We start from the raw sequence: 53,778 nt of genomic DNA, 5'->3' as shown, positions 1-53,778 counted from the left end.
CGGACCGTCGTGCGGAACGTCTCGCCCTCGGCGAGGTTGGTGTGCGGGCGCACGGTCAGTTCCTGGCCCGCGCGGTCGAAGCGGGCGCCCTTGCCCTCGACGGTGACGCCGGCGACGTCCAGGCCCTTCAGATCGAGGTTGAAGGCGCTGAGGTTCTGGGTGGCCCGCGCCGTGATCTCCGCCGTGCCGACGAGGTGGCGCGTCTCGGGGTCGTAGGAGAGGGTCAGGGCGTAGTGCTTGACGTCGTACCCTCCGTTGCCCAGCCTCGGGAAGTACGGGTCCCGGGCCCCGGCCGCCCCGGGCTTGCCGTGCACACCGCTTCCACTCCACACGCCGAGCGCGAGAGCGAGGGTGAGGGTCAGGGCGAGGGCGCCAGGAAGGGCGAGGCGGAGGAGCCAGACCCGGGTGCGGGTCGGGGCAAAGGGGACGGTGGCGGAAGATCGGGGCACACTCGCGATCCTACGAGCCCGCCCACCTCCCCGCCCGAAACCGCGACACCTCCGCCACGGCCCGCTCCCCCGCATCCGACGCCACGGCCCGTTCCCCCGCATCCGACGCCGCGATCCCTCGTCCAGGGGGCATGACACCATCACCTACGTGCTCGACATCGGCTACGCCCTCTCCAACCGCTTCCCCGACCCCCCGCAGACCGACTACCGCCGCGCGGACGTCCACGCGCTGCGGCACGACCTGTTCTGCGGTGACGTCTACCTCGCCGACACCAAGGCGGACCGGGAGCTGTCCACGGCCTGGGGATGGGTGCCGGTACTCGACTTCGCGTGGGCGCTGTGCGACATCGTGGAGCAGCTCGACCGGGACCCGCGCGGCAGTCGGGCCTCCCGCCCCCAGCACGCGGAGCTCGACTTCACCGAGTCGACCGACCGCATGCTCTTCGAGCGCCGCTTCGGCTGGGTGGACATCGAGTCCGACTGGATGCCGGGCGACGAGAAACCGCTGACCTTCTCCCACTCCGAACTCCGCCGCGAGGCCCGCGACTTCCTGCACGACCTGATCGCCGACCTCACCGATCTGCACGACGACCTCGCCGAGAACCCGGCCATCTGGACGCTGCAGGCCCGCTTCCCCCGAGTGAGCTGACACCCCGCGCCTCTCACCCCACTCCCCCCACCCCCGCTCCTCACCCCAGCCCCGGCGCCCCCGCACCCCACACCAGTCCCGGCGTCCTCACCGCACCCCAGGCCCTCCCGCCCTCATTCCTCCCCCGATCCCCCGTCCACCCGCAGCCCCAAAGCCGCCGCCAGCACCGGCGCCAGATCCAGCAGCTGGCTCGGGCTGATCACCGCCCCCGCCAAGCAGTCCACGCCCCGCGCGACGTCCAGCTCCGCCGCACGGCGCAGGTCCACGTCCGTCAGGGTGGCCGCGGAGAAGTCCGCCCCCTTCAGGACGCAGTCCACGAACTCCACGCGCTCCAGCCGGGCACCTCCGAAGTCCGGCTCGACCAGCACACACCCCTCGAAGACGACGTCCTTGAGGCGGGCCTTGCGCAGGTTCAGATAGTCGATCTTGCCGCCGCGGATCAGGACGCGCTCCAGTACCGAACCGTGCAACTGCACCCCGCCCAGCCGGGCGTCGACCAGCTCGACATCGCGCAACGTCGACTCGGCGAGATCGGTGCCCACGCCCCGTATGCCCGTCAGGACCGAGTCCAGCACGCGCGCGTGGTGCAGCCGTGTCTCGTCCAGCGCACACCCCGTCAGGGCGCAGTCCATGAAGCGCGCGCCCCCGCCGTCCTGACCGACGAAGTCCGCCTCCCGGAACTCCAGCCCGTCGTAGTCCCCGTCCGGCTCCAGCCCGAAGCCGTCGTACGGCTCCAGCGCGGGCAGCCGCACCTGCGGCCGCCGCGCCCCCGGGACCCGCCCACTCGCCCTGCCCGCCGCTTTCCGCACCATGCCCCCATCTTGCACTCGCCCACTGACAACGCCCCGCCGACGCCCCTGACCTGCACGTTCCATTCCCGCCCCCTTCCCGCTCCCTTCCCGATGTCACATTCCCGCCCCCCGATCAGTCGTATTCACCAAGACGACCCCACAGCAGGGAGACGCCAACCATGGACCACCTCACCGTCGTCGGCGGCGGCCTCGCCGGACTCACCGCCGCGATCACCGCCGCCGAGGCAGGTGTCAAGGTCACGCTGTACGAGGCCCACCACACGCTCGGCGGCCGGGCCCGCACCGCCGAGGGACCGTACAAGACGAACCAAGGTCCGCACGCCCTCTACAACGGCGGCCCGCACTGGACCTGGCTCAAGCAGCGGGACCTGATCGGGCCGCTCGCCCCGATCCCACCCCTGGAGGCCGCCCGGCTGCGCCTGCACCACAAGGGCGCCCTGCGCCGCACCCCGCCCTTCCCGCTGCTGAAGCTGCTCAAGCCGCTCAAGCCGGTGGGCCGCGGCGCCCAGCAGGCCCCCGTGGACGTCGACTTCATGACCTGGGCCACCGAGCAGGCCGGCGAGGAAGCCGCCCGTGTCGCCGCCTGCTACTCCGCCCTGGCCGTCTTCCACCACGACCCCGGTTCGCTCTCCGCGGCCTTCGTACAGGAACGGCTGCGGCGGGTGACCAAACTGCCGCCCGAGGCGCACCTTCCGCGGGGCGGCTGGGCGAATGTCGTCGACCGGATGGCGGCCCGCGCCTGGAACCTCGGCGTCCGGGTGGAGACACTCGCCCGGGTGGACGCCCTTCCCGACCGGCACGGCCCCGTCGTCGTCGCCACCTCCCTCGACGCCGCCCGCCGCCTCCTCAAGGACGACTCCCTCACCTGGACCAGCGGCCGTACCGCCCTCCTCGACCTGGCCCTGCGCACCCGGCGCGGCGACGCGTTCGCCGTCTGCGACCTGGACGCGCCCGGCTGGACGGAGCGGTTCACGGCCCGGGACCGCAGCCTCGCTCCGCCCGGGGAGCAGCTCGTCCAGGGGCAGTTCCCGATCGCCCCGCACGAGTCCCGGGCCGATGGCATCGCCCGCGCCGAGCATCTCCTCGACCTCGCTTTCGAGGGCTGGCGCGAGCGCGTGACCTGGCGGCGCGAGACCGTGGCACGGGGGCGCACGGGAGCCGTGGACCTGCCGGGCACCAGCTGGCGCGACCGGCCCGCCCTCGACCGCGGTGACGGCGTCTACCTCGCGGGCGACCAGGTCGCGGCGCCCGGCGTGCTCTCGGAGGTCTCCTTCAACAGCGCCCTCGAAGCCGTCGCGCTGGCCCTCAGGATCCGCGAACGCCTTGACCTCAAGCATGCTTGAGGTTGAAAAGTGGGCCTCCCACAGGCATTCCCGCGGACCTTGCCACAGCCCTTGCCACAGCCCTTCCCGCGGACCTTCCCGCAGACTTTCCCGCAGCCCCTGAGGAGCCCACCATGCACGCCGTCCGCCTGCACGCCTTCGGTCCGGCCGAGAACCTCACCTACGAGAAGACCGAGGATCCCGAGCCGGGCCCGGGCCAGGTCCGTATCGCCGTGGCCGCGGCCGGCGTACACCTCCTGGACGCCACCCTGCGCACGGGCGCCCGGGGCCCGGCGCCCGCCCCCACCCCGCTGCCCACGATCCCCGGCCGCGAGGTCGCCGGCACGGTTGAGTCGCTCGGCGCGGGCGTCCCCGGGCGCTGGCTCGGCAGGCGCGTCGTCGCCCACCTCGGTTTCGCCCCCGGAGGCTATGCCGAACTCGCCGTCACCGACCTCGACCGCCTGCACGAGATCCCGGACAACCTGGACTTCGCCCAGGCCGTCGCCATGATCGGAACGGGCCGTACGGTGATGGGAATCGTGCAGTTCGCCGAGCCGAACCCCGATGCCGTGGCCCTCGTCCCCGCCGCCGCGGGCGGTATCGGCACCCTTCTCGTGCAGTACGCCCGGAACAGGGGCGCCACCGTGATCGGACTCGCGGGCGGCCCGGAGAAGGTGGCCCGGGTCCGCGAGAACGGCGCCGACCTGGCCGTCGACTACACGGACACCCACTGGCCGGCGCGGGTCCGCGCCCAGCTGGGCCCGCGCACCGCCACCGTCGTGTTCGACGGCGTGGGGGGCGACATCGCCCGCGCCGCCGTCGGCCTTCTCGGCCCCGGCGGCAGGCACATCGTCTTCGGCTGGTCCGCCAAGGGCATCCAGGACGGCGAGCCGCTGCTCGTGCCGGGCGTGTCCGAGCAGGTCCTCGGCCCCGTGATGCTGAGCAGGGCGGGCGGACCGAACCCCGTCCGCACCCTGGAGCTGCGCGCCCTCGCCGAGGCCGCCGCGGGCCGCCTCACCCCGGCCGTGACCCGCTTCCCGCTCGCCGAGGCGGCCGCCGCCCACCGGGCCCTGGAAGGCCGGGCAACGACCGGAAAGGTCGTACTGGAGCCATGACCAGGCACGCCCACGGGCACCACCAGGCACACTCTCCGGCGTGACCAGGAGCGCCCTCCGGCATGGCCAGGAGCGCCCTCCAGAAAGATGCGATTCACAATAATTCATGGTCTTCTGGGCAAGTGAGCGGCACCCGAACGGGTGAACCCGGTGCACTCGGTGAACCCCGTGGACCCGGAGTCCCTGCAACCGCCGACACCGCCGATGGCCCCGCCCCCCGGCGCTGGTGGGGCCTGGTGATCATCGCCCTCGCACAGCTGATGGTCGTCCTGGACGCGACCATCGTGAACATCGCGCTCCCCTCCGCGCAGCGCGATCTGGGCATGTCCGACGGCAACCGCCAGTGGGTCATCACCGCGTACACGCTGGCCTTCGGCGGTCTCCTGCTGCTCGGCGGCCGGATCGCGGACCTCGTCGGCCGCAGACGCACGTTCGTCTTCGGGCTCATCGGCTTCGCGGTCGCCTCCGCAGTGGGCGGCGCCGCCACGAGTTCGGGCATGCTCTTCGGTTCCCGCGCCCTCCAGGGCACCTTCGCCGCCCTCCTGTCCCCCTCCGCGCTCAGCCTGCTGACCACCACGTTCACCGATCCGAAGGAGCGCGGAAAGGCCTTCGGCGTCTACAGCGCCCTCGCGGGCAGCGGCTCGGCGCTCGGACTCATCGCGGGCGGGCTGCTGACCGAGTACCTGAACTGGCGCTGGTGCCTGTACGTCAACATCCCCATAGCCGCCGTCGGGGTCTTCGGCGCGTTCGCGCTGCTGCCCGACCCCCCGGGCAACGCCGGCGCCCGGCTCGACATCCCCGGTGTGCTGCTGGGCTGCGGCGGACTGGTCACGATCGTCTACGGGGTCAGCGCGGCGGAGCCGCACGGCTGGACGGACCCGCTGGTGGCGTCCCTCCTCGCGGGTGGAACCGCCCTGCTGACCGCGTTCGTGTTCTGGCAGACGAAGGCCCCGAGCCCGCTGCTCCCCCTCCACATCGTCGAGGACCGCACCCGTGCGGGCTGTTTCCTGACGATGGCCCTCGCCGTCATCGGCCTGTTCGGCATGTTCCTGTTCATGACCTACTACCTGCAGGTCGTCCTCGGGTACTCGCCCGTACGGACGGGCCTGGCCTTCCTGCCCATGACGGCCGCGATCGTCATCTGCTCCACGCAGATCTCGGCGCGGCTGCTGCGCCACGTGGCACCGCGCGTGCTGATGGTCCCCGGCGCGCTTCTCGCGACCTCCGGGATGCTGTTCTTCACCCAGCTCACGGTCCACTCCCACTACGTGGGGCTGCTGTTGCCCGGCCTGATCCTGATGGGCCTCGGCATGGGCCTGATCTTCATGCCGATCTTCGCCACCGCCACCGCCGGGGTCGCCCCGCGGGACTCGGGCGTGACCTCCGCGACCGTGAACACCTCGCAGCAGGTGGGCGGTTCGATCGGTACGGCCCTGCTGAACACCGTCGCCACCACCAGCGGTGCCGCCTACGTCGCCGCGCATCTGACCGACCCCGCCCAACGGACCCTGGTCGTCCGCGAGGGCATCGTGCACGGCTACACGGTCGCCATCTGGTGGGCCTGCGGCATCACGCTCCTGGCCGGCCTGGTCGCGGGCCTCATGGTCACCGCGAAGGCCCCCGAACACGTATCCGGACCGGCCCCGGTGCCCGAGTCAGTCCGCTGAACCCAGCTCCCGCAGCGCCCCGTCCGTCAGCCGGTACACCGTCCACTCGTCCTGCGGTCGCGCGCCCAGCGCCTCGTAGAACCTGATCGACGGCTCGTTCCAGTTCAGCACCGACCACTCAAGGCGCTCGTACCCCCGCTCGACACAGATCCGCGCCAGCTCGGTGAGCAGTGCCTTGCCGTGCCCGCCGCCGCGCACGTGCGGTCGTACGAACAGGTCTTCGAGGTAGATCCCGTGCACCCCACGCCACGTCGAGAAATTCAGGAACCACAGCGCGAACCCGACCGGCTCGCCCGCCGCCTCCGCGAGGTGGGCGAACGCGGCCGGGTGCGGTCCGAACAGCGCCTCGTGCAGCTGCCGCGGGGAGGCCTTCGCCTCGTCCGGGACCTTCTCGTACTCGGCCAGCTCACGGATCATCGCGTGGATGGCGGGGATGTCGGCGGGGGTGGCTGGGCGAATCATGGCGGCAGTGTCACACACCCGGTGGCGGAGCCGGACGGACCGCGAGAACGCGGGCGGTGAGGCCGAGGGGCCGGGCGCGGTCAGTGGCGGCCCGCCACCCGGTCCGCCCACCGTGCCAGGCGCGACGACTCCGCACTGTGTGCGGTCAGTTCGTGGCGGTCCGCCGTCCGGTAGGTCGCGTACATGCCCTGGACACCGATCCACCGGAAGGGCTCCGGCTCCCACTTGCGGACCTTGTGGTCGACCCAGGGCAGGGCGGTCAGATCGGTCGGGCCCGCCTGCCCCGAGTCCTGCTGGATCAGATCACGGAGCGTGCGCGCCGCGAGGTTGGTGGTCGCCACGCCCGAGCCGACGTAGCCGCCCGCCCAGCCGAGACCCGTCGAGCGGTCCAGGGTGACCGTGGCGCACCAGTCGCGGGGGACGCCGAGCACCCCCGACCAGGCGTGCTCCACCCGCACCCCGGCCAGGGAGGGGAAGAAGCGGACCAGGATCTCGCGGAGGGCCTCGATGGTCGCCCGCTGGGTGCGGCCGTCGTTGTCGGTGCGCGAGCCGAAGCGGTACGGGACCCCGCGGCCGCCCAGCGCGATGCGGTCGTCGGCGGTGCGCTGGGCGTACATGTACGCGTGCGCCATGTCGCCGAGCGTCTCGCGGCCCTCCCAGCCGATCGTCGCCCACTGCTCGGGGGTCAGCCGCTCGGTCGCGATCATGGAGGAGTTCATGGGCAGCCAGGTGCGCCGCTGCCCCTTCAGGGAGGCCGTGAAGCCCTCGGTGCAGCGCAGCACGTAGGGGGCGCGGACGGTGCCGTACGGCGTGATCGCGTGCTTCGGGCGGATCTCCGTGACCGGGGTCTTCTCGTGGATCGTGACGCCGAGCGCCTCGACCGCGGCCGCCAGCCCCTTGACCAGCTTCACCGGGTGCAGACGTGCCCCGTGCGGGGTCCAGGTCGAACCGACCGCGTCCGCGACCCGGATCCGCTCGACGGTCTGCCGGGCGCCGTACAGCTCGCGGTCCTTCTCGCCGTACGACAGTTCGTGCTCGTGGAAGGCCTTCAGACGGGCCAGTTGGGCGGGCGTGTAGGCCACCTCCAGGACGCCGCCGCGGTGGACGTCCGCGTCGATGCCCTCCTGGGCGGCGACCCGGACGACCTCGTCGACCGTCTCGTTCATCGCCTTCTGGAGGCGGACCGCCGCCTGGTGGCCGTGCAGCGCGGCGTACCGGTCGCGGCCCGCGATGCCGTTGTAGAGCCAGCCGCCGTTGCGCCCCGAGGCGCCGTATCCGCAGAACTTCTGCTCCAGGACGGTGACGCGCAGGAAGGGGGCCGCCTTCTTCAGGTAGTACGCGGTCCACAGGCCCGTGTAGCCGCCGCCGACGATCACGACATCGGCGGTCGCGTCGCCCGGCAGGGGCTCCCGGGGCTCGGGGAGGCCGTCGTCCGCGTACCAGAAGGAGATGCCTCCATTGACCGTGCCGCCGCCCGCGCCGCTTCCTGTGCTGGTGCTCATGGCTGGGACGCTAACCCCTGAGAGCGGCCAGTGTCTCCTTCGGATTCCATGCTTTTCCACGGCCTCTGACCAGCGGATAGCAGCCCAGACCGATGACCACGGAGATGAAATGCCCGAAATCGATGAAGGTGGGGCTGGTGAACATCGGCAGCCCGTAGACGGCGAGCACCGCCGCCGCATACGGATACCGCCAGGGCGCCGCGATCCGGTACGTGAGCACGGCCATCACCCCCGCCAGCGCGTAACTCACCCCGATGTCCAGAGTGTTCACCGACGACTCCGGAGCCACTCCCCTGCGGATCGCCTCCAGCAGTGCCCCCTCGCTGGCCAGCGTCGCCAGTACATGCGCGGCCACGCACACCACCAGCCAGCGCGCGGTGCCCAGCCAGCGCTCCGTCTGCGCGTGGAAGACGGTGAACAGGGCGGCGTAGGGGAACCAGAAACCGCCGTCGATCCACATCGCACTGGTGATCAGCACCCGCACCGGGTTGTTCGACAGCTCATGGATGTTGGTGGACCGCTGCCGGAGGAAGTCCTCCTCGAAATCCGGCGACATGTGGTGCAGGGCCACGGTGGTGAAGAACAGCACCGCGAGCCAGATGTACGTACCCGGGGCACTGCGTATGTAGCCCCTCACGTGGCGCGGGGTCCGCCCCTGCCACCCGAGTCGCCGATTCCACAGAAGCATGCGCCGGTCATCCCGCATGCGCTGGCGCACCCCCGCACGCGGGACCGCCCGCACCCTGCCGCCCGAACGGCGCGTCGAGGAACGCGCCGGCGTCGTACGCGAGGGGACCAACGACCCCGGTGACCGTGTTCTGCACTGGGACCTCCCCTACGACAACGCCCTCGCCGCCGACCGCGCGCCCAGGGGCGCCGTCGACCCCGAGCCGCTCGCGAGCGTGCCCCTGCCCGGACGCCGGGCCGTGTCCTCCTGCGCCGCGTCCTACAGAACACTCTGTGGGAGATCGAGGGCGACCGCCCGTCGGGGAAGGACGGGGAAGTCGGGGAAGGACCGGCACGTCGGGCGCGGTCTGCTGTGGGAGCCCCCTGTCGGATTCGAACCGACGACCTTCGCTTTACAAGTTCGACCGGCTGAGCGGCTTGCCTGAGTACTGAGCCATTGGCTGGGCACGGTCAGTGCTCAGGGAAACGCCCGAGGCTGCTCTGGCGCGTCGACGTTGCCGTCAAAGTCTGCCGTCACGACCTCTTCGTCCCGAAGCATTCCGGGTCGACGGGCGAGCTGCCCATCCTACGGTGCTGACCTGCGGCGGAAGTCCGTGACCGTCCGTGGACGTCCGCCGCTGTACGGCGCCGTTGTCACGCGGTTAGACACTCACGTAGCCGCTTACCTAGCGGCCGCACGCGCCTGCGCGGCGTGACGTGGTGGGCATCAGGTGTGCCAGCTGTGCTCGCAAGAAACCGCGAGCTGTCACTGGCCCCGCGTCAGACGGATGGATGCTCAGGGTGCATTTAGGTTGAAGTCCTGTGTGGTGTTGTTCTTGGCGCCGGGGCTCTTGATGTTGTTGTTGATGCTGATGTTGTTGAACATCGGGATGACGCCGCTGAGGTTGATGGGCAGGATCGACCCGCCGCCTCCCCCGTTGTTCCCGGCGTCGTAGGTGATGGTCACCACGGCCGGTCCGGTCGCGGGTGCGGAGGTACCCCCCGTCGGGACGTGGTTCGATCCGCCGCCGCCACCACCAGGCCCCTGCACACCACCGACTTGGAGGGCACTGCAGCCCCCGCCTCCGCCGCCGCCGAACCAGCCGGCTCCGCCGCCGCCGCCTGCGCCGAAGCCGCTTCCGCCGGTGCCGCCGACACCCTCTGCGCCGGAGGTGCCCGGCGTACTAGGGTTGAGGGGACATGTGGCTCCGCCGGAGCCGGCGGTTGTCTGGGTTCCGCCCCCGCCGCCCCCACCGCCGAACGTCCCGCTGCTGCTGCCGGACTGACCGGTGTTGCCGGCGTTTCCTCCGGTGGCCCCAGGGGCGGGCAAGGCGCTGTCGGCGCTTCCCCCGCCGCCTCCGCCGCCCGCTACGATCAGGCGGGGGTCGGTGGCGGCGACGCCGGTCAGGGTGCAGCCGGGGCCGGCCGAGTTGCAGGTGCGGACGTCGCTGGAACCACCGCCCGCAGTCCCCGGTCCGCCGCCCGCGCCCCCGCCCGTGGCGACGTTGACGTAGAGCGTGGTGGTGCCCGACGGCACGGTGATGGTGCCGGTGACGGTGTCGCCGTTCCCGCCCGCGCCTCCGGCAGGTCCGTTCGCGCCTGCGGCGCCGGTGGCGGTGACGGTCAGCTGGGTGACACCGGACGGGACGGTGAACGGCTGGTTGGCGCCGGCGTTGAAGGTAACGGTCACGGGCGCCGCCTCGGCGGGTGTGGCCATGGGAACCACCAGCGCCGCCGGCAGCATCCCCGTAGCGAGCAGGAGAGCAGCACGCGGGGCCGGGCGCCGTAGCCTCTCGGCTGTGGCTGTGGCTCCACGTCGTTGGGATGCCGCATGTTGCAGGCTCAGTCTCACGCTCGGGACTCCTCGAGAAAGGATGCCGAAACCAGGGCACCGCGGACAAGGGTTTGATGTTCCGGTCCCTGTGCAGGACCTCCCGACGATCAAGTCACATCCGTCCGTGCCGGTCCTCCAGACACACCGTCACAGCGCGCCGCGATCCACCTTCCAGCCCCTGCCCGTCGCCGGATTGGCAGCGCACGGTGGCGATGTGTGAACGGTGACGAGGGCGAAGAGCCGGCCGACCAGTACGTCGAACCCGAGCCGGAGTTGTGTGACTTGTGCGGGACCTCGGCCTCGGGCAGCACGGATTGCTATGCCGTTGAGGGGCGTTCGGGGCGCTGGAGGGGAAGTGACCACGCTCCACCGGCTCCGATGGTCTCTTCGTCAGCCGGACGAGCAGCAGTCGCGCGCTCTTGGAGCAGGGCACTGAACCCCCCAAGCCACAGAAGCAGGACGCTGGAGCCGCCTGCCCGAACGCCGCGCCCATAGCGGACCTCCTGGACCATGGGGTCCGCCCATGCGCATGACGACCCCAGGCGTATCACGGGGCCCCAGCGCGCATCTATCGGCAGATTTACAGCGGGCCGCTTTCATGACCTCTGACCTAGGGGTTCCCTTAGCGATCCCCCCGCCTGAGGTACGCCTGGGGATCGCTCAGGTCAGACGAACTCGTACTGAAGCTCATAGAGGTGCCCCGCCTTGGCCATCACTGTGACCTCGATCCGAGTGGTTGCCGTACTGGCTGGAGGAGTACATCAGGCCGCAGCGGAAGCGGACCACGTACGTGAAGTACGAGATGCACGTACGGCTCTACCTGGTACCGCTGTTGGGCAGTCGCCGACTGGAGTCGCTCACCACAGCGAACGTGCGGCAGATGATCTCCAAGGTCACGGAGCAGGCGTCGGCGGCAACCGCGAAGGAGGCACACCGCGTGCTGCGAACGGCCCTGACGGCTGCATGCCGTGACGAGCTGATAAGCCGCAACGTCGTGCAGTTGGTACCCGCCCCGCGAGTCGAGCCGCGCGAACTGCACCCCTGGTCGCTGGACGAGACCTTGACGTTCCTGGAAGCGGCGCGGACCGACCCGCTCTATCCGGCGTTCGTTCTGGCCGTGGCGCTCGGTTTGCGGCGTGGGGAGATCCTGGGACTCCAATGGCGGGACGTCGACCTTGACCGACGCACTCTCACGGTCCGGACCACGCTGAACCGTGGTGGCAAGGAGCTGTACCTCGACACGACCAAGAACCGGCGAGCGAGGATGATCCCCATCCCGCTGATGTGCGTGGCGCCGCTCCGGTGGCAGCGTCTACGCCAAGCCGCCCGCCGGGACGCGGTCGGCGCGAACTGGCACGACAGTGATCATGTTTTCACCACGCGCAGCGGTCGACCGATCGAGCCACGGAATCTGTACCGGTCATTCCTGCGGATCGCGTCGACCGCTGGCCTGCCACAGGTCCGCTTGCACGACACCCGCCACGGATGCGCGTCACTGCTCTTCGCTGCCGGCGTCGCGCCTCGCACCGTCATGGAGATCCTTGGGCACTCGCAGATCGCGGTGACGATGAACGTCTACACCCACGTGAGCGACGACAACCGTCGGGAGGCCATGGGCCACATGGACCGCCTGCTCAAACGGCGCCGTTAAGCGGGACTGCCGTCAAAGACTGCCGTCAACGCCCCCACGGTCCATGATCGCGGGGGCGTTGTCCCAGGTGGTTCACGGAGCCCCCTGTCGGATTCGAACCGACGACCTTCGCTTTACAAGAGCTGAGGTTTTACTCTGACCCACTCCGGGGGGCTCCGGCTGGTCTGCGTTTTGCCTGGTCGATGGGCTCCACTGCTCTAGGCCACTCCGGTAATTCTGGCCCTCTGTGGGACCCCCGCTCACGCACCGCTCACGCAATCCTGGGGTTCCGCAGGTGCCCTGAACAGGGCCTATCCATTGTCTCGCAGACCTCCGCCGCGCCGCAACGCCCGGACATGGAGCAGCCCCAGCCGGGTCGGGGGTCCCAGCTGGGGCTGCGGGGTGTGCAGGGCTGCCGCTGTGTTGCTCGCCGTCGCGACCGCCCTGCCCGGCTCACCTGACCGGAGTCAAGCGGGCCGGGGTCTCTCAGCGCCACACGGGCGTCTGGGTGGTCTGGGTGGGCACTTGCTGGCACCGGCCCGTATGCCGGTACACGACGGTGCCGCCGAGCGAGGGGGACGGGATGTCGTACTCGGTGTACTCCTCGCCGTCCCGGATCGGCTGGTCGCAGCGTCCGCAGATCTTCACGGGGTGTCTCCTGTCGGTGGGGACGTGGGGCGCTTGGGGCAGTGGGGTCCGCATTCGTAGACCTCGATGCTGAGGTCGTGGGCGCCGCTGGCTCCCGTCGCCCGGCCGGCGGACCGCGCCCCGTGCCGGAGCTGGGTGCCGCACCAGCAGCAGTTCCACCCCGAGTACTGGGCGCGGGTCAGATCGGTGGCGCGGGGCGGCTTCGGCTTCCAGGTCACCGGTCGGCGAGCGGGATCAGGCCGTGGGCGATCTGGCACGGGTGGCACGCGAACCGGTAGCCGGCGGTGCCGGGACCGGAGCCTGTCTCTTCGATGTGGATCAGGCGGAGGTCGCGCGTGATCCCGTCGTGCCAGGCGCAGCGGCCGTAGCTGCTGGGGATGGTGGGCGTGCCCTCGGTCTGCGTAGGCTCTGCCATGTCGACTCCTTGCCAGTCGTCCACGCCCCGGGGCCGTTTGCGCGGCCGCCGGGGTTTTAGTGTCCTAGGTCAGACCGTAGCGTGACCTAGGACACGACGACTAGAGGTTGAGTGTCCTTGCCCTCGACCGAATTACGCGTGTCCTAGTACATTCGGGTGTGCCCTAGGACGCACGGAGGAGAGCCGATGCCCGACACCGAACATCCCTACATGCAGGTCGCCGAACGGATCCGGCGGCGCATCCTCGACGGCGTCCTCCAAGAGGGCGAGAAGCTGCCGGCGCAGCGCGAACTCGCCAAGACAGAGGGCGTCTCCATCGCCACCCTCGGCAAGGCGCTGGACCAACTCCAGGTTGAGGGCTACATCACGACGTCCCGCAAGGGCACGTTCGTTGCCAACGCGCCTGAGGTCGCGCCGTCCAGCTACGACCGGATCACCCGCGTACTGCGGACGGGTTCCGTCCTCGCCGAGGGCGAATCGATGATCGTCACGACTGCTGAGCTGATCAAGCCGCCGCAGTACGTCGCTGAGCTCTTCGACCTCGACGAGGGGGACCAGGTCGTGCGCCGCCAGTGGCACACCGGGAAGGGCCAGCAGCGCACCGGCCTGTACGTCACTTGGTACCCGGCCCATTTCGCCGCTTCCGTCCCCGAACTGCTGTCGACGTCCCGCCAGTCCTCGCCCGGGATCTTGCTGAAGATCCAGCAGACCACCGGGCGGCGGATCACAGACGGGCGGGACGACATCCACGGCCGGGACGCGGACGCGCGCGAGGCCAACTTCCTCGGCCTGCGGATCGGCGCCCCGATCCTCGCCGGCGCCCATCGCCTGTGGGACGACCAGGGCGTCATTGAGTACGGCGAGTGGTGTCTGCCCTCCCGGCTGGCCGTTGGCTACGAGTACTCGTTCGAGGCCGCACCGGAAGCGCCCTGACCCCGGACGCACGAAAGCGGCCCCGCCCTCCCGAAGGAGAGCGGGGCCGCGTCACGTATTTCGTTACAGCTTCCGGTACCGGGCGGACATGGCGAGGACTGCGGTGCCGAGCAGGCCGCGCCGTTGGGGTGTGGGCGTGCTGTTGCCCGGGTCGGGGGCGCCGTCTTGTCGGCAGACCTTCGCGTAGGGGTCGTAGTCGGGGGTCTGCCAGCTGTAGCCGTCGGGGCAGGATTGCCCGGCCGGACCCTGCTCGCCAGTGTCGCCCTTGGGGCCCTGCTCGCCTTGGGGTCCGGGGACGGTGGAGTCGGCGCCCGGCTCGCCCTGCGGGCCCTGGGGTCCCGTGGCGCCGGACGCCCCCGATGCGCCGGGCGAGGGGGTGACCGTCGGTGCGGCCTTGCCCGGATCGCCCTTGTCGCCCTTCGGCCCCGGCGGACCGGGTATCGGGACGGGGACTTCGGCGCGGTCGGGCAAGTCCTCGACCGCCTTGGCAGGGTCGGGGGCGACGGGCGTTCCGCCCTTGGCCTCCACCTGCTGCCGCAGGGCCCGGACGTCTCCGGCGAGGGTGGATACGGCGGTGCCGCGCAGGTCCGCTTCGGTGGCGAGTTGGTCGGCGCGCGCTGCTTCGGCCTGGACGCGGACGTAGACGAGGAGCACGGCGCCGGTGAGGGCGAGGAGGAACGCGAGGAGGGCGATCGGCTTCCAGCGGTGGGCCAGCATCCGTTCGGCGCGCGTCATGGCTGCCCTCCGAGGGATTGCACCAGCAGCTTCAGACGTGCCGTTTCTGCCCGCTCGGTGGCCAGATCCAGGCGCAGTGCGGCCAGGTCGGCGCGCAGTTCCTTGCGTTCCTCTTGGAGCTGGTCCGTGAGGCTGTTGAAGCCGTTCACTGCGTTGCCCTCCCGCTGGGCTCTCCCTGCGACCTTCGAGCCGTACATGGCTGCCGCCCCGGCCACGGCGGCGCTTCCGATCACGCCGATAGCTGTGACGAGGGCGGCGTCCATGCCACCTCCAAGACGCTCGCATCGTGCAGGTCAGACGCCCTTGACCAGGGAGGCGCTGTTCTTCGTACCGAAGGCTCTGGCAGCCATCCCCTTCAGTAGGGTGCCCGCCGCGGCGATGCCGGCCGCGGCCATGGTCTGCCAGAAGCTGGCGTGGAACAGGTCGGCGGGGCCAGCCGCAATGCCGACGCCGGACGCGGCGACGACCGCCGTGGACAGGGTCCGCTCGGCGAGGTCTCTCGCGTAGGTCTTCGCCGTCTTGATGACGGTCTCGGCGTCGCCGGGCAGGGTGAACTCAGGCATGGTGTGTCCTTTCGGGAGGTCCAGAGGTTGAGGGCGTGCCGCTTGGAAGGGGTCAGACGTTGGGGACCTTGAGTAGGTCCCAGGTGGTCTTACCGGGCGGCCAATCGCCCGGGTAGCCGCACTTGCGCTGCCATGCCTCGTAGCTGGCCTTGTCGCCGGAGCCGATGACGTCCTTGTTCTTCGAGGAGTGGTAGCGCCCGCAGCCGACGGCGACAAGCCGGTCGTGCATTGCGGCGACGATCGGCGACCTCCGGCCCGTCACGAACCAGGAGGCGCTGGGGAACGGCTCGTACTTCGGCTTCGCCGGGGTCGTCTGGGTGGCCGTTCCGGCAGGCCGGGGCGCCCCCTTCTGGACCCAGGCGTACAGCGGGCCGCCGGGGCAGGCGGTCGCGTAGCCGTCCCTGTGGCCCTTGATCTCGGTCCCGGCGCCGTGCTGCCGCAGCAGCTCGATGCCGTCGCGGATCGCGCCGAGCATGGCGTCCGTCGGCTTCGTGAGGCCCTCGTCGCCGACGAGCCCGACGATGGCGTAGTGCGCCTGGTTGAGCGGCTGGTTGCCGTTGGCCCCGGTCCGCTTGCCGATGCCGCGGCCTTCGAGGAGATACCCGTGAGCGCACGCGCCGTAGTTGTAGGCGATGTCCGAGTAGCCCTCCTCGGTGTTCGCAAGGTGGGACTTGCGGATGTCCTTCCACTCGGCGATGCACTCGGCGTGATCCGTCAGCAGCTTCGTGCTGACGGCGGTGCCCTCGTAGTGGACCTTCACGCCCTTCGTGGACGTCTGGGTCGGCGCGGCCGACGCGGGCCAGCCGAGCTGTGCTCTCGTGACGAGCTTCATGGAACCCCCAATCTGGGCATGAAAAAACCCCGGCCGGCGGGCTCGGGGCGGGTGGGGAAGCGCTACAGGTCAGGAGACTTCGGGCTGCGGGTCCAGCAGGGTCGCGGTGAGGATCTCCATGTTCTGGCGGCAGATGCCGCACTGCACGTAGCAGTGGATGCCGTCGTTGGAGTAGAACTCCGGGATGGTGAAGGTCTCCCCAGAGTTGCGGCAGGCCTCGTTGTTGTCCCGGGCGGTGACGGCGTAGTAGAGGGCGGGTTGGAACGTCACGTTGCTCATATGCCGATCACCAGCCAGTTCACGGTTGTCGCGGTGGTGCTCTGCCGGTTCAGCCACACCGTCAGCCCGGTGGAGCTGACGCCGTTGGCGCTGGTGCCTGTCACGCCGTCGGGGGTGCCCGTGGATCCGGGCCGGGAGGTCACCGGGGACGTGAAGGCGGCGAACGTGCTGCCGGCGATGTCGAGGCCGCTCACCGTTGCGGAGGTCGGAGTGTTCGCGGCGGACGGGGTGATCAGGACGCTGCCGGTGGCGATGTTGCTCGCTGTCAGCACGCCGAGGACGTCGAGGTTGCACTGGGTGCCTGTCTCGCCCTGCACGTACACGTAGGGGCTGCCGCCCTCGAACGTGGACTCCAGTGTGAGCATGGCCCGGTGGGCGGAAGGGTCGACGTTGCCGGAGGTCAGGATGAGGTCGGTGTACTGGAACGCGTCGCTGTCGTAGGTGATGCCAGCCGGGACGGCGACCTGCCCGTCCTCGACGGGCCGGAACTGCAGCTGGCCCGACGACAGGTAGGCGGACATGTTGATCGGGTCCTGGAGGCCGCGCGTCCACAGCCCGCCGCCGCCGTCGCCGGCGTCCGGTCCCAGTTCTGCCAGCAGGGTCGTGCCGTCCTCGGCGTAGACGCGCAGCGTGCCGACGGTTGCGGTCCCCATGCGCCGTGCGGCCCGCAGCTCCTTCACCTCCCGTTCCAGCGCCTGGACGCGGCGCGCCAGCGAGGTGGCGTCCGGCGGGAGCTGGTCGAGTTGCCGGGGCATCAGTTCTCCTCCACGAGGATGGGCCGGACGCGGTCGGCGCCCGGGTCGAGTTCCCAGGACCAGCAGCGGGCCACCGTGTCGGCGCCCCGTGGGTGGCGGGGCGAGCGTTCGACGGCGAGGTGGACGGTGTCGCCGAGGATCCAGTCCCGTCCCAGGCGCGGGGCCCGGGAGGCGACGGCCTCGACCGTCCACACCTGGGCGCCCCGCGCCATCAGGGCCAGGGTCTTGGCGGCGTGCGCGTCGAGCTGGTCGGGATCCGTCACACCCTGCGCGGGGGTGAACCGGTATTCCCAGCGCGGCCAGCCGCTCGCGATCAGGGCGGTCGCCTCGTGCGGGCTGGACGTGAGCCGTGAGGACCCTTCGCCCTCGCCGCGGGCGGTGACGACAGTGGCGCCCTTCCCGTCCTCGTAGGACTCGGCGAGGGTGTACGAGGCGACGCAGCCCGGGAAGTCGAACACCCCCTCGGGCGTCGCCGCTTGGGTGCCGATGGCTGGGCGGACGCGCAGCGGGAACTGGAAGCCGGAGTGGCCGGCGTTCCAGACGACGTCGATGGTCCACTCCGGGCCGCCCTCCAGGCCCATGATCTCTTTCAGGCAGGACAGGATGCTCTTGTCGTCGCCGTCCTGCGTCAGATAGTCCATGATCACGCCCGTGCTCGGGGCGTCGATGACGATGGGCGGGCCGTCCGTGAGAGCGGGTGTGACGAGCGCGGTGACGACGGCGGCCTGGTCGGTGCCGGTGAGGGTCTGCGTGCCGGGGAAGCGGCTGTCGAGGTAGCGCTCAAGGGTGGCCGCGCCGAGCGACAGCGTCTGGGTACTGCCGCCGTCCCGCGTCAGCAGTGCCCCGGCCCACAGGGGGATGTCGGTGGCGGTGTCGACGGCCACGAGCAGGCTGCTGCCGGGCGTGGTCGCCTCGTCCCAGCCCGCCGGGGCGCCGGGCAGGGAGAGGCCGGCCTGCAGGGTGGTGGAGTCGCCCAACTTGCGTGACAGCGTCCCGGACGGGGAGAGGGCGGGCAGGTCCTCGATGATGCCGCCGGTCCGCAGATCGCACCCGTACCAGGCGAGCCGATAGGCGGTCTCCGTCACGAGACGGACTCGTAGACGCCGGTGATGCGGACCTGGGTGGTGTTCGCCATGGTCTCCGGCACGCCCTGGCTGTGGAAGGCCAGCCGGCAGTCGGTCTGTGAGGGCGGGAAGAACGTGTTGATGACGGTGGTGGCCGTCGAGACCACGATCTGCCCGTTCCACCGGTTCGCGCCCAGCAGCTGAGCGTTTCCGATCATGCTGGCGCCGAGGTTGGCGGAGGTGAACGGCGGCAGCGTGAAGCTGTAGCTGCCGCTGCCGTAGGTGGTCGTGCTGCCACAGACCAGGTTGATGTGGAACCGCACGTCCCGGCCGAACTTGCTGTAGCGGCCGGTCAGTGTCCCGTTGCCCAGCACGGGGTTGGTGGTCGACGCGGTCCACACCGGGGTGTACGTCGTCCAGGCACCCGGCACCTTCTGGTAGGTGTCCCAGGCGGAGCCGTTCCACCGGAGCAGGTCGGTGCCGTTGTCGTAGTACTGCCCGGTGTACGGGGAGCCCGGGGCGGTCGAGGCGGGCAGGATGCCGCCCGGAGCCACCGTGTTCGGCCGGACCGCGGTACTGACGGAGGCGGTGCCGCCGTTGGACACCGACAGTACGGAGATCGTGGCCAGCGGCATATAGATGACCGTGCCCGCCGGAGTCGGGGCGACCGGAGAGGCGGACGGAGTGCCCGCCAGGTAGACCACGTCCCCCTTGGCCAGGCCGGATGCGTCCACCGAGTTGTCCCACACCCGCAGATACACCAGGTCGACCCTGTTCAGGGTGGCGTGCGCGGCCGTGTACGTGCCCGGTGACACCGAGGACGGGAACGGCACCCGGTAGACGCCCTGGCCGCTGTAGGCGACCGTGGCCACCCCGGCCGAGCAGTTGATGGTGGTGCCCGCCAGCGTGACCGTGAGGCCCGGGTCGCCGGGCCGGACACCGGAGCGGGAGCCGAGCGCGGTCCCGTCCGTCATGACCGCCATCGCCTCGGCGTTGCGGGCCTCCAGGCCCGAGAAGGTCAGCGAGTCGATCGCCCATACGTCTACCGGCATAACTGCCTCCTCACATCCAGGCCGAGCGCCACGTGGCGGTCAGCATCGCGAGCGCGTTGTAAGTCGAACTCTGGAACTGGTAGATGACCGACGAGCCCGCCGGGACGGTGGGCCAGCCGGACGCGACGGTCATGAAACGCCGCCTGCTCACGGAGCCGTTGAGCATCACGGTGTGCGCGTCCGTGTCGATGGTCAGGACGTCACCGCTGGCCAGATCCAGCGAGTAGGCGAGCTGCTTGACCGTGCCGTCCGGATACAGGGCGGAGACGACGGGAGCGACGACGGGCCCCGTGATCGTCAGCACCGGACGGGTGTCCATGGACCCGGAGTTGACGGCATTGATCTGCCCGGACACCGTCGTCGCCGAGAACGTGATCGGGAACGTCACCGGGAACGTGAGACCGCCCGTCGTGGTCGGCAGCCCGGTAGTGCCGGACTGCAGGGTCGTGCTGTAGCGGCGCGGGTCGGCGGCCGTCACCATCACCGACCAGGTCGCGACCCGGTCGGTGACGTACTGCGCCAGCACCTTCCCCGACCGCCTCACCGTCGCCTGCCTGGGCACGCTCTCCCACACGGTCAGCGTCGTGTCCGACAGGGCCGCCGCCGCATACAGCAGCTCCAGCGCACTGTCGAGCGAGGGCCGGTCCGGTGCCTCCACTGTGCCCGTCAGCGTGACGGGCCGCGCCCCGAAGTAGACCGGGGAGAACCAGGATCCGTGATCCGACTCCCGCTCCTGCAGCTCGGCCCGCACCTCCGGGCTGTCCCAGCCCTCCAGGGACTGCAGGAACCAGGCCACCCCCGCCGCGTCGACCGCGCCGAAGCGCAGCGTGCCGAGGGTGGCCTGCCGGCCGTCGATGTCCGTGCCCGGGATGTAGGCCACCCGCGCCCCCTTTCAGCCGACGAACGAGATGACGCGGGCGATGTCGTGCGCCTGCTCGGCGGCCGTCTGCTTGGCGCCGTACAGGTTCACCTCGATGTGCTTGGTGACCTCCCGCGCCATCGCCGCCGCGGACACCGGGCCGCCCGCATACCGGCCTGCCGGGGTGAGCCGGTAGCCCATCGCGGACGCCGTCTTGGCAAGCAGCGCCCGGGACCGCGCCGAGTTGTTCCACGGGATCCACGACTCGGGCACCCCCGCCTCACCGCCGAGCACCATCGTGGGGCGGCTGAGGACTCCGCCGGCCGCCATCGGCTTGCCGCCCTGCGACACCCACTGCCGCACGAACGTCGCCTTGTTCGCCGCGGGCAGGGCGCCGATCTGCGCGGCCATCTTCGGCACCAGGGCCTTGATGGTCGCCGTGTCGAGGCCTGCCGCGATCAGGTCCGCATAGCCGCGCCCGGGACCGCCGCGCAGCGTCGACAGGAGAGTCAGGCTGTTCAGCAGGTCGTCTCCGGTCAGCGTGTTCTGAGCCGACCCCACCGCCTGGTTCGCCTTCGCCGCCTGCGTCTTGCTGCCCGCCGCCTGGTGGGCGAGGACCTGGGCGTTGGCGTCGCCCTGCGCGGCGAGCGCCTGCGCCAGGTCACCGAACCCCTGCGCGGCCAGCGTCTGGAGATCCTTGGCGAACTGCTGGTTCTCCTTCGTGGATGCCCCGAGCTGTGTGGTGAAGTCCGCGAGCGTGGCCTTGGCGAGCTCCCCGGTCTTCTGCAGCTTCGCCGCGATGGACTTGAACTGCCGGTCGCTTGCTCCGGCGAGGCTGTTGACGAGGGCGTAGCCGTCCTCGCCCATCCCCTCCAGCAGCGCCTGCAGTTCCTTGCCGCCCCGCTTGCCGATCTTGTTGAGGCTGGAGCGCCATTTGTCCGTCGCGGCCACGGACTTGTTGAGCTGCGTCTCGTATGCCTTCAGGTTGAACGCAGCCGGCGCCTTGGCGCCCTTCCTCACGCCGAGGGCCGCATCGGCGGCGTTGACGTCCCCGCGCTCCTTGCGGACCTTCGCGTCGGACGTCTTCTTGGCCGACCGTGCCTTGTCGACGCGCTCCTCGGCGGACCGTAGCTGGGCGGCGGTGTGGTGGCCCTTGCGGACCTTGGACAGGTTCTTCTCGGCGGCCGTCAGGTCGGCGGCCTTCTTCTTGGCGTCCTTCACCGCCGTGTTGAGGTCGTCCCAGGCCTTCTTGAGGTTCTCGACACCCTTGTCGTAGCGGCTCTTGGCGTCGGAGGGACCGCCAAGGACCGCCTGCCCGGCCGGGGCGTAGGTGAAGCCGGGGATGCCTCCGCCCGCGAACCACTCGACGTTGCCGCCGAGACGGCGCACCGTCTCCGCGGCGATCCGGCGGGAACGTGGCCGCTTGGAGTTGGCGAGCGGGATGTATGCCTCGTCTCCCGCCTCGTCCTCCGCCCACACCCTCCAGGAGCCCTTGGGTGCGATCTGCGCGACGTGGTTCTCCCGCATGCCGCCGTCGGCGTAGAAGGACAGGATGGAGCCGTCCGCCTGGGCGTTGGCGCCGCGTCCTCCTCCGCTGTTGACGTGGCGGTTCTCTGTGATCATCGTGATGGTCTTGCCGTGCATCGCGTCGATGCTGCGCTGAAGGGCTGCCAGTGCGGCCTTCGCGCCACCGGTCGGCACGCTGATCGAGACCTTGCCGTGGGGCAGCGTCCGGACCTTGAAGCCGACGGCCTCCAGCGCCTTGATCGCGGCGCCGCTCGGCGCCTTCACCGAGATCGACTTGCCCGCCGGGACGGACGCGAGCTTCTTCTTCAGCGACGTCAGCTCACCCGCAGCCTTGTCCGCGCCGGGCGTCGTCACCTTCGTCGACACCCCAGGCGGCAGCTTCAGGTAGGCCGCAGCCAGCTTGTTGATGGCGTCCTTGGAGAAGCCGGCGGCGCCCATCTGCTTCTTGAGCAGATCGATGTCCTTGTCGAGAACCTTCTGCCCGGCTTCCTGGCTGTTCTTCTGCTCGGAGACCGCTTTGGCGTGCTCCATGGCGGCCTTCGCCGCATCAAGGAAAGCACCCTTGACCTTGCGGCCCGCCTCCGTAGAGACGTCCAGCGAATGGCCGTTGTCCTTCACCGCGCCGTTGAGGTCGGACAGGCTCTGCCGGAAGGAGATCTCAGACTCCGCGGCGTCGATGGCCGTGCCGTTCAGGCCCTGCAGGGCCTCGGCGAGCTTCTCGGCCTCGGTCTTCTGCTTTTCCAGGTCTTCGGCGGTAATGCTCGCCTGCCTGCCCAGCTCAGCTTGGGAGCCAGTGGTCAACTTGCCCTGCGTGTCGGCCTCCACGAGGGCGTTGCTGTAGCCGTGCAGCAGAGAGCGGAACTTCTCGGTCGAGGTGCCGCCCTCCTCGGCGGCGGCGGCGTAGGCCTTGAAGTTCTCGGCGGCGATGTTCGCATTCCCCGACTGGACCAGCTCGGTCAGCGACTTGTCGATGCCGTTGATCTTGTCGCGCGAAACGTCGAGGTCGGTGTCGTTGAACGGGTCGAACGTACTGAAGAAGTCCTTGGTCCGGTTCAGCACGCTCGGGTGAGCCATGCGGGCGGCGGCCTCGCCGACACCGTCCAGATCCTTGCCGAAGTTACGGGCCAGCTCGCCGGTGACCTTGCCAGTCCTGGCGAAGTCGACCATGGCGTTCTGCATCTTGGTGATGTTCGGTGGGGCTTCCTGGAACTGGTCGACAACCTTGCTGATGCCGTAGCCGACCGCGCCGAGAGCGGCCGTCAGGATGGTGAGACGCCCCATGCTCGCCAGGGCGTAGCGGGTGCGCGCGGCGGTGACGCCGAGGGAGGCGAGCGCGGTCCTGGTGGCAGCGATCCGGGGCAGCATGAGCAGGACGCCGGAGACGACGAGCAGGGCCGCGCCGCCGACGCCGGTGAGGCCGGTGACGGTCTTCTGCAGCTCGGGCGGCAGGTCGTTGTACGCGTTCACGACCTTGGTGACCCACTGCGCCATTCCGCGCAGTGCGCCGTTGGCCGCGGAGCCGCCCTCGATCAGCGCGACCTCGATGGCGCCCCGCAGGCGCTCCAGGTCGCCGATCAGGTTGTCGGTCTGGATCGCGGCCATGCGGCCAGCGGCGCCCTGGTCGTTGACCGACTTGACGTACTTGTTGATGCCGTCTGAGCCGAGCTCGTACAGGATCGTCGCCGACCGCACAGCGTCCGCACCGAAGATCGTCGCCATCGCGCTGTTGCGGGCCTCGGGCGTCAGCTTCGAGAAGCTGGTCTTCATGCGGCCCGCGAGCTCCGACAGGCCGACAAAGTTCCCCGAAGCGTCGTAGGCCGAGAATCCGATCTTGTCCATGGCGCCCTTGGCCTCGTCCGACTGCGGGACAAGGCGCTGCAGCATGACCTTCAGCGAGGTACCGGCGTCCGAGCCGATCAGGGCATGGTCGGCGAACGCCGACAGGGTGCCCACGGTGTCTTCCAGGCTCAAACCGGTCTGGTGCGCGAGCAGGCCGCCCATGCGCAGGGACATGCCCAGGCCGTGCACATCGCTCGCGCTCTTGTTGGCGCTGGCCGACAGGACGTCAGCGATATGCGTGACGTCCTTGCCCTTCAGGCCGAAGGTGTTCATCGTCTGAGCGGCGACGACCGCCGATTCGGACAGGTCGAGCTGGCCGGACGCAGCGAGAGCCAGCGAGCCTTTGAGGGCACCGCCCGTGATGTTCGCGACGGAGACGCCGGCACGCGCGAGCTCCGCCTCGGCGTCCGCGGCCTGCGTCGCCGTGTAGCTGGTGGTCTTGCCCGCCTCCAGGGCGGCAGCCCGGAGCGTCGCCATGTCCTTGGAGGACGCCCCGGTCACCGCCCGGACGTTGCTCAGGGCCTTGTCGAACTTGGCGGCGGACGCGGCGGCCACCGCGAAGCCCGCCACCATGGCGGTACCGACGGCCGCGCCCGCGCCCGCGAGACGGGAGGTGTCGCGGGCAGCGGTACGCATGCCGCGGGTGTAGCTGCTGATGTCGGCGCGCAGCCGGACGGTGACAGAACGGGTCGCCACAGGTCACCTCCGGTCGCGGTCGACGTGCACATGCAGGCCGTCGGTGTTGCCCTTGTTGTCCTGGTGGGCGCGGACCGCCTTCGCCGAGGTGCCGCAGGCGTGGCACTTGATCAGCTCGGCGCGGTATGCGAACTCGCTCTTGATGTCTGTGGCTTCGCCCCAGGGCTGGCCGCAGTCCGGGCACGAGTCCGCCTCGACGTCGAGCAGGGCGAGCGCCCAGTAGCGGTCCTCGGGCAGCCACAGCGGCTCGCCGTCGCCGACGACCCGCCCGAGGAACACGGAGCGCGGCACGCCCCAGGAGCGCGCCGCTTCTACTTCTCGCCGCCAAGGGCCGCCAGGAGTGCGGAGGCGGCCAGCGAGAAAGGGATGAGGTCCGAGGAGTTGTGGACGTCCCAGGCCGCATCGAACAGCTTCTTGATCTCGCCCTCGTTGATGACCTCGAACAGGGCGATGACCTGCTCTTCGCTCATCTCCGGCTGGACGCACGACGCGGCGATCAGCGCCCGGGGGAACGTCTGGGAGTTGAACGCTTCCTGGTCGCTGTCCGACGGGTGCGCGGCCATCAGGTCCGAATACGCCCGGTCGCCGATGTACCGCAGCGTGAACGGCTCCTCGGACTCCCTCACCTGCGCGTGCACGGCCTTCAGCTCCTCGGAAACCGCCCGCCCGGGGTGCACGTCGGTGAGGTCGGACGGCTCCCAGTCCTCGGAGACCCGCGACAGTTCGTCCTGCAGGCGCTCGGCCTCGCCCGCCAGGTCTCCGCGGATGCAGACCTGGACGGTCTTCTCGCGCGGCTTGGCGCGCTTGAGGATGTCCTCGATGCTACTCGGCATCAGGCCACCGTCGCGGCGGTCGCCGGCGGCGAGGTCACCTTCATCGGGGACACAAACTTCATGACCTCGTTGGAAGCGGGGCTGGAGCTCTGGGGCTCACCGCAGATGATCGGGTACACCTCGCACTTCTGGGAGGTCGCCCAGGCCGTCGCGTAGGCGACACCGCGGCGCACGATGAGGTAGCCGCTGACGCCGTACTTCAGCGTGGTGTACGGAAGGTCTTCACCGCCAGTGGTGCCGCGCTTGAAGGTCATCTCTGTGTCGTAGCCGATCCTGCCGACGGTCTTGGTGTCGAAGGTGCTAGCCAGCGACGACGTGTCGACATCCGCCGTGCTCGGGTCGATCTTCAGGCCGTCCGGGGTGACGCGGGTGGTGAAGTCGCTGCCCGCGTTGAGCTCGGTCGTGGTCGGCGCGTTGATGTTGGCGATGGACGACGCCCAGACCACCTTGGTCATTCCGTCGCTGATCAGGTCAGACATGAACCCTCCTCAGGGCATGAAAAAAGCCCCGATCAACGGGGCGGAGCCGGACTGGGTGAGCGTCAGATGGTGAGGCTGGCGACCGTGACCGAGGTCGTCGACGAGTAGGTGATCGACGCGCTCACGCCGTCGGCGACCGAGGCGAAGAGCTTGTTCGTGATCGGCCCGATCATCTTGTCGCCGGTCGTGGCCGGGACCGTGACAACGAGGTCGGCGCACGGCTGGCCGTCGACGACGGCCGTCGCGGTGACCGTGACGGTCATGCTGGAACCGTTGGTGTTCTTGACGTGCAGGAAGCTGCGGTCGCCGCACGTCACCGTGGTCGAGGCGGCGGCGGCCGAGTACGTCGGCGTCGTTCCGGCTCGCGCGATGACCTGCTGTGCAAGCAGTGCCATGGGGACTCTCCTGTCAGGCGGGGATGGACATCAGCCGGTACTGCACCGGCACGAACCAGCTGGGGGGATTGGTGTCGTCGTCGCGCTGCACCGGAGGCCCGCCCAGATCCTCCGGCCGCCACGTGGCCCGGCCCTCGACCGCCAGCGGCCCGGACAGGGCGGCACGGGCCTTGTCAGCCGCCCACAGAGCGCGCTCCATCGAGCCGCCCACGCAGGTGATCTGAAAGACCGTCGTGAAGTCGGTACGGGCGTCCGCGAGGGACTCCCGCACGGCTGAGCCGGGCTCCGGGTAGAGCACGACGTACAGGTCCGGCGGGGACCAGACGGACGACGTCGGCGTGCCACCCAGATACACGGTCAGGCCGGCGCCCTCGAGCGCCGCCTGCACCGCGTCCACGTGCGGCAGGACAGTCGGTGTCGGCATCCGCTCACCACCAGGCCAGGCCGCGGGCGACGATCAGCGCCAGCTGCGCCTCGAAGCGGGGCTCCTCGACGTCCAGGGCGCGGCCGCCGTCGCGGTGCGGCGGATTTTTGACGCTCCCGTACTCCAGCAGGTTGCCGAGGGCTCCCTGCGGGCCGCCCTTGTCCGGGCCGATCGTCGCCATGACGATGTCCGGCCCGTAGGAGGCGATGTCGTAGCCGATCGACCGTGGGTAGGTCGGGGCGTGCTTCGGCGCGGATGAGCGGGCGTTGGCCCGCCAGTCCTTCTTGATGTTCGTCGCGCCCCGCACCACGACCGCCCGGGCATCCCGCCTGGCCCTGGGGACGGCACGCGCCAAGTGCCGCTCGAGGCGGCGCACATCGCCCATGTCGAATCGAGCACCACTCATGACCGGTCCTCCACTCTGATCCGCCACGCTGTGGACTGGTCGCTGAACGAGGCCCCGGTGACCCACAGGACCAGGCCCGTCATGCGGGCATCGGGCGAGGCTGTCACCTCGATGCGCGCCCCGGGCAGGATCCGGGTCCCCGGCGGCAGCGGTGTACTCCAGGGCAGGGACACCTCGTACTCGCGGAGCACGATCTCCCGCTCGCCGGCCTCCGTGTCCTGGCCGGTGGCTGCTGCGATCGTCTTGATCCGGGCCTTGCCCGCGTACAGGGTCGTTTGCGGGCCCGGCACGGTGGTGCCGGTGGTCCGGTCGAAGACGTCCGGGCCCTGCGTGTACAGGCGCACGGTGTCCCGCATGCGGGCCTCTGCTGCGGCCCGGCCTCCGGCGAGGGCGCCGTCGACGTTCACGACGACCCCAGCACGATGCTGAACGCGCCGCCGCCAGGCTGTGGCCGCAGTTCGGAGGCCTCCTCGTCGGACAGGTAGACCTCGCCGCGCGAGCGGGACGAGTCGACCGTGTACGAGTAGTCGTCCACAGACTCCTGCCGCTTCCCTCCGGGATTCAGCAGGACCCGCAGCACCATCGCGCAGCACACCTTGGTCGAGACGTCCGTGGGTGCGCTCTCGTACTGCGGGAACCGGTTGAGGATCAGCCCAGTCGCATCGGCCAGCCAGGCGGTGGCCTGGCGTTCCTCGACGGCCGTCAGATCGCGGCCGAGCCGGTCCCCCAGATCCTTCAGGGTCGCCAGAGCCACGGACGCCTCCTACTTCTCGTCGCCGCCAGGGGCCTTGGCCGACGCCTTGGCCTCGGTGACGCCCTCGTCTTCCGGCAGTCCACGAAGCCGCTTGACGACTCCGGCGTCCGAGGTCTCGAACTCGCCGTCCTTGAACTGGGCCCAGATGCCCTTGTCGTCCTGGAGGGTCAGGGCGGGGTACTTCGCGCTGTTGAACGTCGCCATGACGGCGGTCTCCTTACGAGAGGTCCTTGATGATGCCGTGGTAGGACTCGGGGCCGTACTCCAGGCCGACCTCCCCGTACAACTGCCATTTCTCCGAGGCGCCGACCTTGGCCAGCGGCTCGGCGAACAGCAGGCCCTTGCCGGGGATCTCCAGCCACACCGGGGTGCAGACCGAGAGGTCGACGACCGCGATCTGCCCCGCGGGCATCCATCGGTCGAGCATGACGCCGAAGGTGCCGAAGTCGGTGACCAGCGTGTCGACGGCGACGCCACCGATGTTGCGGGTCATGGTCGGCTGGTTCAGCGAGCCGGTGCCGTACAGGTTGGACAGGGCGACCTTCTGGCCCGGGCCCGTCATGAGGACGGTGGTGTCCTGCGGCAGCTTCGCGCCAGCGGCGAACATCGCGGCCAGCTGCGCGTCGACGATGGCCTTGGACAGGGCACGCGGGGTGCCGCCGTTGGCGTTCACGTTGGTCGTGATCGCCGTAAGCAGGCCGCGGGTCTTGCGGGCGGTCGCGTTGTTCGCGGGCTTCGCGTAGACGCCCGACAGGAACGACATCTCGACGTCCACGGCCATCGACTCGAGCTCAGTGGTGATCTGGGTGGTGAGCTCGTCGTTGACGGGGTTGTCGTCGGAGCCGATGTTGATACCGGAGTACATGCCGCTCGCAGCCTGGCGGGTGTAGGACACCTCGACTGCGGACTGGTGGACCTCCACCACGTTCGAGACGTTCGAGCGGGAGCGGGCCACGCCGGTCGGCGCTGCGGCACCTTCCACGACGCTGTTGTTCGTCGTGGAAGTGCGACGGTCGACGGTCTGCCACTCGAACTCAACGGACTTGGTCCGCTTGCCGCCCGACAGGCCGCCGATGGCCGCCAGGAACGGCGTCTCGGTCGGCGTGACGGCGTAGAGCTGGCCGTGATAGTTCGGCAGGTTGTAGGTCGTGCCCTGCCCGGAAACAGCACCCATGGGGAATTCCTCTCTGAGGGTGAGGGCCCGGCCGGAGGCCTGCCCTTACTTGCTGGTCTTGCTGTTGATCTCGCGGAGCTGCTGCGTCTTGAGCGCCATCACCAACCGGGTGTTGCCGGCCTTCTCGGCCTCGCCGATCTGCTGCGCCAGGTTCGGCGGGGTGCCGGGCCTGGCGCCCTGCGCCGGGTCAGGCCGCGGCGTGCGCGGTCCCGGCTCGCCTGCGGCCCAGTGCGGCTTGCGCGCCAGCAGGTCATCGAGGGCGGCCGTGATGGCCCCAGCGTCGACGGCGCCTTCCTCGCTGACGAAGGAGCCGCCAGACAGGGCGTCGACGGCGTCCTGCGGGTCCTGGAAGCGGCCAGAGGCCAGCGCTTCGACCTTTGAGGACACGGCGAGCTGAGTCGCCTTCGCCGCGCGGTCCTGGGCGTCCTTGAGGGCGTCCGCCTGGCGCTCCGCCTCGGTCTTCTGCGCGTCCTCGAACGTCTTCAAGCGTGCGGCCTGATCCTTGGAGACCTGCTCGGCCTCCTTGGCGCGCTTCTTCCATTCCGCCAGCGCCTTCTCTCCGGCCGGTCCCAGCGCGGCGTCACCGTCGTCGCTCTCGGGAGGCTTGGCGGGGTCGGCGGGTGGCTGCGGCTCGGGCGGAGCTGCGGGGACAGGCTGCGGGTTGCCCGCGGCCGGATCCGTGATCGGTTCGGTCGGTGTCGGTGTACTCATTACGGCTCCCGTTGCAGGAGTTGAGACCGTCGGCGTTGCACCGTGGTCAGGTCAGGTAGCCGAAGCGCCGCAGCATGGCGACCGCCTCGTCCCGGCTCTCAGCGAGCCGGAAGATTTCCTCGGGCATCAGCCGGGGCGTCGTCAGCCGGTACTGGCGCCCGATGTTGGCGGGCACCCGGCCGCGAGCGATGTCCCGGGCCCGTTCCTGCCGGTAGAAGGCGCCTCGGGTCGTCGTGCCCTCGCGCGTCGCTGACAGGCGGCGCCCGTAGGCGTCGGCGGTGGTCATGCCGCGGCGAGCGTTGACGATCTGGCCCATGTCGGCGCCCTCGCGGAGCGCGGCCGCGCCGGCCTCTCCGAACACGCGGTTCTGCTCTGCCCTGGACAGGCCGTTGAAGTAGGCGCGCGGGTCGATGAACCCGGGCGATCCTCCGCCCGGCCGTGTCGTCGGCGTGAATCCGTCCGAACCCACCCGGCCGCGGTGCTGGTTGCGGGCAATCAGCGTGGTCGGCAGGTGGATGCAGTCACACCGGGGATGGCGTTGGAAGCCCCTGTTCCAGCCGTACTCCTTGCCCGCCAAGATGATGCAGCGGGCACAAGCCGGAGGCTGCACCACCCTGACGTAGCCCTGAATCGTGCGCCGCCCCGCCATTCCAACGCTGGTGGCTCCGCGCCCGGCGTCCGCGACCTGCGTTGCGGTGATACGCAGCGCGCTGGACAGGGAGCCGCGGAACGCGGCCTCTGTGGACTGCCCGGCCAGCATCCGCACCTTCCAGTCGATGACCGGCTGGTAGAGCAGGGACAGCAGCGGGCGCCCGTCGGAAGCGATTCCAGCAAAGGCGCCGGGGACGATGCGGCCGGCTGCTGCCGCGTCCGCGCCCTCGGCTTCCAAGACGTCGTCCAGGTACGGGTCTGCGAGCCGTGCGGCCTGGGTCTGGGCGTCGATGACGGCGCCCATGAGCATCGGAGAGAGCTGCTGCCAGGAGCCCGTGATGTCGCCACGGTTGATCTGCCGCCAGACTGCCTGAACGCGGTTGACGGCCATCCGGACGATGACCTGCTGCCGCCGGTACTGATCGAGTGCGATCTCTCGCAGCGCCGTGTCGACCATGGCCTACCCCACCGGTTGCGAAGGGACCTGGTCGGCGCCTGGGTTGAGGACCGGCGGCTTGGGACCGTACCCGGCCGCGAGGTCGCCGCCCACGGCCCGGGCAAGGGCGTCGTCGTCCATCTGCCGCATGCGCTGCCGCTGGACGGCGGTGTACCCGAGGTCCTCGCGGCCCTGCTCGACGGGCAGGATGTTCGCCTGGACCAGCTTGACGATGGCGTCGGCCTTCTGCGCGAACGTGGGCGTGGAAGCATCCCGCCAGAGTGTCTCCAGGTTCATGGCCCGCGGGTCCCAGCCGCCGTCGCGGAACCGCAGGATCAGCCGGTTCATCTGCTCATACGAGCCGCCGAAGGACCGCTGCCGCCGCTCGGCCCGCTTCACCAGGCGGGTCTCAGCGCTTCGGATGGCGTCCGCTGACGGCGGGTTGTTCGTGTCGAGACCGAGGAAGTTCGGCGGCAGGCCTGACAGCCCGCCCACCAGGCGGGCCAGCAGCTCGATGGTGGAGTGGAAATTGGACAGCTGGGCTTCGGGGAACTGGACGACGTCCGCGCCGTCCTCGCCGCCCCGCTTCTTCGACATGGCCCAGATACGGCCAGCGATCCGGGACCACTTGGAGACCTTGTTCCCGTTCTGGTCGATGAAGTCTTCCTCGTCGACGCCGAACGCCACCCGGCGGGGAACGGCGTGGAACTCTTCGCTGACCATCATGTCCGTAGCGGACTTGCAGCCGGCGTCACTGAGGGGAATCACATTGGCGATCTCGGAAACCCCGTTGGGCTTCATGATGCGGCCACGGTTCACCAACGGCACCACCGGGACCTCACCGAGCTTGTGCTGGTCGCGGTCTGTCTCCTGCCAGGACGTCACCGACGTCTGCTTGTAGTAGATCGTCTCGTCGGGCAGGTACAGGGCCGCGTACTTGTCCGTGACGGCGTCGGTCAGCGGGTCCTGCTCGTGCCAGCGCTTCAGGGCTGCCCGCACACACCGGGTCCGCGGGTCGCGGTCCACCTGCATCTGCAGCGGCGATTCGACCGTGACCAGCGGCGTGGCCGCGTCCCTCTCGTTCGTCCCGACCACCAGGAACGACCGCCGCATCACCAACGCGTCCACGTGGGCCTGCTGGGACTTCTCGTCCATGCCGTTGGCCTGCCAGATCGCCCACAGGTCCTCGGCGGCCGACTCGTCGTCGGCGTACCGGAACCCTTCGACGTCCAGGCGCTCCTCGAGGGAGTCCACCACCAGGGCCGGCCAGTTGATGACCACCTGCCGGATTGCGTCCCCGAGCTCCTCGAGCAGCTCCGGGTTGAGGTAGGAAAGTTCCTGCTTGCCCTCGTAGTACCGGTTCAGCTCCTCGAGGCCCGGCTCAAGCCCTTCATGGACGCGGGCGAGGTAGGCCACCCAGTCGGCGGGGGTGCGGTCCTTGGCTTCCACGGCTGCACCCCCTTTCACAGGACGATGACGCGGGACTTCTTCTTCGGCTTGGCCAGGCCCGCGGCGATGGCGTCACACGCGGCCTCGTGGGCGAGGACCGAGATGACACCGAGGTCGATCTTTTGAAGGTGCGTCGCCTTGCGCAGGACATACCGCTTCGCTGGCCGTGCCGCTTTGCGAGCGTTCCGGACGTGGATGGACGTGGTCTCGCAGCCGTCGTGCCGGAAGGTCGTGTCCTTTTTCGTGACGTCGGTCAGCAGCTGCTCGCACGCGGCGTGCATCTGCGCGACGCGGTAGGTCTGCCACTCGGTGACGCGCTTCTCGCCGTAACGGGCCTGCCAGGCGGCCATTTCGCTGGTCCAGTACGGCGGGTCCCCGTACATGCGGACCACCTCGTACCGCTGCATGAGCTCGTCCACCGCGGCGTCGACCTCGAGGCGAGGCACCTGGCCGTCCCAGTCCGCGGGGTCCCAGATGCACGGCCGGTTGTCGGGGCCGTAGGTCGGGGTGAACTGGTAGCCGTCCAGGGTCTCGGCCCTGATCCCAGTCCAGTCGTCGACGTCGGAGCCGTCGAAACCGAGCACGATGCGCGTGCCGTCGGGCACGTCCTCGGGCGCGATACGGGCGTCCCAGCGATCTTGCTGAAGCCAGGTGCCCATGCCAGCCGTGATCCGATTGCCGTGAAAGCGCTCCGCCTCCGCAGGCTCCTTCTCCAGCAGCTCGGCGGCCTCGCCCTCGATGGCGTCGAGGTCAATGTGCGCGCTGCCCTGGTAGACAACGGCATGGATTTTCCGGCGCTCGGACTTCTTGGCGTAGTCCAGGTCCTTGGGCGGCAGCCGATGGAACCGGTAGACGTCCTTGACCTTGGTCTCCGCCGTCTTCTGGGCCACCGACCCTTCGGTGGGGTCCCAGGCGTTCGTCTGTTCCAGCGAACGTCCCGACATGCCGGCCAGACCACGCCGTTGGGTGGTCGCCACCTTGGTCATGCCGTTGCCGTCGGTCCAGATTCCGGTCTCGTCCTGCGCGGCGAACGTGATCGGGTTGCCCAGACGGGACTGCGCGCTGGAGGTGACGACGTCGATCCGGCCGTCGCCCGGCAGGCGGATGAACTGCTCGCCCACCTTCATCACTTCGGCGAGCGGCCCATTGCGGATCATCGCCTGGAGCGGGCGATAGGTGTTGTCGGTCTGGTCCTCGGACGTCGCCGTGATCTGGATCAGCGGCTGGTTCCACGGGCGGCCCATCGGCTCGCCTGGCTCGTACTCGTACACCCAGCCGCAGCTGCACCGGTGCTGCGAGCATCGATACCGCTCGCCGCCGCGCGCCCACCCGTTGAAGAGCACCGGGCCGACACCCTCGGCGGCGATGATGCTCGCCGCCCAGGGGCCCTTGCCGGACTTCTGCGGTGCGACCGCCTGCGCGCGCCGGTAGTGGAAGGCCGTCGACAGCTGGCCGAGCTCGGCCTCCGGACGGACCCGGTACAGGTTGGCCGTGATGCGCAGCTGCCAGTCGTACATCTGGAACGACTGCGGCGTGTTGTCGAGACCACCGACCGACTGCAAGAGGCAGTGCCGAGCGATCCAGTCCGGGACGACGAACAGGGTAGAGAAGTCGAGGGACCAGGTCCCGTCGTCAGCCGCTACCACCAGCCACCGCCCTGAGCCTGGCGCGTGCCGAGGTCGGCGCGATCGTCGGCGTCGGGCCGATCGACGTCTCTTCCTCCTCGCCGGGCCGGTCGATCCGCCATCGGTTCGCCCGCATCCCTGGCGTGGTCAGGCCGAGGGCGTCGGCCATCTGCCGGACCAGGGTGCCGAGGTTGACGAAGGCCTCCGGCTTCTCCGCCTCGGCGAGGCGGCGCACGTACAGCGCGACCTCGATGTGCTGGCTGTACCGCTCCCACATGAAGGCCTGCGGCATCTCCCAGAGGCGTACCCACAGGTCGTCTTCGCGGTCGGTCTGCTCGGTCAGCGGCCAGTCGGGCGTTGCGCCCTGTCGGCCCTCAGCGGGCAGGATCGTCCACTCGCCGGCGTCCCGCTCACGCCGTAGTGCTTCGGGGTCAGGTGCCGGGCCGGACCTTGAGCGTGCTCCACCTTTCGGCATGTCGATCACTCCAGTTGGCCGCGTTGCGCGACGTCATTGCCGTCACCTTGCGTGACGGCGGAGCATGATCACCGGGGCCTCTGAACCCGGCAAACCTGGGAGCCACCTCCCCGGCGGTCCCTGTTGGATCTTGTTTCGGGGTCCCTCCCCGGGGTGATCATGACAAAATGTCACCCAGAGTTACATCTCTGGCCAAGGATTGACCTGCGACGATCACCCAGAGCGACTACTGCCACTCGTACAGGGCGTCGCCGTCCTGGTATCGGTGCAGGTGGTCGGGGGTGCCGGGCAGCCGGTCCGGGTCGGGAGCTGCCTCGGTGCAGGTGAGGTGCGCGAGGACGGGCAGGAAGTGAGGCTTGCCGCACAGCGGTGCCTGCTCTGCCTCCGCCGGCGGCGCCTCGCTGGCTGCCTCTGGTGCCTCGTCGTCGGCCTTGGCCTTGGTCCTCGTGGTCACTCCGCCTCCTCTGGTGGTGTCCAGCCCAGCTTCTTGAGCGTCTCGGCAACGCCCTCGCCGAGCAGGACGTCAGCTTCAACCGAGCCGAGCTCGGTCACGTCGATCAGCTGTACATCGAGCACCAGCTGTGGCACCGCACCCACACCCATGCGCAAGGTCAGCCCGGTCAGGCTCCTCGCGATGTCCGTCCCGTCGATAAGGACGCTGTGTCCGGGCCCCTTGCTGCGGATCTCGACCTGGTGCCTGCTCACGCGTTCCACCCTCCGGGCTGGTGCTGTGCTGTCTCGCTGCTGTGGCATGGGCCGCAGAGACCCCGGCCATGCCGGGGGTCATCGGGGTCGAGGCCCTGCTCGACGAGCTCGCGCCGGCTGAGTGGCCAGTGGTCGGCGTGCACCGATGGCTGACCGCAGGGTGAGCCGTGGCCGTGGTCCTCGTCGGTGCATACGCACGTCGGGTTGGCGGCCAGCACGCCAGGCCTGAAGCGCCGCGTGTGCCCTCGGCCGTAGCCTCGCTGCTTGGCTGTGCCGCGCCGCTGCTCTGCCTCGCGTCTGTGGTCTGCGCATCGGCCGTCGGTCGTGTACTCGGGGCAGCCGGGGACCGGGCATACCCGGTATCGCCCGTGTCTGGGCATGGCCGCCTCCAAGTCCGTAGCCTGTGCGCCTTGGGGGTGGTGAGCGTGAAGAAGGCTGATGTCCCGCTTGGGATCGTGGTGGCTGGCCTGGTCCTGATGATCGGCTGCCGGTTGATCACGTGGTGGCCTGGCGTGATCGTGGGTGCGGCGTTGATCCTCGGCGTCCTGGCCTCGGCGGCGATGAAGCGGCGGACGCGGGAGTAGCGGTCAGCTGGCCGCGGACCACACGTTGTTCGCGTCGGGGGTGTAGCCGGACAGGGTGATCGTGGCGGGCAGGGCCGTCTGTCCTGCAGCGCTGCGGCAGAACCGATACGAGCTCGCGCTGAGGTTGGCGTTGCCCGGGGTGAAGGTCGCGCCCAGCGTCGATCCGCACGCGAAGGTCGGCGAGGTCGTGCCGTTGAAGAGCAGCGCCGCGTAGTACTTGCCGGCCGCCGCTGAGTACGGGGCCAGCAGGTTCATCGCCTTGTTGCCCGCTGTGTTCCACACGGTGGACTGGTCGGCGGTGATGCCGACCCTGTTGCCGGATGCGTCGTACAGCCCGGCGAGGCACTGGCCTGAGGTCAGCCCGGATCCGTTGGCGCCGAGCACGGCGTGAATCCGGTTGATCGTGGCGGCCTGCCGCAGGACCAGCTCGACGAGGTAGATGAATCCGGCGGACAGCGTGGTGCCCGTGGTGGACGACGATGCCGGGTCGAATGCCCACGCGGTGAGGCCATGGTCGCTGGGGGTCCACACGTTGCCGGGTGCGGCTGGGGTCTGCCAGGTGCCGGGCGAGCCGTCGGCCGTGCACAGCCACCACACGCCGGTGGAGTCCTGTACGGAGTCGCCCGCGATCCAGGCGCCGGTGGTGGGCGGGCCGGCGCTGGCACGGCGGCCGCACAGCCTGATGTTGGTGAGGCCGTTCTTGGCGCCGAGGCTGGCTACGCCGGTCCCGGAGTCGATGTCGTGGACGTCGTCGAACGCGCCGGTGCCGAACTGCACGCGGCCGATCAGGTGCGGGCCTGCTGCTTCCCAGCGCATGACGTTGGACTGGGTGCCGGTGAAGTCGGCGTTCGCCCACTTGGAGATGAAGACGTCGAGCCCGGCGATCTCCAGGTCGAGGCCGCTGCCGGTGACGCGGAACCGGTAGGCGCCGGTGTTGTCGCCACGCTTGACGGTGAGGTTGGCGCCATTGACGGCGACGTCCCCGGTGAACGCCGCTCCCGCCAACGGGGCGAGTGCGGCAAGGGCCGCGGGGAGTCCGGTGATCTGGGCTTGCGTCAGGGTGACGGGGTCGCCGCCTCCGGTCGCATGCCGCGCCGCGTGGGCGAGCGCGGCCTTCGTGGCGGCCACGGCGTCCGCGTAGTTCGCCGCCGCTGTCTGTGCTGCGCTCGCGGCCCCGGCAGCGTCGAACGAGGCGATGGTCGCCCCGGACAGCTGCGGGTTGGGGTACGTCCCGGTGAGCGCTCCGCCGGCCGGGCCGGTGGGCGGGAGGCTCTGGCCGCTGCCGCCCGGTGCGGACACCGGGGCCAGCTGCGAGAGGTCGACCGACGCTCCGAGGGCGGAGGGCAGGTCGATGTAGTAGGGGGGACGCCGGGTGCCGCCTGCGGGCCGCTCGTCGACGCGCCAACGCCAGCCGGTGGGCTGGATGTCGGTGTCGTCGTTGCAGAGCAGCAGGGCGCTGAAGTGGCCCGTGTCGTCGAAGGTGACTGCCCCGCCGCCGCTGTAGATGGCGTGCTGGGTGGAGTCGACGAGGACCGCGGTCGGGGTGAAGACGACCTGCCCGTCGCGGGCGGTGCCGCCGACGGGGACGGGGAAGGTGCCGGTGACGGTGATGGTGGAGGCGCCTGCGGGGAAGGGCACGGGTACCTCCTCGTCGCCGGACATGGGGCACGACGAAGCCCCGGGGGCTCGGGGCCGCTCCGGGGCTTCGTGTGCGTTTGTGGTGCCGGTTGAGGGCACAGTTGTACACCCGGATCGTGACACGGCTCTGACCTGCGGTCAAGCGGCGTTGCGGGTGCGGCGTTCGATGACGAGGGCGGTGACGTCTTTGACGGCGTACCAGGGTTGCCGGGGGGTGCCGCCGGTGCGTTGGAGGTGGCCGCGCTGAACGAGCTGGCGGACGCCGTCGAGGGTGATGCCGAGCTGCCTGGCGGTCTGGTGGGCGGTGAGGTGGCCGGGGCGGATGATCTGCGACTCCATGGCTCCATGATGCGGCAGGGAGGGAGGCAGCGGAGGGGATCCACGAGGGCTGTTTCCCCGGCCTGGGAGGTTCCTGGCGGCTGCCTCCCTCGCCTCCCTGGCGCGGCGTCCTCGCAGGTCAACCGCGGGGAGGCGGTGCAGGGAGGCGGGTGGGGAGAACTCCCCGAGATCCTGCCGCCTCCCTCCGGTCAGGACTCGTCGTCGGTGTCGTCTTGGCCGTCGTCTTCGCGGTCGGCGAGGGCGTCGGCGATGCGCTGTCGGCTGACGTGCATGACGCCGCCGCTCTTGTACTCGCCGTGGTCGCAGTCGTCGAGGACGCGCCGCAGGTCGCGGAACGACCACTCGCCGTACTGGGCGGGGTTGATGTCGATGAGGCCGAAGATGACGTCCTGCGTCCGCATCTTCGGGTGCTGGCCGAGGACGGTGAGGATGTCGGCGAGCGGGTCGGCGAGCCGCACGGGTGCGGGCATCCCGAGCTCGGTCATGTCGTCGTACAGGCCCATGGCCCGCTCGACGACCGGTGTGACCTCGTCGATGCCTTTGTCGGGGTCGCGGGCGACGTAGTGGGAGCGGATGACCTCGAAGGGCTTGTTGCTGAACCCGACGGTGACGGCGGTGCCGACGTCCTCGCCGGGGATCAGGGTGGTCGCGGTGATGCCGGCCTTGTGGCGGCCGGAGCCGAGGAGTCCGTCGTTGGCGACGTGGTCGCCGACGGCGAACGCGACACGGTGGCTGGTGTTGCGGGTGACGTCGCGCGGGAGGCTGTCCGCGGTCGGGGAGACGGTGACCCACACGAGGGTGATGGCGACCTTGCGGGCCTTCTTCATCACCTTGATGGCCAGCTCGGAGGCCTCTTTGCCGTACTCCTTGTGCATGAACAGCTCGTGGCACTCGTCGAAGACGACGACCTTGGGCCGCATCCGCGGGTCTTTCAGAGCCAGCTCGCGGGTGACCTTCGTGGCGTCGCCGCCGAGTTCTTCCAGCAGCTTGCCGCGGGCGGTGACCTCGTCGCGCAGGTCCCGCAGGGCTTTCAGCGCGGCCTCGATGTCCTCGTCGTCGTCGCCCTTGACCAGGACGCGCAGGCGGGGCTTGAGCGGGTCGTAGTCGACGTTGTAGGCCATGACGTAGGCCTCGACGATGACGAGCGGGTCGAGGATCGCGCCGAGCAGCAGGGCGATGACCAGGGACGACTTACCCGAGCCCATGATGCCGCCGACCATGTAGTTCGCGGCCATCAGCTTGCCGATGATCGGCTCGCCGCGCTGCGAGACGGCGACGGGGACGCCCTTGAAGTAGTCGACGGTGCCCTCGGTGAGCAGGGGCCAGGGCGGGACGGCGCCGGACAGGGAGCCCTGGTCGGCGACCCACAGGTCGAGGACGCCGGGCTGCTTGGGTGGCTCGGTGGGCCAGACCTCGACGGGCTTCCTGAGCAGGTTGTGGGCGAGGACGTTCTTCTTCCCGTTGACCATCTCGACGGTGACGCCCAGGGGAAGCTGCAGCTGGGTGTGCCAGCCGTTCCCGGAGCGGGTCGTGGGCTGCACCCAGCGGGGCTGCCACCCGTCCTTGATGGCCTTGTTGAGGGGTGCGATGCCCAGGTTGCCGAGCGCCCGCAGGATGGCGCCCTCGTCGGGCACGACGTCGCGCTGCTCGGGGTCGCCGGGCAGCGCCCAGGCCGGGGCCGTCTGCCGGTGCCGGCCGACAGCCCACACCCCGGCGAGGGCGAGCCACGGCAGGGCGAACAGCAGCGGATCCCAGATGACGCCGGCAAGGAACGCGACCCAGGACACGAGCGAGATGGTGGCGTTGAGCGGGGCGAGGACGTCGTGGACGTCGTGGTTCGCCCAGGCCAGCATGATGCCGAGCATGAGGAGGATGCCCGCTCCGCCGGCGGTGCCCATGGCGATGGCCTTGGGGGCGTTGATGGCGAGTTGGAGGAGTTCCATGCGGCGGCGGTGGCGGGACTGGCGGTAGATGTAGGCGCGCTGTTCCCAGTCGCGGGCGACGTCTTCCTGTCCGGCGGCTTCGGCGGCGCGCATCATGCGTTCGTGGCGGGCGGTGGTGCGGGAGTCCCAGGCGCGGCGGGTGAGGATGCGGGTGCCGCCGACGATGTATGAGCCGTGCCGGACGGTGGCCCGCCAGGCGCCGTTCTGCCGGGTTTCGACGAGGACGCGGCGCAGGGAGTCGACGCGGATGCGGCGGCGCGGGCGGGGGGTGGCGTCCTGCGTGCCGGTGGGGGCGTCCGGGGCGTCCCGGGGTGTGTCCTTGGCGTCCTGCGGGAGGGGCGGGGGTGCGTCCTTGTGGAGCTGGATCACGTTGTCGGTCATGCTGGGGCTTCCTGCCTCTTGCTGGGGTCGGGACGCCCGGGGGCGGCGGCTGCTTGGCGGCTGGACGCCGTCCCCGGGGTGCTACTTGGTGCCGCGTGCGGCCCTCTTGCGGGCTTGTTCGCGGATGCGGTTGATGCGGCGGTCGATGTCGGGCTGGTTCTCGATTCCGGCGATGGCGCGGCGGACGCCGCGGGCCTCCAGGCGGACGATCTGCAGCTTTTCCCAGGCGGTGAGCTTCGGTTCGGGCATGGTCGGTCCTCTCGGGTTGCGGGACGGGTAGCGGTTGCAGGGGTCAGCGGTGGCGGCTGATCGTGTTCTGCTTCGGGGTGTGGCGGAGGGCGTCGGTTTCGGCGGCGGTGCGGTTCGCGGAGGGGTTGGAGGCGCGCCGGCCGCAGGAGCAGGTCCAGTCGAACTGAGCGGCGAGGGCCGGGCGGCGGGAGTTCCACGGGGAGACGCGGATGGTGTGGTTCATGCGGGGTCCTCTCGGTGGCGGGCCGGGCTGTCCGGCCCCACCGCACCTCCGCGGGTTTTCAGGGGATCGCCTGAAAACCTCACGGAGGACGGAAGGGCAGGTCAGCGGCCCTTGCGCTTGCCGGTGGGCCGGATCTTGGAGGCGGCCCATCCGGCGGCGAGGATCACAGCGCCCATGGAGAGGCCGATCATGGGGAGGTTCGCGGAGACGGTGCCGATGATCCCGATCAGTGTTCCGCCGACCAGGACGACGACCGCGCAGACGGCGGCCGTGCATACGACGACCACGGCGAGGATCAGGAACGTGACGATGATCAGCCGCTGCAGGGCCGGGTCCATGCCCTGCTGGACCGGGGCCTGTACGACGACCGGGGGCGGGGGCTGTCCGATCGTGAAGTGCACGGGGCGGCCCTGCTGGTCGTAGAGCACGTTCGGCGGACGGTGGTGGGCGGCCGGCTCGGCGTGCCGCTGGTAGGCCTCGGGCAGGTTGGACGGGTCGCGCTCGGTCACTTCGCCCACCTCCGGACGCGGCGGGTGATGCGGGGCCAGAGGACGAAGCCGGCGGCGAACGCGAGGGCCGGGGGGTACGAGGCGGCTGCGGTGGCGCCGGCCGCGGCGATGTCGAAGAGCGGCGGGAAGGCGACGAGCAGGCCGAGGATGGCGCCGAACAGGATGCGCATCATGACCGCACCGCCTGTCGCTTGGGCAGGTCGTCCTCATGGAACAGGTTGCGTCCTCGGGCGTCCTTGCTGTGGACGGTGAGGCGTCCTGCGGCTACCCAGCTACGGACGGTCGACGGGTCGATGTTGAACCACTCGGCGACCTGGGCGGACGTCATGAGGGGCGGGGTGGGCGGTGGTCCGTCCTCGGCGTCCTGGGCGTCCTGGGCGTCCTGGTCTGTCCCGGGCGGGAGTTCGGGCGTCTTGGTGGCGTCCTGGGGGGTGTCGCGTTCCAGGGTCACGGTGGGCGCCGGGCGGGCGGTGACCGGCAGGAGGCGGACGCCGGGCGGGACGACCTCACGGGCGGGCGGGACGCTCGGGACGGTTGGTGACGCGGTCGCGTCCTTGGTGTCCTGGGCGTCCAAGTGCGCGTCCGGCGGGCTGGCCGCGAGGTGGAGGAGGTGGCCGACGACGGCGGGCGGGACGAGACTGGTGACCGCGATCAGGGACGGCTGGTCGGCGACGACGTGCCCGGTGGTGATGAGGTGCGACACGACCTGGGCGGCCATGGCCAACCCGAGGGCGAGGCACGCTCCGATGATCGCGGACCAGCGGCCCCGGTCACCGGAGCGGCGGGTGGAGGCGACGGCGGCCGCGATGCCCGCGTAGGCGGACAGGACGACCGGCATGCCGTAGGTGAACGGGTCGTCCCATCCGGCGGTCTCGGCGAGGTGGTACTCGCCCGGTGCGCACATGAGGAGGGCGACGCCGAGGACGATGGGGCGTCCGCCGGCAGTGAGGCCGCGGACCCACAGCGGGGCGGCCGGGCGGCGGCCGGTGTCGGCGGGGGCGGTGCGGAAGAGGCGGGCCAGGCGGGCGGCGGCGCGGCGGATGCGGCTCACGAGGCGTCACCTCCAGCCTTCTGGTGCTGGCAGAGGGGGCAGGTGTGGCGTTCGTTGGTGGTGTTGTTCTCGCAGTGGGCGAGGCAGGCGCGGCACCAGGGGGTGTCGCCGTAGCGGGCCGTAGCGGGGTTGATGTCGGCGGGGGTGAAGGGGCGGTGGCAGGCGCGGCAGGCCTGCTTGGCGCGTTCGTCGGCGTCGGCCTGCTCGGCGGCGAGCTTGCCGCGCAGGAAGTCGACGTTCCAGCCGAGGTCTGCCGGGTCTTCGGCGAGGGCGCCCTTGACGGCGGATCGCGCCCATGCGGTGCGCTCGCGGATCCGCTGGTCGTAGTCGTGGGCGTCGTGGGGCAGGGTAATCGCGTCGAGGACGACTTCGAGCAGGCTGCGGAGGTCACGGGCCTCGGTGCTCGCGGCGGGCTTCGTCATCGGCCACCTCCGGCGAGGAGTGCGGCCAGGTCGCGGCCGAGCTCACGCAGACGGGCGGCGGCTTCGATGAGGGCGTCGGCGAGTTCGTCGGCCTGGCCGGGGGTGAGGTCGCGGGCGAATTCGGTCTGCACGACGTAGAGGACGACGTCGGTGGTGGTGGTCTGGGCGAACGGGGACTGGGCGAGCTGGGCGCGGAAAAGGTCGATGCCGTTGGGGGCGATGGTGTGTTCGGGCCCGTAGTGGGTGACGTCGACCTTGTAGTGGGCGCGGTCTTCCCGGTGTCCCACACACCAGTCGGGCTCTTCGATCTCCAGCGACTTCGTGACGTGGACGTTGACGTGCGTGGTGCGGGGTTCGGTGCTCACGCGCGCTCACCCCGCTCGGCGTCGAGGGCGGCGAGCAGGCCGCGGACACGGCAGTCGAGCGCCACCGCGGCATTCAGCATGTCCGCGTGGCTGTGGATGTCGAGGGCGGCGGTCTCGTCGAGGATGCGCCGGGTGACGGCGATCTCGATGTCGAGGGTCTCGGGGGCCGGGGTCGTGTCGTCCGGGCCGTGCAGTGGGTCGTAGGCGGAGTTATCCACACTGTGGATGGAGGTGTGGATCATCGGGTCACCTGCTTGGTGCGCACGCGACGCAGGGCCTCGTCCATGTCCGGGTCGCTGTCGCCTGGCCGCGGGGTGATGGCGGCGGTGCGGAAGCCGGTAGCGGCGGGGGTGTAGTAGCCGCTGGCCGCGTTCATCTCGCGGTCGGCGTACTGCCAGGTGCCGGTGTCGACGGGCGTCTCGGCGGTGTTCCGCTTGACCCGGTAGTACTGGCCGACGGTGCGGCGGGCGAGGGAGGCGAGCCAGTTGTACATCTGGCCGTCGGTCTCGGCCCGGCACTTGTGGAGGTCGAGCCACGCCCGGTAGAAGGCGTCCGCGGTGAGGTCTTCCGCGAGGTGCTGGTTGCCGCCGCGGACCTCGCGCTGGACGAGTCGGGTGATGGCCGGTTGGAACTGGGTGTAGATCGTGGTGAAGCGCTCGTTGAGCTGCTGCGCCGGGGTGATCGCGGACGATGCCGCAGGCATGGGAAGATCCATGACAGCCGTTCTCCTGTGTATGCAGGTGGTCGGTCAGGCCTCCGTCTGGTGCTCCAACACCGACGGGGGCCGCATTCAGTTGTGAGACCCGGGCTCCAACCCGGTGTCATGACACCCACCGTAGACCCTGGTGTCATGACACCGCAAGGGCTAACCTCGGGGTGTCATGACGAGAGTGGAGAGCTGATGCCGAACGTCGAGAAGACGCCCCGCCAGACGGTCCGGGTCGAGAAGGACCTCTGGGACAAGGCTGGCGCCGCGGTCGGCCCGCGTAACAGAGGCGCTGCGATCCGTGACTTCCTGCGCTGGCTCACGCACGAGACGGACGAGCTTCCGGGCCGGCCGCCGCGTCCCGAGTAGCCATCAGGACGCCTCCCTCTGCCGCACAGCGAGCGCTTCCTTGTGCTCGTCCTGCGCGGCGGCGAGGTCGATCCACTTCTCGGGCGGCCACTCCGCACCGCACCAGCTGCACGACACCGACGTCCGACCCGGATGCAGTGCCACCACGGCCCCGCACAGCACCTCGTCGAGCAGCGTCGGGCAGTAGCCCAGCCGGCGCGGCCGCTCCTTCGGATCACGCGGGTTCACGATCGACGCAACGTCCCGCTCGAGGCCGCGGATCTCCTCCGCGAACGCGCCCGCCAACGGCCACGACGCGGCGATCCATTCGAGGTTGAGGGACAGCGCCCGGGCGGCGACGGCTACCCGCCGCTCGACGTTGCCCTCGATGGCGGGCTCGCCCCAGCCGCGATCGGCCTGCATCGCGCTGCGCCAGTCCTCCAGGACGCTGACCATGCCACCGGGGCCGCGCAGGTTGAACGCGGGCTCGGCGATCGGCAGGGGCGCCTCCACAGGCGCGCAACGCCCGTACTCGGGGCGGCGCCCGCCAGGGTGCAGGAACGCGGCGAGCGCCTCGTACAGCCGCGGCATGCGCCCGAGCCGCTGAGCGGTGGCGAGCAGATCCCCCGGGCAGAGGTAGCCGTGTTCGAGGTCGCGGTCGCACAGGCCGCAGCTGGCGCTCACGCGTCGGCCCGCTCTCGCGCGGCCTCGAGCTCGGCCTCGGCGGTGCGCAGCACCTTGCGGTCGCGGCGGTCGTCGAGGACACCGAAGAGGATGTGGACGAGCAGCATGAAGTTCATGCCGAACGCGGCGCCGAGGGTGAGCAGCTGGATGTCGTGGTCGTTCACGGTCGTGTCCCTTCTGAAGATCAAAACGGGGGCTGGTCCGGGTGCCCGGCGGGCTGCTGGGCGGGCGGGGTGGTTGACCACCCGCCGCCCTGCTGCTGGCCGTTGGCGGGCTGGGCTCCGGCCCACGGGTCCTGCTCGGGGCTCTTCGTACCGGCGAACGAAGAGCCTGCGGCCTGCCCGCCCGCGGGGTTCTTCAGCACCCTGGCGGTGGCGCGGGCGAGGCTCACGGCCACGTCATCCGCCTCGATCTCGTAGACCGTGCGCCTCACGCCCTCGCGGTCTTCGTAGGAGCGCTGCGTGAGGCGGCCGACGACCACGACGCGCATGCCCTTGGTGATGGACTCAGCAACGTTCTCGGCCTGCTGGCGCCACACGCTGGCTCCGAGGAACAGCGGCTCGCCGTCGGTCCAGGCGTTGGTCTGCTTGTCGAACTTCCGGGGGGTCGAGGCGATCCGGAACTTGCAGACGGCGGCGCCGGCCGGAGTGAAACGCAACTCCGGATCGGAGACGACGTTGCCGATCATGGTGATGGTGGTCTCGCCGCTCATGGTCAGGCGACCTTTCGGTAGGTGGTGGAGTTCTCGGCCCGTCGGCGGGCGCGGAACCTCTGGTGCGTCTCTCGCTGGCAAATGCGGCAGCGCCGTCCAGTGCTGGCGTGCCAGTAGGTGTTGGCCTGGTCGTAGGGGTGGCCTTGCGGGCAGTGCGTCTTGGCGCGCTGAGCCGCACCGCCATTCCCGCGGCGGACGTTCTCCGCATGGGTCACCAGTTCCAAGTGGTCCGGGTTGCAGCACGCCCGGTTCCGGCACAGGTGATCGAGGTCAAGCCCCGTAAGGACAGCGCCGGTGTGCTGGGCGTAGGCGTATCGGTGCGGGTACGTGACACGCTCCCCGTCCCAGAAGCTCCCGTAGCCGGCGCTCGTCTTGGCGGCGGTCCAGATGTGGCAGGGGCCAGGCACGTCGCGGATCAGCGATATCGGTCCAGCCTTGTTGACCTTGGCCCAGAACCGGGCGAGCTCGGTCTCTCCGGACACGGAGGGCTCCTTCTGTGGTGTGCTGGGTGGGAGGCCGGGCCCGATATCCGCGGGCCCGGCCTTCTGCGTGCGGGTCAGGCGCCCTGTTCGGCGGGTGCGGGCGGGAAGACGAGCTCGACGTGGACGCGAGTCCCGTCCATCTCGCCGTCGGCGACCAGGCCGATCCACGGGTCGTCTTCGTCGGTGCTGCCGGTGACGGCCAGTTCGGTGCCGAGCAGCAGGGCGATGTCCCCGGCGAGGGCCTCGCGGAAGTCGGCGCGGCCGACGGTCCACGGGATCACTACCAGGACGGCATCCGGGGTGACGGTCAGCTGCGGCTGCACGCCGTACAGGTCGCGCAGCGCGGCGAGCGACTGACTGAGCCGGGCGGCCCGGGTGAAGGCCAGGCGGGCGGTCTTCATGGTGGCCATTGGGTACCTCCGTGTTGGTGGGATGCTGGGCAGGTGGCCGGCCCGGTTCCTGCGGGCCGGCCGGTTGCGTGCGTGCGGGTCAGGCGCGGTAGTCCGGGTTGGCGGAGCGTTCGCCCGCTTCGTGCGCAGGGCGGGGAGCGAGAACCTCTTCCCACTCCTTGAGCCTGGCCGCGTGGGCTGCCGCGCCGGGAATGATCCGGGCGCGGATCTCGAAGCCGCGGACCTCGGGGGCGTGCTCGCGCAGCTCAGCCGGCGTCCACACCATGTCGAGGTGCAGGAACGCGGGCTGAATGCTGGTGGTGGCGGTGCCGTCGGTGAGGTGCGCGTCGACAACGATGGCCCAGGCGACGACGGGGCAGATGACTTCGGGCACGGTGTCGTCACCGCCGTCGAGGGCGACAACCCAGTCGTGCCCGGCTGAGGTCGTGTTGACAATGCTGCCGGTGGCGATGTTCATGGTGTTCTCCCTGTTCGGGGTTGGCCGGCCGCCGGGCGACGGCCGGAAGCTTGGCGGTCAGGCTGCGGTCTTCAGCTCCGCGAGGACCCGGCCAGCGCTGTAGATATCCATCAGGTCCGAGACGTCCCCGGCCGTACTCCCTGCCGGGACCGGCACCCGCTTGAAGCGGCACCACGCGAGCTGCTTGGCGCTCGGAGGCCTGTCTCGGAACTGGGACCCGCGGGCTACGAACGCGGGCGGCGCGAGCGTCCGTGCCTGTTCTTCCGTCCACCTCATCGTCTCGGCGAGCGGCGCCTCGTGGTCCGGGGCCGGCGGCCGCACACCGGCGTCCGCGTCCCAGCGCCGCACCCGGTACACGCCCGGCCCGCTGCCCCTGACGAGGAAGAGGAACATCGTCGACGTGAGGGGAACGAACCAGACTCCGGCGTCCGTCTGAAGCCAGCGGACGGGCGACTCGTGGAAGAGATTCACGTCCTCCCACTCGACGCTTCCGATCGGCGCGGCCAGCTCGTCGTCCTCCACGGTCTCCCCCAGGGAGCGGCCGTCCTTGGGCTTCGAGATGGTGCGGCCGGTGAGGTCGACGATCGACGCGAGCCGGTGCCGGGTGGAGGCGCCCATCACATCGAGGAGGAGGGCGTCCTTCTTACCTGCGTGGAGGCGCAGCGCCCGGCCGGCCATCTGGCAGTACAGGCCGGGGGACTTGGTGGGGCGGGCGATCACGGCACAGCTGGTGTGCGGCGCGTCGAACCCCTCGGTCAAGACCATGCAGTTGGTGAGGACCTGGACGTCACCGTTCTCGTACCACTTCAGTGCCGTCTGCCGGGCCTCGCGGGGCATGTCGCCCCAGATGGTGGTGGCCGTGATCCCGATGTCGTTGAGGGAGTCGGCCATGGACTGGGCGGTGGCCACGGTCGGGGTGAAGACGACACCCGCGCGGTCGGCTGCGAACTCCTTGTAGGCCTCCGCGACAATGTCTGCTGCACCGGAGTCGTCGAGGGCCTGGCCCAACTGTCCGTCGGCGAGGTCGCCGTTGCGGGTCTTGACCTTGTCGAGGTTGAGGCCCTCGACGATGACTCGCTTGCCGCGGACGTCGACGAGGTATCCGCCGCGGATCATGTCGAGGATGTCGAGGGTGAAGACGACCTCTTCCCAGACTTCGGCAAGGCCGCCGTTCTGCCGGGTCATGGTCGCCGTGAAGCCGGCGGTGGGTACTCCACGCCAGGACCCGAAGTGTTCGAGGACGTCCATGTAGGTGCGGGCTGCGGCGTGGTGGCATTCGTCGACGATGATCAGGCCGATGTCCTGGATGGCCTGGCGTCGGCGTTCGACCGCGAGGGTCTGGATGCTGGCGACGATGACGTCCACGTCGTGGTGGTCGTTGCGCTGGGCCTTGACGATGCCGACGCGGAGGTCGGGGCGGACGGCTCGGATCTTGGCGGCGGCTTGCTCGAGGAGTTCTTCGCGGTGGGCGAGGACGAGGGCGCGCTGCCCGTTCATCTGGTCGAGCATCTTGCTGATGAGGTTGGAGAAGACCACGGTCTTCCCGGCGCCGGTCGGGAGGACGACTGCGAGTCGGTTGCCCTGGCCGGCTGCCCATCCTGCGGTGAGGGCTTCGATGGCCTTGGTCTGGTAGGGGCGTGGCGTGAATTCAGGCATGGGTCACCTCGGCTCGGACCGTGCTGGCGGGAGTGTTGTGGCGGGGGTAACGCAAGTAACGTGGCGCGTAACGGGCTGCGTTACCGGGTCGCGAGCTGCTGACCTGGACTTTCTCTTCTTCTTCTTGAGTAGTTACGTAAGTAACGTAAGAAGTAGAGGGGTGCACTACGTCCGTGCGCACGCCCGCGCCTGCACACACGCGCGCACCCGCATGCCGGTGTACGTTCTGCGGATCTGCGTAACGCTGCGCGCTGGCCAGCCGGAGGGCCCTTGACCTGATGCTTTCCCACTCGGTAGGGGTAACGTCGTGTGCGTTACCGCTGTGCGTTACCCCGGCGGTCGACTCGGATTTCATGCCACCGCCTCCTGCGCGTAGTCCTCGCCCAGCGCGGCCGGGGTGAAGAGGAAGCACCGAGTCGGGCGGCCGTCGATCTTCGCGACCGGGCGGTAGGTCGGGCGTCCGCGGTCCATCGCCTCGACGAGATATCCGGCGGCAATCCACCCGCCGAGAACCGCGTCCAGTGAGTACTCGGACTCGGCGAGGATGCCGCGCAGCCGCTCAGGGAGGATCGCGATGTGAGTGCGGCCGTCGCGCAGTTTCGTGGCGCCGATCCATCCGCGGAGGGGCGGCCTGTCGTCTGGACCGCGCCCCGGGTACAGCTCCGCGGAGTGGCCGGCGATGTACTCGCGGACGATGTCCATCGCCATCTCCGGCTGGTTGTCCGTAGGGCTGGCCGCAGTGAACATCTCGGTCCACGTCTCTGCCGGGAGCGGCGTGTACGGCAGGATCCCCGTCTCGCACGCCATGGCCTCGGCGAGGGCGAGCACGGCCACCATCGGAGCGCGGCGGCCTGTCATCGCACTGTCGCCCCGGAAGAGGGCCGTGAGGTCCTTGTGCTTCTGCCTCAGCCGATCCAAGCCCCCCTCCCTGGCGAGGCCCTTACGGACCAGCTCCGCGAACCGGGGTCCGGCGTGGCCGTAGTTGGCGAACACTCCGTCGTGGACTTGGCGGGCCGTGTCACCGTCTTCGCCGAACGGCGCCTCGGTGGTGCACAGCGCTCGGCCGGCCGCTCCCTGGTTCCGGGTGTAGGAGAGGATGCTCCGCTCTCCGGAGGACAGCAGGATCGTCTGCCACGGCAGCGCTCCCGCGTACCCGCCCGAGCGGTCCTTCCCCTTCTCCATCGGCAGCTGGTACAGCAGGTAGTCGATGATCCCCTCATCCGAGACTGCCATCGTCTCGTCGAGGAAGGTGGGCAGGCCGCGCACCAGGTTGAGGCGCTTCTCGATGGCGAAGACGGTGCCGCGCCAGTTCGAGATGGCGGACGCGGTCTCGCTCGGGTCGGCCCACACACTGCACCCGCACTGCAGGGCGGTGGTCTTGCCCTTCGTGGACCGCGAGGAGACGTCCACCGTGAAGGAGTCCAGTCCGAGAGGGCGCAGCAGCGGTGCTGCCAGGGAGGCCGCGACGACGATCCGCGGGACCCGGTGCGGTTCCAGCAGGGCGATGGTCTGGCGCCATTCCTCGAAGGCGCCAGCTGTCCCGAACGCCTGCGAGGGAAGCCGCTGTTCGTCGTACCTGACCTCCAGCTTGATGCCGGACTCCGGAGACGAGACGAACGTGCCGTCGGGCTGCCAGCCCAGGTTGCGGGCGAGCTTCTCGCGCGGGATACCCGACGTATTGGCGGCCTCGAATTCGGCGAGCCAACGTTCCACAGGCCGGGCGTCGCTCTCGATGAACGGGGCGCCGGCTGACCCGAGAACCTTGACCAGCTCGCGGCCGCGCTTGGCTACGTCGCGGGCGACGACCTTGGAGACGGTGCGGCCCAGGTCCTTCCATGCGAGCTGGACGCTCTGCTCGCCGTCGGGATCTTCGTAGGCTGCGGTGACGACCATCGGCGCGTAGGTGATGCGCGCCCAGGCCGGGTCGTCCTTGCCGGTGGCCTGCTGCACGCCGCTCGCCTGGATCTGGTATCCGCGCGGGACGGTGCATCCCCGCAGTCCGAACTCGGCAGTGAGGTCGTACTTGGTCCGAGGCTGGGCGGCGGGCTCTTCCTCGGGCTGGCGGGCCGAGGACCCGTCAGTGGGCGGCGCGCCACCCTGGGACGGTACGGACCGCAGGCGCCGCGGTTCTTCCGTGATGGCCACCAGGTCGTCCAGCCCGTACCCGGCAACGAGGTGGTCGTAGATGTCCGCCTTCGGCCGGTCCACGGCGCCGCGCACGACGCGTACTTCACGAACCCGACTCTTGAGGGCGGCCGCCACCTTGAAGGCGTGCTTGATGCCGGGCTCGTCGTTGTCCGCGACGATGGTGACCTTGGCTGCGCCGTCGAACCATTCGGCCATTCCGGGGCGCCAGTCCTGTGCACCGCCCGCAGTAGTGGCGACCTCTCCGATCTTCTCCAGGGCCTGGACGCACTTCTCGCCCTCGTTCCAGAAGATCTCCCTGCCGTCCTTCACTGCGGCGATTACCTGCGGCAGGCGCCAGGGCACGCGGACGATGTCCTTCATCCCGTAGGCCTTCTGGCCATTGACTAGGCGGTACTGCATGAAGTCTTTGGACTTGCCTTCTTTGCCGGGCTCGCGGCGGTCCTTGCGGTTGTTCTCGGTGCCGTCGGCCTTCTCGTAGATGTAGGTGGCGACGACCTGCGGGCGCTCGGGACGTTCCAGTGGCTGGTCGAACAGGTCGGCCTTGGTGAGACCAAGGCCGCCGACGATGTCGTCCTTGCCCTCTTCGCCGCAGACGTGGCAGTGGAGGACGACGCCGCTGTTGCCCTGTCGCACGGACATGGAGGGCTGGTCGTCGGGGTGCGCGGGGTTCCCGCATTGGGCTTCGTAGCCCCCGCCAGCGCGGCGGTAGGTGAGGCCGTTGTTGTCGAGCGCCTTGAGTACGCGCTCCATGGCGACACCGGGGAAGTTGTTCACGAACGAGTCCCTTGTGCTGGATCTGGTTGTGGTCCGTGAAGCCGGGGACGGCGGGCAATCCCCCCGCCCGCCGTCCCCGGCGGTCTGTCAGCCGGTGCTGAATCCCCCGGCGGCGACGATCGCGGTGAGGAACTGCATGGCCTCGTGCTTGTGGCCTTGGCACAGGACGATCCGCTGGGGCTTCTCGGTCGGGTCGGCGCTGTAGACGACCAGGGCGAGGGCAGCGTCGCGCGGGCAGCCCGCGCAGAACTGGTGGTCGTGGTTGTCGGCGGTGACCTTGCAGTCGCACCAGGCGCACGCCCCGGCCGCGGGCAGTACGACGACGGCCGGCGTCCCGTGGGCGGCGATGTCCCTGCCGGTGGCGAGGGCCTGGTCGGCGAGGAAGGTGTCGAGGGCGCCGCTGTTCTCCGTCACTTCGCCTCCTCGGTGGTGAGGGACTGGAGGCGAGTGACGGCCTTCTGGATGCGGGCGTCGTCGATCGCGCGGATCCGTCGGTCCTCGGCCTCGCGGTCGAGGCGGGCGATCTCGGGGTCGCCTTCGAAGTCGTCGGCCGCGATCCGGTCGGCCTGGTCCACGACGAGGGTGAGCTGGGCGACGAAGGCGCGCAGCGCGTTCAGGGCCTCGCGCGCCTTGGCCGGGGACATCTCGGCGATGCTGATGCCGTAGTCGAGGAAGACCTGCGTCTTTCTCCCGTAGGCGTGGGCCTTGTCGTTGGCGACGGTGACGCGGGCGGCGAGCCACGGGAGGTCGTTGCCGTTCGCGCTGTAGCCGCTGGTGTCGAGGTCGGCGTCGCGGAGTTCGGTCTCGACGTCGGCGGTGCTGTGCCACTCCGCGGCCGTGGGTTCCGTGTGGTCGGTGACGCACTGGGGGATGCAGCCCCAGCGGTTCATCCACTCGGTGCCGCGCTGCGCTGCGGTGAGCGGTCCGTCCTCGTTGAGGAAGCTGGCGACCTGGGTGTTGAACTCGGCGAGCTGGGTGCGGATCGCGGCTTCGGCGTCCGCGAGGCTGATCTGGCCGGGGTTGTAGACGGCCTCGTAGGAGTAGTCGTCCATGTCGGGCGTGGCCCAGAGTTCGACGCGGTGGCTGGTGAGGCTGAGTGCGGCGCCGATCGCGACGGTGACGCCGTTGTTGCGCTGCGCACTGGGGTCCGGCGTCGCCGTTGACGCCGCGGATGTCAAGATGGACATGAGCGTGCTCTCTTCTGCTGATCAGGTGGTTGCTGTGGCGCGTTCTGCAAGCGGCGTCGGGGCTGGACCCCCGGCGCCGTTGCCGTTCTCCTCAGGGATGAGCCCGAGGAAGCGGTGGAGATCTACGGTCCGTGCGACGCGTCGGCGCCCCAGGCGGATGACCTCGAAGGGCAACCTGTTCTCGGCTGCCAGCTGATAGGTGGTGCTCTCTGCCAGGCCCAAGGCCCGTCCGACGGTCGGCCACAGAGGGACGACGGCCGGCTGGTCGAGGATGTCGGCGATGGTGAGCGCTTTGCTGCTCACGCCCCGCCCCTCTCGCACTCAGTGAGCCAGGCTTCGACGGCGGACCGGCGGTAGACGATGTCTCGGCCGAGCCTGAATCCGGTCGGACCCGTCTTCCTGTAGCGCCAGCCGCGCACAGTGGCGATCGGCTTGCGCAGGTATGCCGCGAGCTCCTTGGTCGTCAGTAGGTCAGGAGCTTCCTGAACTGGCATTTCCCCTCCTTGCTGTACCCCTGGCAACGTCCTCGCCTTCGGGGTGGTCGCAACACTATGCGCAACATTGCGACTTGTCCACAACCTGCGTCACAGGCGTTGTGGCCGGAACCCAACGCTGCGCCCAGGGTTGGTGGCGACGCCCACTTGCGCCCGCTCCCAACGACCGTGACTCTTGCGAGTAACGTTGCGAATCGTTGAGACACGATGAGGAGCCATGGACGAGACAGGATGGCCGCCCGAACGATGGGCACTTCTGGGCGAGGCGATTGCAAGGGCACGCCGAGCGAAAGGGTGGGACCAACAGGAGCTCGCCAATAAATCGGGGAACTCCGCCACCACGATCAGTAATTACGAGCGGGGACGTGCGAGTCGAAGCAAGAGGATTCCTGGCGGATACCTACGTGTAGCCCAGGCTTTGGGATGGCCCTCAGATGCACCTAGAGAAATCCTCTCTGGCGAAAACCCCGACGTCATCCTGTCTCAACAAAGCCTCTTCAATGACGATCCCTCGTACCCAGCTCCCGATTTCGAAGAGCTGGCCCGCCTTAGGGCTGGCCTACCCGCCACCTCGGTTCCCACTAATATCGGCCGCTTGAGTGGTAGAGACATCGAACTCACCGAATCGGGATACCTGGCTCAGGACGTATTCATGCGCCAGTTCAAGCGATTCAGGGAGATCAAAGGCCTGACCCCTGAGCAAGTCGTCGAGCGGTCCCGCCCACACGGCGGCAAGTTGCGGGCCGCTGATGTCCAAAAACTGGAGAACGGAACGCGGCTCCTTGCCATGTCAGAGGCGTCAGCCCTTGCTAGGGCTCTTGACACTTCAGTTGAATGGCTTCTCGGTCCCGGATTCAGTGATGACTCAACCGACGAAATGCGGCGGACGCCGAACGCGGAAGAATTGGAGGCTGAAGCAAAAGCTGTATTGCGTCGCCTCGGAGAGCTAGGAAGTCAAGTCCTCGCTGCACGACAGCGAGAACAGCAGGCTCAGCGCGAGCATCACATGGCGCAACAAATGCTATTGGTCACGACTGCTCACGAACGCGAGTTGGAGCGGAGCTATCAGTACCTGCTGGGCCGCATCGATTCTCTACGCGCGGCATCTGGCGAACCTACAATTATGGAGACGGTTCCTGTGTACGAAGGGGATCCGAATCGTGCACGTGAGGACGGCCTCGACGATCCTCCTAG

At 69.8% G+C, this 53,778-nt stretch carries 68 protein-coding genes and 1 pseudogene (2 of these 69 running past the window's edge); 10 read left to right on the top strand and 59 right to left on the bottom strand.

The annotated features are described in order from the left end of the window. A protein-coding gene (locus RV986_RS28920) for a M1 family metallopeptidase (RefSeq protein WP_475920187.1) crosses the window boundary here: on the bottom strand, positions 1 to 449 show its beginning. Its footprint begins 1,021 nt before the window's first position; only the first 449 of its 1,470 coding nucleotides appear in the window; it begins with the start codon at positions 447 to 449; its stop codon lies beyond the left edge, outside the window. A 148-nt stretch (positions 450 to 597) separates the two neighbouring features. Here RV986_RS28920 and RV986_RS28915 point away from each other — a divergent pair, with 148 nt between their 5' ends. Next, complete coding sequence (locus RV986_RS28915; RefSeq protein ID WP_475920186.1) at positions 598 to 1,098, top strand: hypothetical protein; 501 nt, start codon at positions 598 to 600, stop codon at positions 1,096 to 1,098. Positions 1,099 to 1,211: 113 nt separating this feature from the next. Here RV986_RS28915 and RV986_RS28910 read toward each other — a convergent pair whose 3' ends face one another. Further along, positions 1,212 to 1,910: a pentapeptide repeat-containing protein gene (locus RV986_RS28910; RefSeq protein ID WP_475920185.1), complete on the bottom strand. Its 699-nt coding sequence runs from the start codon at positions 1,908 to 1,910 to the stop codon at positions 1,212 to 1,214. A 158-nt stretch (positions 1,911 to 2,068) separates the two neighbouring features. On the opposite strand from RV986_RS28910, the gene RV986_RS28905 reads away from it, so the two are divergent. The 3 genes from RV986_RS28905 (at position 2,069) to RV986_RS28895 (ending at position 6,014) form a co-directional block, all read left to right on the top strand. Next, complete coding sequence (locus RV986_RS28905) at positions 2,069 to 3,253, top strand: FAD-dependent oxidoreductase (RefSeq protein ID WP_475920184.1); 1,185 nt, start codon at positions 2,069 to 2,071, stop codon at positions 3,251 to 3,253. A 113-nt stretch (positions 3,254 to 3,366) separates the two neighbouring features. Beyond that, positions 3,367 to 4,347 (top strand): zinc-binding dehydrogenase, encoded by a 981-nt coding sequence (locus RV986_RS28900; protein ID WP_475920183.1) that lies wholly within the window; start codon positions 3,367 to 3,369, stop codon positions 4,345 to 4,347. A gap of 122 nt (positions 4,348 to 4,469) precedes the next feature. Next, the gene (locus RV986_RS28895; RefSeq protein WP_475920182.1) at positions 4,470 to 6,014 is read left to right on the top strand and encodes an MFS transporter; all 1,545 of its coding nucleotides are present in this window, start codon (positions 4,470 to 4,472) and stop codon (positions 6,012 to 6,014) included. Here the strand turns inward: RV986_RS28895 and RV986_RS28890 are convergent. The 3 genes from RV986_RS28890 to RV986_RS28880 form a co-directional block, all read right to left on the bottom strand. After that, a complete protein-coding gene (locus tag RV986_RS28890; protein ID WP_475920181.1) occupies positions 6,003 to 6,476 on the bottom strand; it encodes an N-acetyltransferase family protein in 474 nt (157 codons plus the stop codon). The genes RV986_RS28895 and RV986_RS28890 overlap by 12 nt on opposite strands. A gap of 80 nt (positions 6,477 to 6,556) precedes the next feature. Then, positions 6,557 to 7,978, bottom strand: a complete 1,422-nt coding sequence (locus tag RV986_RS28885) for an NAD(P)/FAD-dependent oxidoreductase (protein WP_475920180.1) — start codon at positions 7,976 to 7,978, stop codon at positions 6,557 to 6,559. A 10-nt stretch (positions 7,979 to 7,988) separates the two neighbouring features. Then, on the bottom strand, positions 7,989 to 8,666 hold the full coding sequence (locus RV986_RS28880; RefSeq protein WP_475920179.1) for a rhomboid-like protein: 678 nt from the start codon (positions 8,664 to 8,666) through the stop codon (positions 7,989 to 7,991). On the opposite strand from RV986_RS28880, the gene RV986_RS28875 reads away from it, so the two are divergent. Then, on the top strand, positions 8,665 to 9,090 hold the full coding sequence (locus RV986_RS28875; RefSeq protein ID WP_475920178.1) for a hypothetical protein: 426 nt from the start codon (positions 8,665 to 8,667) through the stop codon (positions 9,088 to 9,090). The genes RV986_RS28880 and RV986_RS28875 overlap by 2 nt on opposite strands. Positions 9,091 to 9,440: 350 nt before the next feature. On the opposite strand, the gene RV986_RS28870 is transcribed toward RV986_RS28875, so the two are convergent. Further along, positions 9,441 to 10,361 carry a hypothetical protein gene (locus RV986_RS28870; protein WP_475920177.1) on the bottom strand — a complete coding sequence of 307 codons (921 nt, stop codon included), beginning with the start codon at positions 10,359 to 10,361 and terminating at the stop codon, positions 9,441 to 9,443. An 844-nt stretch (positions 10,362 to 11,205) separates the two neighbouring features. Here RV986_RS28870 and RV986_RS28865 point away from each other — a divergent pair. Continuing rightward, positions 11,206 to 12,129, top strand: a pseudogene (locus tag RV986_RS28865) (tyrosine-type recombinase/integrase); the annotation flags it as partial. Positions 12,130 to 12,594: 465 nt separating this feature from the next. Here the strand turns inward: RV986_RS28865 and RV986_RS28860 are convergent. Then, entirely contained in the window at positions 12,595 to 12,756 is a 162-nt protein-coding gene (locus RV986_RS28860; RefSeq protein WP_475920176.1) for a hypothetical protein, read from the bottom strand. A gap of 214 nt (positions 12,757 to 12,970) precedes the next feature. Beyond that, positions 12,971 to 13,171: a hypothetical protein gene (locus tag RV986_RS28855; RefSeq protein ID WP_475920175.1), complete on the bottom strand. Its 201-nt coding sequence runs from the start codon at positions 13,169 to 13,171 to the stop codon at positions 12,971 to 12,973. Positions 13,172 to 13,357: 186 nt separating this feature from the next. Between RV986_RS28855 and RV986_RS28850 the strand changes: the two genes are divergently transcribed. After that, entirely contained in the window at positions 13,358 to 14,104 is a 747-nt protein-coding gene (locus RV986_RS28850) for a GntR family transcriptional regulator (RefSeq protein WP_475920174.1), read from the top strand. Positions 14,105 to 14,167: 63 nt separating this feature from the next. On the opposite strand, the gene RV986_RS28845 is transcribed toward RV986_RS28850, so the two are convergent. From RV986_RS28845 to RV986_RS28715, 27 genes are all read right to left on the bottom strand, one after another. Beyond that, complete coding sequence (locus RV986_RS28845; RefSeq protein WP_475920173.1) at positions 14,168 to 14,839, bottom strand: collagen-like domain-containing protein; 672 nt, start codon at positions 14,837 to 14,839, stop codon at positions 14,168 to 14,170. Then, positions 14,836 to 15,102, bottom strand: coding sequence for a hypothetical protein (locus RV986_RS28840; protein WP_475920172.1), 267 nt, complete (start codon positions 15,100 to 15,102; stop codon positions 14,836 to 14,838). The genes RV986_RS28845 and RV986_RS28840 overlap by 4 nt, the downstream gene beginning before the upstream one ends. Before the next feature lie 30 nt (positions 15,103 to 15,132). Continuing rightward, a complete protein-coding gene (locus RV986_RS28835) occupies positions 15,133 to 15,402 on the bottom strand; it encodes a hypothetical protein (protein WP_475920171.1) in 270 nt (89 codons plus the stop codon). Positions 15,403 to 15,454: 52 nt separating this feature from the next. After that, positions 15,455 to 16,234: a peptidoglycan-binding protein gene (locus tag RV986_RS28830; protein ID WP_475920170.1), complete on the bottom strand. Its 780-nt coding sequence runs from the start codon at positions 16,232 to 16,234 to the stop codon at positions 15,455 to 15,457. A gap of 69 nt (positions 16,235 to 16,303) precedes the next feature. Beyond that, positions 16,304 to 16,513, bottom strand: a complete 210-nt coding sequence (locus RV986_RS28825) for a hypothetical protein (protein ID WP_475920169.1) — start codon at positions 16,511 to 16,513, stop codon at positions 16,304 to 16,306. Beyond that, on the bottom strand, positions 16,510 to 17,268 hold the full coding sequence (locus tag RV986_RS28820) for a hypothetical protein (RefSeq protein WP_475920168.1): 759 nt from the start codon (positions 17,266 to 17,268) through the stop codon (positions 16,510 to 16,512). Before RV986_RS28820 ends, RV986_RS28825 begins: the two co-directional genes overlap by 4 nt. Continuing rightward, positions 17,268 to 18,353 (bottom strand): hypothetical protein, encoded by a 1,086-nt coding sequence (locus RV986_RS28815; RefSeq protein WP_475920167.1) that lies wholly within the window; start codon positions 18,351 to 18,353, stop codon positions 17,268 to 17,270. Before RV986_RS28815 ends, RV986_RS28820 begins: the two co-directional genes overlap by 1 nt. After that, the gene (locus RV986_RS28810; protein ID WP_475920166.1) at positions 18,350 to 19,384 is read right to left on the bottom strand and encodes a hypothetical protein; all 1,035 of its coding nucleotides are present in this window, start codon (positions 19,382 to 19,384) and stop codon (positions 18,350 to 18,352) included. Before RV986_RS28810 ends, RV986_RS28815 begins: the two co-directional genes overlap by 4 nt. Positions 19,385 to 19,394: 10 nt before the next feature. Further along, positions 19,395 to 20,264, bottom strand: coding sequence for a phage distal tail protein (locus RV986_RS28805; RefSeq protein WP_475920165.1), 870 nt, complete (start codon positions 20,262 to 20,264; stop codon positions 19,395 to 19,397). 12 nt (positions 20,265 to 20,276) lie between these two features. Further along, entirely contained in the window at positions 20,277 to 24,305 is a 4,029-nt protein-coding gene (locus tag RV986_RS28800) for a phage tail tape measure protein (protein ID WP_475920164.1), read from the bottom strand. Positions 24,306 to 24,308: 3 nt separating this feature from the next. Then, positions 24,309 to 24,596 carry a hypothetical protein gene (locus tag RV986_RS28795; RefSeq protein WP_475920163.1) on the bottom strand — a complete coding sequence of 96 codons (288 nt, stop codon included), beginning with the start codon at positions 24,594 to 24,596 and terminating at the stop codon, positions 24,309 to 24,311. Between the two features lie 20 nt (positions 24,597 to 24,616). Next, positions 24,617 to 25,138, bottom strand: a complete 522-nt coding sequence (locus tag RV986_RS28790; protein ID WP_475920162.1) for a hypothetical protein — start codon at positions 25,136 to 25,138, stop codon at positions 24,617 to 24,619. Next, a complete protein-coding gene (locus RV986_RS28785; RefSeq protein ID WP_475920161.1) occupies positions 25,138 to 25,617 on the bottom strand; it encodes a phage tail tube protein in 480 nt (159 codons plus the stop codon). Before RV986_RS28785 ends, RV986_RS28790 begins: the two co-directional genes overlap by 1 nt. A gap of 62 nt (positions 25,618 to 25,679) precedes the next feature. After that, positions 25,680 to 26,012: a hypothetical protein gene (locus RV986_RS28780; RefSeq protein ID WP_475920160.1), complete on the bottom strand. Its 333-nt coding sequence runs from the start codon at positions 26,010 to 26,012 to the stop codon at positions 25,680 to 25,682. Between the two features lie 13 nt (positions 26,013 to 26,025). Further along, positions 26,026 to 26,436 carry a hypothetical protein gene (locus RV986_RS28775; protein ID WP_475920159.1) on the bottom strand — a complete coding sequence of 137 codons (411 nt, stop codon included), beginning with the start codon at positions 26,434 to 26,436 and terminating at the stop codon, positions 26,026 to 26,028. A 4-nt stretch (positions 26,437 to 26,440) separates the two neighbouring features. Beyond that, positions 26,441 to 26,842, bottom strand: a complete 402-nt coding sequence (locus RV986_RS28770; RefSeq protein ID WP_475920158.1) for a hypothetical protein — start codon at positions 26,840 to 26,842, stop codon at positions 26,441 to 26,443. Further along, positions 26,839 to 27,249 (bottom strand): DUF6093 family protein, encoded by a 411-nt coding sequence (locus RV986_RS28765; RefSeq protein WP_475920157.1) that lies wholly within the window; start codon positions 27,247 to 27,249, stop codon positions 26,839 to 26,841. Before RV986_RS28765 ends, RV986_RS28770 begins: the two co-directional genes overlap by 4 nt. Further along, positions 27,246 to 27,596: a hypothetical protein gene (locus RV986_RS28760; RefSeq protein ID WP_475920156.1), complete on the bottom strand. Its 351-nt coding sequence runs from the start codon at positions 27,594 to 27,596 to the stop codon at positions 27,246 to 27,248. The genes RV986_RS28765 and RV986_RS28760 overlap by 4 nt, the downstream gene beginning before the upstream one ends. Before the next feature lie 9 nt (positions 27,597 to 27,605). Next, positions 27,606 to 27,800 (bottom strand): hypothetical protein, encoded by a 195-nt coding sequence (locus RV986_RS28755; RefSeq protein WP_475920155.1) that lies wholly within the window; start codon positions 27,798 to 27,800, stop codon positions 27,606 to 27,608. A gap of 13 nt (positions 27,801 to 27,813) precedes the next feature. After that, entirely contained in the window at positions 27,814 to 28,770 is a 957-nt protein-coding gene (locus RV986_RS28750; protein WP_475920154.1) for an SU10 major capsid protein, read from the bottom strand. A gap of 45 nt (positions 28,771 to 28,815) precedes the next feature. Next, complete coding sequence (locus RV986_RS28745) at positions 28,816 to 29,481, bottom strand: hypothetical protein (protein ID WP_475920153.1); 666 nt, start codon at positions 29,479 to 29,481, stop codon at positions 28,816 to 28,818. Between the two features lie 46 nt (positions 29,482 to 29,527). Then, positions 29,528 to 30,589 carry a hypothetical protein gene (locus RV986_RS28740; RefSeq protein ID WP_475920152.1) on the bottom strand — a complete coding sequence of 354 codons (1,062 nt, stop codon included), beginning with the start codon at positions 30,587 to 30,589 and terminating at the stop codon, positions 29,528 to 29,530. A 3-nt stretch (positions 30,590 to 30,592) separates the two neighbouring features. After that, on the bottom strand, positions 30,593 to 32,017 hold the full coding sequence (locus tag RV986_RS28735) for a phage portal protein (protein ID WP_475920151.1): 1,425 nt from the start codon (positions 32,015 to 32,017) through the stop codon (positions 30,593 to 30,595). A 14-nt stretch (positions 32,018 to 32,031) separates the two neighbouring features. Continuing rightward, positions 32,032 to 33,663: a hypothetical protein gene (locus RV986_RS28730; RefSeq protein WP_475920150.1), complete on the bottom strand. Its 1,632-nt coding sequence runs from the start codon at positions 33,661 to 33,663 to the stop codon at positions 32,032 to 32,034. After that, a complete protein-coding gene (locus tag RV986_RS28725; protein ID WP_475920149.1) occupies positions 33,650 to 34,117 on the bottom strand; it encodes a hypothetical protein in 468 nt (155 codons plus the stop codon). The genes RV986_RS28730 and RV986_RS28725 overlap by 14 nt, the downstream gene beginning before the upstream one ends. Positions 34,118 to 34,343: 226 nt before the next feature. Then, complete coding sequence (locus RV986_RS28720) at positions 34,344 to 34,571, bottom strand: hypothetical protein (protein ID WP_475920148.1); 228 nt, start codon at positions 34,569 to 34,571, stop codon at positions 34,344 to 34,346. Beyond that, entirely contained in the window at positions 34,568 to 34,822 is a 255-nt protein-coding gene (locus RV986_RS28715; RefSeq protein ID WP_475920147.1) for a hypothetical protein, read from the bottom strand. Before RV986_RS28715 ends, RV986_RS28720 begins: the two co-directional genes overlap by 4 nt. A 419-nt stretch (positions 34,823 to 35,241) precedes the next feature. Between RV986_RS28715 and RV986_RS28710 the strand changes: the two genes are divergently transcribed. Further along, positions 35,242 to 35,406, top strand: coding sequence for a hypothetical protein (locus tag RV986_RS28710; protein WP_475920146.1), 165 nt, complete (start codon positions 35,242 to 35,244; stop codon positions 35,404 to 35,406). Positions 35,407 to 35,409: 3 nt separating this feature from the next. On the opposite strand, the gene RV986_RS28705 is transcribed toward RV986_RS28710, so the two are convergent. The 12 genes from RV986_RS28705 to RV986_RS28650 all read right to left on the bottom strand — a co-directional run bounded on the left by RV986_RS28705 (position 35,410) and on the right by RV986_RS28650 (position 43,229). Then, positions 35,410 to 37,044 carry a hypothetical protein gene (locus RV986_RS28705; RefSeq protein ID WP_475920145.1) on the bottom strand — a complete coding sequence of 545 codons (1,635 nt, stop codon included), beginning with the start codon at positions 37,042 to 37,044 and terminating at the stop codon, positions 35,410 to 35,412. Positions 37,045 to 37,182: 138 nt separating this feature from the next. Further along, on the bottom strand, positions 37,183 to 37,383 hold the full coding sequence (locus RV986_RS28700; protein ID WP_475920144.1) for a hypothetical protein: 201 nt from the start codon (positions 37,381 to 37,383) through the stop codon (positions 37,183 to 37,185). A 188-nt stretch (positions 37,384 to 37,571) separates the two neighbouring features. Further along, positions 37,572 to 39,707, bottom strand: coding sequence for a cell division protein FtsK (locus tag RV986_RS28695; RefSeq protein WP_475920143.1), 2,136 nt, complete (start codon positions 39,705 to 39,707; stop codon positions 37,572 to 37,574). 81 nt (positions 39,708 to 39,788) lie between these two features. Further along, on the bottom strand, positions 39,789 to 39,956 hold the full coding sequence (locus RV986_RS28690) for a DUF6257 family protein (protein ID WP_475920142.1): 168 nt from the start codon (positions 39,954 to 39,956) through the stop codon (positions 39,789 to 39,791). Between the two features lie 43 nt (positions 39,957 to 39,999). Further along, a complete protein-coding gene (locus RV986_RS28685; RefSeq protein ID WP_475920141.1) occupies positions 40,000 to 40,179 on the bottom strand; it encodes a hypothetical protein in 180 nt (59 codons plus the stop codon). Positions 40,180 to 40,280: 101 nt separating this feature from the next. Beyond that, positions 40,281 to 40,688, bottom strand: a complete 408-nt coding sequence (locus RV986_RS28680; protein ID WP_475920140.1) for a hypothetical protein — start codon at positions 40,686 to 40,688, stop codon at positions 40,281 to 40,283. Next, on the bottom strand, positions 40,685 to 40,861 hold the full coding sequence (locus tag RV986_RS28675) for a hypothetical protein (RefSeq protein WP_475920139.1): 177 nt from the start codon (positions 40,859 to 40,861) through the stop codon (positions 40,685 to 40,687). Before RV986_RS28675 ends, RV986_RS28680 begins: the two co-directional genes overlap by 4 nt. Further along, entirely contained in the window at positions 40,858 to 41,739 is an 882-nt protein-coding gene (locus tag RV986_RS28670; protein WP_475920138.1) for a helix-turn-helix domain-containing protein, read from the bottom strand. The genes RV986_RS28675 and RV986_RS28670 overlap by 4 nt, the downstream gene beginning before the upstream one ends. Beyond that, entirely contained in the window at positions 41,736 to 42,161 is a 426-nt protein-coding gene (locus RV986_RS28665) for a hypothetical protein (protein WP_475920137.1), read from the bottom strand. Before RV986_RS28665 ends, RV986_RS28670 begins: the two co-directional genes overlap by 4 nt. Further along, positions 42,158 to 42,526, bottom strand: coding sequence for a DUF6907 domain-containing protein (locus RV986_RS28660; RefSeq protein WP_475920136.1), 369 nt, complete (start codon positions 42,524 to 42,526; stop codon positions 42,158 to 42,160). Before RV986_RS28660 ends, RV986_RS28665 begins: the two co-directional genes overlap by 4 nt. Continuing rightward, positions 42,523 to 42,768 (bottom strand): hypothetical protein, encoded by a 246-nt coding sequence (locus RV986_RS28655; protein ID WP_475920135.1) that lies wholly within the window; start codon positions 42,766 to 42,768, stop codon positions 42,523 to 42,525. The genes RV986_RS28660 and RV986_RS28655 overlap by 4 nt, the downstream gene beginning before the upstream one ends. Continuing rightward, positions 42,765 to 43,229, bottom strand: coding sequence for an RNA polymerase sigma factor (locus RV986_RS28650; RefSeq protein WP_475920134.1), 465 nt, complete (start codon positions 43,227 to 43,229; stop codon positions 42,765 to 42,767). The genes RV986_RS28655 and RV986_RS28650 overlap by 4 nt, the downstream gene beginning before the upstream one ends. Before the next feature lie 198 nt (positions 43,230 to 43,427). On the opposite strand from RV986_RS28650, the gene RV986_RS28645 reads away from it, so the two are divergent. Continuing rightward, the gene (locus RV986_RS28645; RefSeq protein WP_475920133.1) at positions 43,428 to 43,601 is read left to right on the top strand and encodes a hypothetical protein; all 174 of its coding nucleotides are present in this window, start codon (positions 43,428 to 43,430) and stop codon (positions 43,599 to 43,601) included. 3 nt (positions 43,602 to 43,604) lie between these two features. On the opposite strand, the gene RV986_RS28640 is transcribed toward RV986_RS28645, so the two are convergent. From RV986_RS28640 to RV986_RS28585, 12 genes are all read right to left on the bottom strand, one after another. Then, positions 43,605 to 44,264: a hypothetical protein gene (locus RV986_RS28640; protein WP_475920132.1), complete on the bottom strand. Its 660-nt coding sequence runs from the start codon at positions 44,262 to 44,264 to the stop codon at positions 43,605 to 43,607. After that, entirely contained in the window at positions 44,261 to 44,428 is a 168-nt protein-coding gene (locus tag RV986_RS28635) for a hypothetical protein (RefSeq protein ID WP_475920131.1), read from the bottom strand. The genes RV986_RS28640 and RV986_RS28635 overlap by 4 nt, the downstream gene beginning before the upstream one ends. Before the next feature lie 20 nt (positions 44,429 to 44,448). Then, positions 44,449 to 44,976: a single-stranded DNA-binding protein gene (locus RV986_RS28630; RefSeq protein ID WP_475920130.1), complete on the bottom strand. Its 528-nt coding sequence runs from the start codon at positions 44,974 to 44,976 to the stop codon at positions 44,449 to 44,451. 2 nt (positions 44,977 to 44,978) lie between these two features. Then, entirely contained in the window at positions 44,979 to 45,458 is a 480-nt protein-coding gene (locus RV986_RS28625; protein ID WP_475920129.1) for an HNH endonuclease signature motif containing protein, read from the bottom strand. A gap of 74 nt (positions 45,459 to 45,532) precedes the next feature. Then, positions 45,533 to 45,868, bottom strand: a complete 336-nt coding sequence (locus tag RV986_RS28620; RefSeq protein WP_475920128.1) for a hypothetical protein — start codon at positions 45,866 to 45,868, stop codon at positions 45,533 to 45,535. Positions 45,869 to 45,947: 79 nt separating this feature from the next. Further along, positions 45,948 to 46,325, bottom strand: coding sequence for a hypothetical protein (locus RV986_RS28615; RefSeq protein ID WP_475920127.1), 378 nt, complete (start codon positions 46,323 to 46,325; stop codon positions 45,948 to 45,950). A 57-nt stretch (positions 46,326 to 46,382) separates the two neighbouring features. Next, positions 46,383 to 47,981 (bottom strand): DEAD/DEAH box helicase, encoded by a 1,599-nt coding sequence (locus RV986_RS28610; RefSeq protein WP_475920126.1) that lies wholly within the window; start codon positions 47,979 to 47,981, stop codon positions 46,383 to 46,385. Positions 47,982 to 48,332: 351 nt separating this feature from the next. Next, positions 48,333 to 50,903: a DUF927 domain-containing protein gene (locus RV986_RS28605; RefSeq protein WP_475920125.1), complete on the bottom strand. Its 2,571-nt coding sequence runs from the start codon at positions 50,901 to 50,903 to the stop codon at positions 48,333 to 48,335. 87 nt (positions 50,904 to 50,990) lie between these two features. Further along, positions 50,991 to 51,317, bottom strand: coding sequence for a hypothetical protein (locus tag RV986_RS28600; RefSeq protein ID WP_475920124.1), 327 nt, complete (start codon positions 51,315 to 51,317; stop codon positions 50,991 to 50,993). Further along, positions 51,314 to 52,090: a hypothetical protein gene (locus RV986_RS28595; protein ID WP_475920123.1), complete on the bottom strand. Its 777-nt coding sequence runs from the start codon at positions 52,088 to 52,090 to the stop codon at positions 51,314 to 51,316. Before RV986_RS28595 ends, RV986_RS28600 begins: the two co-directional genes overlap by 4 nt. A gap of 21 nt (positions 52,091 to 52,111) precedes the next feature. Beyond that, positions 52,112 to 52,393, bottom strand: coding sequence for a helix-turn-helix domain-containing protein (locus tag RV986_RS28590; RefSeq protein ID WP_475920122.1), 282 nt, complete (start codon positions 52,391 to 52,393; stop codon positions 52,112 to 52,114). After that, positions 52,390 to 52,584: a helix-turn-helix domain-containing protein gene (locus RV986_RS28585; RefSeq protein WP_475920121.1), complete on the bottom strand. Its 195-nt coding sequence runs from the start codon at positions 52,582 to 52,584 to the stop codon at positions 52,390 to 52,392. The genes RV986_RS28590 and RV986_RS28585 overlap by 4 nt, the downstream gene beginning before the upstream one ends. Positions 52,585 to 52,801: 217 nt before the next feature. On the opposite strand from RV986_RS28585, the gene RV986_RS28580 reads away from it, so the two are divergent. Further along, positions 52,802 to 53,778 carry the 5' portion of a helix-turn-helix domain-containing protein gene (locus tag RV986_RS28580; RefSeq protein ID WP_475920120.1) on the top strand. Its footprint extends 4 nt past the window's final position, so 977 of the gene's 981 nt are visible here — the first part of the coding sequence; its start codon is at positions 52,802 to 52,804; the stop codon falls past the right edge of the window.

Source organism: Streptomyces sp. RLA012 (assembly GCF_056270325.1).
This window is presented reverse-complemented; position numbering and strand designations above follow the sequence as displayed.

Bases quoted from the DNA above. Each gene is read 5' to 3' on its own strand.
- RV986_RS28910 (WP_475920185.1), bottom strand. From the start codon at position 1,910: ATGGTGCGGAAAGCGGCGGGCAGGGCGAGTGGGCGGGTCCCGGGGGCG.
- RV986_RS28905 (WP_475920184.1), top strand. From the start codon at position 2,069: ATGGACCACCTCACCGTCGTCGGCGGCGGCCTCGCCGGACTCACCGCC.
- RV986_RS28900 (WP_475920183.1), top strand. From the start codon at position 3,367: ATGCACGCCGTCCGCCTGCACGCCTTCGGTCCGGCCGAGAACCTCACC.
- RV986_RS28890 (WP_475920181.1), bottom strand. From the start codon at position 6,476: ATGATTCGCCCAGCCACCCCCGCCGACATCCCCGCCATCCACGCGATG.
- RV986_RS28885 (WP_475920180.1), bottom strand. From the start codon at position 7,978: ATGAGCACCAGCACAGGAAGCGGCGCGGGCGGCGGCACGGTCAATGGA.
- RV986_RS28875 (WP_475920178.1), top strand. From the start codon at position 8,665: ATGCGCCGGTCATCCCGCATGCGCTGGCGCACCCCCGCACGCGGGACC.
- RV986_RS28880 (WP_475920179.1), bottom strand. From the start codon at position 8,666: ATGCTTCTGTGGAATCGGCGACTCGGGTGGCAGGGGCGGACCCCGCGC.
- RV986_RS28870 (WP_475920177.1), bottom strand. From the start codon at position 10,361: ATGGCCACACCCGCCGAGGCGGCGCCCGTGACCGTTACCTTCAACGCC.
- RV986_RS28855 (WP_475920175.1), bottom strand. From the start codon at position 13,171: ATGGCAGAGCCTACGCAGACCGAGGGCACGCCCACCATCCCCAGCAGC.
- RV986_RS28850 (WP_475920174.1), top strand. From the start codon at position 13,358: ATGCCCGACACCGAACATCCCTACATGCAGGTCGCCGAACGGATCCGG.
- RV986_RS28845 (WP_475920173.1), bottom strand. From the start codon at position 14,839: ATGACGCGCGCCGAACGGATGCTGGCCCACCGCTGGAAGCCGATCGCC.
- RV986_RS28840 (WP_475920172.1), bottom strand. From the start codon at position 15,102: ATGGACGCCGCCCTCGTCACAGCTATCGGCGTGATCGGAAGCGCCGCC.
- RV986_RS28835 (WP_475920171.1), bottom strand. From the start codon at position 15,402: ATGCCTGAGTTCACCCTGCCCGGCGACGCCGAGACCGTCATCAAGACG.
- RV986_RS28830 (WP_475920170.1), bottom strand. From the start codon at position 16,234: ATGAAGCTCGTCACGAGAGCACAGCTCGGCTGGCCCGCGTCGGCCGCG.
- RV986_RS28825 (WP_475920169.1), bottom strand. From the start codon at position 16,513: ATGAGCAACGTGACGTTCCAACCCGCCCTCTACTACGCCGTCACCGCC.
- RV986_RS28820 (WP_475920168.1), bottom strand. From the start codon at position 17,268: ATGCCCCGGCAACTCGACCAGCTCCCGCCGGACGCCACCTCGCTGGCG.
- RV986_RS28810 (WP_475920166.1), bottom strand. From the start codon at position 19,384: ATGCCGGTAGACGTATGGGCGATCGACTCGCTGACCTTCTCGGGCCTG.
- RV986_RS28790 (WP_475920162.1), bottom strand. From the start codon at position 25,138: ATGCCGAGTAGCATCGAGGACATCCTCAAGCGCGCCAAGCCGCGCGAG.
- RV986_RS28785 (WP_475920161.1), bottom strand. From the start codon at position 25,617: ATGTCTGACCTGATCAGCGACGGAATGACCAAGGTGGTCTGGGCGTCG.
- RV986_RS28780 (WP_475920160.1), bottom strand. From the start codon at position 26,012: ATGGCACTGCTTGCACAGCAGGTCATCGCGCGAGCCGGAACGACGCCG.
- RV986_RS28775 (WP_475920159.1), bottom strand. From the start codon at position 26,436: ATGCCGACACCGACTGTCCTGCCGCACGTGGACGCGGTGCAGGCGGCG.
- RV986_RS28770 (WP_475920158.1), bottom strand. From the start codon at position 26,842: ATGAGTGGTGCTCGATTCGACATGGGCGATGTGCGCCGCCTCGAGCGG.
- RV986_RS28755 (WP_475920155.1), bottom strand. From the start codon at position 27,800: ATGGCGACGTTCAACAGCGCGAAGTACCCCGCCCTGACCCTCCAGGAC.
- RV986_RS28750 (WP_475920154.1), bottom strand. From the start codon at position 28,770: ATGGGTGCTGTTTCCGGGCAGGGCACGACCTACAACCTGCCGAACTAT.
- RV986_RS28745 (WP_475920153.1), bottom strand. From the start codon at position 29,481: ATGAGTACACCGACACCGACCGAACCGATCACGGATCCGGCCGCGGGC.
- RV986_RS28740 (WP_475920152.1), bottom strand. From the start codon at position 30,589: ATGGTCGACACGGCGCTGCGAGAGATCGCACTCGATCAGTACCGGCGG.
- RV986_RS28725 (WP_475920149.1), bottom strand. From the start codon at position 34,117: ATGCCGAAAGGTGGAGCACGCTCAAGGTCCGGCCCGGCACCTGACCCC.
- RV986_RS28700 (WP_475920144.1), bottom strand. From the start codon at position 37,383: ATGGAGTCGCAGATCATCCGCCCCGGCCACCTCACCGCCCACCAGACC.
- RV986_RS28695 (WP_475920143.1), bottom strand. From the start codon at position 39,707: ATGACCGACAACGTGATCCAGCTCCACAAGGACGCACCCCCGCCCCTC.
- RV986_RS28690 (WP_475920142.1), bottom strand. From the start codon at position 39,956: ATGCCCGAACCGAAGCTCACCGCCTGGGAAAAGCTGCAGATCGTCCGC.
- RV986_RS28685 (WP_475920141.1), bottom strand. From the start codon at position 40,179: ATGAACCACACCATCCGCGTCTCCCCGTGGAACTCCCGCCGCCCGGCC.
- RV986_RS28675 (WP_475920139.1), bottom strand. From the start codon at position 40,861: ATGATGCGCATCCTGTTCGGCGCCATCCTCGGCCTGCTCGTCGCCTTC.
- RV986_RS28665 (WP_475920137.1), bottom strand. From the start codon at position 42,161: ATGACGAAGCCCGCCGCGAGCACCGAGGCCCGTGACCTCCGCAGCCTG.
- RV986_RS28655 (WP_475920135.1), bottom strand. From the start codon at position 42,768: ATGATCCACACCTCCATCCACAGTGTGGATAACTCCGCCTACGACCCA.
- RV986_RS28650 (WP_475920134.1), bottom strand. From the start codon at position 43,229: ATGCCTGCGGCATCGTCCGCGATCACCCCGGCGCAGCAGCTCAACGAG.
- RV986_RS28645 (WP_475920133.1), top strand. From the start codon at position 43,428: ATGCCGAACGTCGAGAAGACGCCCCGCCAGACGGTCCGGGTCGAGAAG.
- RV986_RS28630 (WP_475920130.1), bottom strand. From the start codon at position 44,976: ATGAGCGGCGAGACCACCATCACCATGATCGGCAACGTCGTCTCCGAT.
- RV986_RS28620 (WP_475920128.1), bottom strand. From the start codon at position 45,868: ATGGCCACCATGAAGACCGCCCGCCTGGCCTTCACCCGGGCCGCCCGG.
- RV986_RS28615 (WP_475920127.1), bottom strand. From the start codon at position 46,325: ATGAACATCGCCACCGGCAGCATTGTCAACACGACCTCAGCCGGGCAC.
- RV986_RS28610 (WP_475920126.1), bottom strand. From the start codon at position 47,981: ATGCCTGAATTCACGCCACGCCCCTACCAGACCAAGGCCATCGAAGCC.
- RV986_RS28595 (WP_475920123.1), bottom strand. From the start codon at position 52,090: ATGTCCATCTTGACATCCGCGGCGTCAACGGCGACGCCGGACCCCAGT.
- RV986_RS28585 (WP_475920121.1), bottom strand. From the start codon at position 52,584: ATGCCAGTTCAGGAAGCTCCTGACCTACTGACGACCAAGGAGCTCGCG.